Annotated in this window: 48 protein-coding genes and 1 pseudogene; 34 read left to right on the forward strand and 15 right to left on the reverse strand. The window is 71.5% G+C overall.

Annotation, left to right across the window (positions count from 1 at the left end; all coding sequences use genetic code 11):
- Positions 1-2203, forward strand: a 2203-nt coding sequence (locus tag B9S57_RS01785; RefSeq protein ID WP_258036174.1) for a ComEC/Rec2 family competence protein, incomplete at its 5' end; no start/stop codon positions are given.
- 149 nt (positions 2204-2352) lie between these two features.
- Here B9S57_RS01785 and B9S57_RS01790 read toward each other — a convergent pair.
- Positions 2353-2808, reverse strand: coding sequence for a pyridoxamine 5'-phosphate oxidase family protein (locus B9S57_RS01790; RefSeq protein ID WP_103513759.1), 456 nt, complete (start codon positions 2806-2808; stop codon positions 2353-2355).
- 100 nt (positions 2809-2908) lie between these two features.
- Between B9S57_RS01790 and B9S57_RS01795 the strand changes: the two genes are divergently transcribed.
- Positions 2909-3733 carry an arylamine N-acetyltransferase gene (locus tag B9S57_RS01795; RefSeq protein ID WP_103513760.1) on the forward strand — a complete coding sequence of 275 codons (825 nt, stop codon included), beginning with the start codon at positions 2909-2911 and terminating at the stop codon, positions 3731-3733.
- Between the two features lie 108 nt (positions 3734-3841).
- Positions 3842-4048, forward strand: a pseudogene (locus tag B9S57_RS01800) (hypothetical protein); the annotation flags it as partial.
- Between the two features lie 120 nt (positions 4049-4168).
- Here B9S57_RS01800 and B9S57_RS01805 read toward each other — a convergent pair.
- Positions 4169-4414, reverse strand: a complete 246-nt coding sequence (locus B9S57_RS01805; protein WP_181011196.1) for a hypothetical protein — start codon at positions 4412-4414, stop codon at positions 4169-4171.
- Positions 4415-4505: 91 nt separating this feature from the next.
- Here B9S57_RS01805 and holA point away from each other — a divergent pair, with 91 nt between their 5' ends.
- Positions 4506-5495 (forward strand): DNA polymerase III subunit delta, encoded by a 990-nt coding sequence (gene holA, locus B9S57_RS01810; RefSeq protein WP_103513762.1) that lies wholly within the window; start codon positions 4506-4508, stop codon positions 5493-5495.
- Between the two features lie 407 nt (positions 5496-5902).
- On the opposite strand, the gene rpsT is transcribed toward holA, so the two are convergent.
- Positions 5903-6169 (reverse strand): 30S ribosomal protein S20, encoded by a 267-nt coding sequence (gene rpsT / locus B9S57_RS01815; protein ID WP_014156344.1) that lies wholly within the window; start codon positions 6167-6169, stop codon positions 5903-5905.
- 215 nt (positions 6170-6384) lie between these two features.
- Here rpsT and lepA point away from each other — a divergent pair, with 215 nt between their 5' ends.
- From lepA to hemW, 4 genes are all read left to right on the forward strand, one after another.
- The gene (lepA, locus tag B9S57_RS01820) at positions 6385-8259 is read left to right on the forward strand and encodes a translation elongation factor 4 (RefSeq protein ID WP_103513763.1); all 1875 of its coding nucleotides are present in this window, start codon (positions 6385-6387) and stop codon (positions 8257-8259) included.
- A 287-nt stretch (positions 8260-8546) separates the two neighbouring features.
- Entirely contained in the window at positions 8547-10436 is a 1890-nt protein-coding gene (locus B9S57_RS01825; RefSeq protein ID WP_103513764.1) for a long-chain fatty acid--CoA ligase, read from the forward strand.
- Between the two features lie 237 nt (positions 10437-10673).
- Positions 10674-12635 carry an ATP-binding SpoIIE family protein phosphatase gene (locus B9S57_RS01830; protein ID WP_103513765.1) on the forward strand — a complete coding sequence of 654 codons (1962 nt, stop codon included), beginning with the start codon at positions 10674-10676 and terminating at the stop codon, positions 12633-12635.
- Positions 12636-12637: 2 nt separating this feature from the next.
- The gene (gene hemW, locus B9S57_RS01835) at positions 12638-13879 is read left to right on the forward strand and encodes a radical SAM family heme chaperone HemW (RefSeq protein WP_103513766.1); all 1242 of its coding nucleotides are present in this window, start codon (positions 12638-12640) and stop codon (positions 13877-13879) included.
- Between the two features lie 45 nt (positions 13880-13924).
- On the opposite strand, the gene B9S57_RS01840 is transcribed toward hemW, so the two are convergent.
- From B9S57_RS01840 to B9S57_RS01850, 3 genes are all read right to left on the reverse strand, one after another.
- Complete coding sequence (locus B9S57_RS01840) at positions 13925-16810, reverse strand: ABC transporter substrate-binding protein (protein WP_103513767.1); 2886 nt, start codon at positions 16808-16810, stop codon at positions 13925-13927.
- Between the two features lie 119 nt (positions 16811-16929).
- On the reverse strand, positions 16930-17748 hold the full coding sequence (locus B9S57_RS01845) for a DUF3097 domain-containing protein (RefSeq protein WP_103513768.1): 819 nt from the start codon (positions 17746-17748) through the stop codon (positions 16930-16932).
- 25 nt (positions 17749-17773) lie between these two features.
- Positions 17774-18496 (reverse strand): MBL fold metallo-hydrolase, encoded by a 723-nt coding sequence (locus B9S57_RS01850; protein ID WP_103513769.1) that lies wholly within the window; start codon positions 18494-18496, stop codon positions 17774-17776.
- 165 nt (positions 18497-18661) lie between these two features.
- Here B9S57_RS01850 and hrcA point away from each other — a divergent pair, with 165 nt between their 5' ends.
- The 8 genes from hrcA (at position 18662) to B9S57_RS01890 (ending at position 28771) form a co-directional block, all read left to right on the forward strand.
- Positions 18662-19678: a heat-inducible transcriptional repressor HrcA gene (gene hrcA, locus B9S57_RS01855; protein ID WP_103513770.1), complete on the forward strand. Its 1017-nt coding sequence runs from the start codon at positions 18662-18664 to the stop codon at positions 19676-19678.
- Positions 19679-20818, forward strand: a complete 1140-nt coding sequence (dnaJ, locus tag B9S57_RS01860; protein ID WP_103513771.1) for a molecular chaperone DnaJ — start codon at positions 19679-19681, stop codon at positions 20816-20818.
- 132 nt (positions 20819-20950) lie between these two features.
- Positions 20951-22024 (forward strand): nitronate monooxygenase, encoded by a 1074-nt coding sequence (locus tag B9S57_RS01865; protein ID WP_103513772.1) that lies wholly within the window; start codon positions 20951-20953, stop codon positions 22022-22024.
- Positions 22021-22767, forward strand: coding sequence for a 16S rRNA (uracil(1498)-N(3))-methyltransferase (locus tag B9S57_RS01870; RefSeq protein WP_103513773.1), 747 nt, complete (start codon positions 22021-22023; stop codon positions 22765-22767). Before B9S57_RS01865 ends, B9S57_RS01870 begins: the two co-directional genes overlap by 4 nt.
- Before the next feature lie 224 nt (positions 22768-22991).
- Positions 22992-26231, forward strand: a complete 3240-nt coding sequence (locus tag B9S57_RS01875; protein WP_258036176.1) for a S41 family peptidase — start codon at positions 22992-22994, stop codon at positions 26229-26231.
- Between the two features lie 250 nt (positions 26232-26481).
- Positions 26482-26841: a histidine triad nucleotide-binding protein gene (locus B9S57_RS01880; protein WP_103513774.1), complete on the forward strand. Its 360-nt coding sequence runs from the start codon at positions 26482-26484 to the stop codon at positions 26839-26841.
- A 13-nt stretch (positions 26842-26854) separates the two neighbouring features.
- Positions 26855-27763, forward strand: coding sequence for a ribonuclease Z (locus B9S57_RS01885; RefSeq protein WP_103513775.1), 909 nt, complete (start codon positions 26855-26857; stop codon positions 27761-27763).
- Positions 27764-27778: 15 nt separating this feature from the next.
- A complete protein-coding gene (locus B9S57_RS01890) occupies positions 27779-28771 on the forward strand; it encodes an adenosine deaminase (protein ID WP_103513776.1) in 993 nt (330 codons plus the stop codon).
- Here the strand turns inward: B9S57_RS01890 and B9S57_RS01895 are convergent.
- Positions 28735-30093, reverse strand: a complete 1359-nt coding sequence (locus tag B9S57_RS01895) for an MFS transporter (protein WP_103513777.1) — start codon at positions 30091-30093, stop codon at positions 28735-28737. The two genes, B9S57_RS01890 and B9S57_RS01895, sit on opposite strands and share 37 nt — an antisense overlap.
- A gap of 385 nt (positions 30094-30478) precedes the next feature.
- Here B9S57_RS01895 and B9S57_RS01900 point away from each other — a divergent pair, with 385 nt between their 5' ends.
- From B9S57_RS01900 to B9S57_RS01920, 5 genes are all read left to right on the forward strand, one after another.
- Positions 30479-31582, forward strand: coding sequence for a carbohydrate kinase family protein (locus B9S57_RS01900; protein ID WP_103513778.1), 1104 nt, complete (start codon positions 30479-30481; stop codon positions 31580-31582).
- Positions 31583-31708: 126 nt separating this feature from the next.
- On the forward strand, positions 31709-32731 hold the full coding sequence (locus B9S57_RS01905; RefSeq protein ID WP_103513779.1) for a PhoH family protein: 1023 nt from the start codon (positions 31709-31711) through the stop codon (positions 32729-32731).
- A gap of 12 nt (positions 32732-32743) precedes the next feature.
- Positions 32744-33241, forward strand: a complete 498-nt coding sequence (gene ybeY, locus B9S57_RS01910; protein ID WP_103513780.1) for an rRNA maturation RNase YbeY — start codon at positions 32744-32746, stop codon at positions 33239-33241.
- A complete protein-coding gene (locus B9S57_RS01915) occupies positions 33238-34521 on the forward strand; it encodes a hemolysin family protein (RefSeq protein WP_103513781.1) in 1284 nt (427 codons plus the stop codon). Before ybeY ends, B9S57_RS01915 begins: the two co-directional genes overlap by 4 nt.
- Entirely contained in the window at positions 34518-34871 is a 354-nt protein-coding gene (locus B9S57_RS01920; RefSeq protein WP_103513782.1) for an MmcQ/YjbR family DNA-binding protein, read from the forward strand. The genes B9S57_RS01915 and B9S57_RS01920 overlap by 4 nt, the downstream gene beginning before the upstream one ends.
- A 28-nt stretch (positions 34872-34899) precedes the next feature.
- Here the strand turns inward: B9S57_RS01920 and B9S57_RS01925 are convergent, their stop codons facing one another.
- Positions 34900-36318 (reverse strand): MFS transporter, encoded by a 1419-nt coding sequence (locus B9S57_RS01925; RefSeq protein WP_103513783.1) that lies wholly within the window; start codon positions 36316-36318, stop codon positions 34900-34902.
- A gap of 101 nt (positions 36319-36419) precedes the next feature.
- Between B9S57_RS01925 and B9S57_RS01930 the strand changes: the two genes are divergently transcribed.
- The 3 genes from B9S57_RS01930 to B9S57_RS01940 are packed head-to-tail and all read left to right on the forward strand — an operon-like array spanning position 36420 to position 38826.
- Positions 36420-37343 carry a helix-turn-helix transcriptional regulator gene (locus B9S57_RS01930; RefSeq protein WP_103513784.1) on the forward strand — a complete coding sequence of 308 codons (924 nt, stop codon included), beginning with the start codon at positions 36420-36422 and terminating at the stop codon, positions 37341-37343.
- 49 nt (positions 37344-37392) lie between these two features.
- Positions 37393-37746, forward strand: a complete 354-nt coding sequence (locus tag B9S57_RS01935; protein ID WP_103513785.1) for a cytidine deaminase — start codon at positions 37393-37395, stop codon at positions 37744-37746.
- Positions 37747-37797: 51 nt separating this feature from the next.
- Positions 37798-38826: a GTPase Era gene (locus B9S57_RS01940; protein ID WP_181011198.1), complete on the forward strand. Its 1029-nt coding sequence runs from the start codon at positions 37798-37800 to the stop codon at positions 38824-38826.
- A gap of 96 nt (positions 38827-38922) precedes the next feature.
- Here the strand turns inward: B9S57_RS01940 and B9S57_RS01945 are convergent, their stop codons facing one another.
- Positions 38923-39189 (reverse strand): protealysin inhibitor emfourin, encoded by a 267-nt coding sequence (locus B9S57_RS01945; RefSeq protein WP_103513786.1) that lies wholly within the window; start codon positions 39187-39189, stop codon positions 38923-38925.
- A 54-nt stretch (positions 39190-39243) separates the two neighbouring features.
- Positions 39244-40320 (reverse strand): M4 family metallopeptidase, encoded by a 1077-nt coding sequence (locus B9S57_RS01950; protein WP_103513787.1) that lies wholly within the window; start codon positions 40318-40320, stop codon positions 39244-39246.
- A 292-nt stretch (positions 40321-40612) separates the two neighbouring features.
- On the opposite strand from B9S57_RS01950, the gene leuA reads away from it, so the two are divergent.
- From leuA to B9S57_RS01970, 4 genes are all read left to right on the forward strand, one after another.
- On the forward strand, positions 40613-42397 hold the full coding sequence (leuA, locus tag B9S57_RS01955; protein ID WP_103513788.1) for a 2-isopropylmalate synthase: 1785 nt from the start codon (positions 40613-40615) through the stop codon (positions 42395-42397).
- 202 nt (positions 42398-42599) lie between these two features.
- Positions 42600-43301 (forward strand): TerB family tellurite resistance protein, encoded by a 702-nt coding sequence (locus tag B9S57_RS01960; protein ID WP_103513789.1) that lies wholly within the window; start codon positions 42600-42602, stop codon positions 43299-43301.
- A 102-nt stretch (positions 43302-43403) separates the two neighbouring features.
- Positions 43404-44150, forward strand: coding sequence for a DNA repair protein RecO (gene recO / locus B9S57_RS01965; protein ID WP_103513790.1), 747 nt, complete (start codon positions 43404-43406; stop codon positions 44148-44150).
- A 22-nt stretch (positions 44151-44172) separates the two neighbouring features.
- On the forward strand, positions 44173-44985 hold the full coding sequence (locus B9S57_RS01970) for an isoprenyl transferase (RefSeq protein ID WP_103513791.1): 813 nt from the start codon (positions 44173-44175) through the stop codon (positions 44983-44985).
- A gap of 64 nt (positions 44986-45049) precedes the next feature.
- Here B9S57_RS01970 and B9S57_RS01975 read toward each other — a convergent pair whose 3' ends face one another.
- The 4 genes from B9S57_RS01975 to B9S57_RS01990 form a co-directional block, all read right to left on the reverse strand.
- Complete coding sequence (locus B9S57_RS01975; RefSeq protein ID WP_103513792.1) at positions 45050-45484, reverse strand: Fur family transcriptional regulator; 435 nt, start codon at positions 45482-45484, stop codon at positions 45050-45052.
- 65 nt (positions 45485-45549) lie between these two features.
- The gene (locus tag B9S57_RS01980) at positions 45550-46449 is read right to left on the reverse strand and encodes a metal ABC transporter permease (RefSeq protein ID WP_181011200.1); all 900 of its coding nucleotides are present in this window, start codon (positions 46447-46449) and stop codon (positions 45550-45552) included.
- Positions 46449-47189 (reverse strand): metal ABC transporter ATP-binding protein, encoded by a 741-nt coding sequence (locus tag B9S57_RS01985; RefSeq protein WP_374935903.1) that lies wholly within the window; start codon positions 47187-47189, stop codon positions 46449-46451. Before B9S57_RS01985 ends, B9S57_RS01980 begins: the two co-directional genes overlap by 1 nt.
- Before the next feature lie 68 nt (positions 47190-47257).
- Positions 47258-48226, reverse strand: coding sequence for a metal ABC transporter substrate-binding protein (locus B9S57_RS01990; RefSeq protein WP_103513795.1), 969 nt, complete (start codon positions 48224-48226; stop codon positions 47258-47260).
- Between the two features lie 218 nt (positions 48227-48444).
- Here B9S57_RS01990 and B9S57_RS01995 point away from each other — a divergent pair, with 218 nt between their 5' ends.
- The 3 genes from B9S57_RS01995 to B9S57_RS02005 all read left to right on the forward strand — a co-directional run bounded on the left by B9S57_RS01995 (position 48445) and on the right by B9S57_RS02005 (position 50581).
- A complete protein-coding gene (locus tag B9S57_RS01995) occupies positions 48445-49827 on the forward strand; it encodes a glycine--tRNA ligase (protein ID WP_103513796.1) in 1383 nt (460 codons plus the stop codon).
- A gap of 106 nt (positions 49828-49933) precedes the next feature.
- Positions 49934-50137 (forward strand): hypothetical protein, encoded by a 204-nt coding sequence (locus B9S57_RS02000; protein ID WP_103513797.1) that lies wholly within the window; start codon positions 49934-49936, stop codon positions 50135-50137.
- Positions 50138-50380: 243 nt separating this feature from the next.
- Positions 50381-50581 (forward strand): DUF6243 family protein, encoded by a 201-nt coding sequence (locus tag B9S57_RS02005; protein WP_103513798.1) that lies wholly within the window; start codon positions 50381-50383, stop codon positions 50579-50581.
- Positions 50582-50650: 69 nt separating this feature from the next.
- Here B9S57_RS02005 and B9S57_RS02010 read toward each other — a convergent pair whose 3' ends face one another.
- On the reverse strand, positions 50651-52120 hold the full coding sequence (locus B9S57_RS02010; protein WP_374935902.1) for an MFS transporter: 1470 nt from the start codon (positions 52118-52120) through the stop codon (positions 50651-50653).
- A 101-nt stretch (positions 52121-52221) separates the two neighbouring features.
- Here B9S57_RS02010 and B9S57_RS02015 point away from each other — a divergent pair, with 101 nt between their 5' ends.
- From B9S57_RS02015 to ppdK, 3 genes are all read left to right on the forward strand, one after another.
- Positions 52222-53088, forward strand: coding sequence for a helix-turn-helix transcriptional regulator (locus B9S57_RS02015; protein WP_103513799.1), 867 nt, complete (start codon positions 52222-52224; stop codon positions 53086-53088).
- Between the two features lie 45 nt (positions 53089-53133).
- Positions 53134-54282 (forward strand): tRNA dihydrouridine synthase DusB, encoded by a 1149-nt coding sequence (gene dusB / locus B9S57_RS02020; protein ID WP_103513800.1) that lies wholly within the window; start codon positions 53134-53136, stop codon positions 54280-54282.
- Positions 54283-54856: 574 nt separating this feature from the next.
- The gene (gene ppdK / locus B9S57_RS02025) at positions 54857-57568 is read left to right on the forward strand and encodes a pyruvate, phosphate dikinase (protein ID WP_103513801.1); all 2712 of its coding nucleotides are present in this window, start codon (positions 54857-54859) and stop codon (positions 57566-57568) included.
- Positions 57569-57671 lie beyond the last annotated feature (103 nt).

The following is a 57671-nucleotide window of genomic DNA, read 5'->3' on the forward strand; positions in this document are numbered from 1 at the left end:
AGCGGCGGTGGCAGGGCTCCACGGGGCGAACGCTCGCAGTGGGCCCGTCCCCGGACTGGCGGACGCGTACGCGCGGGTGGAAGCAGACGTGACGGTCACGTCCGATCCCCGTCAGACGCGGCCACGGGTACGGGGCGACCACAGCACACCCGTGTCCTTGCTCATCGATGCGGAGGTCGACCGGCTGACCGCCCCCGACGGCACGGTGACCAGGCTCCGCACCCCTGTCCTCGTCATGGTCGCCCCGGGGGCGGCGGCAGCGCGGTGGCAGGGGCTTCTGCCGTCGACCGGCCTCCGCATCAGCGGCCGGCTCGCACCACCCCGTCACGAGGGGGAGCGGATCGCCGCCGTGCTCGGCACCGACGCGGCCGACCCGCCCCAGGTCGTCTCGCAGCCCACTCTCGCCCAGCGCACGGCAGGGCACCTGCGGTCCGGGCTCCGGCAGGCCACGGACGGGCTCGACGCCGACGCACGGGCGCTCCTGCCGGGGCTGGTCGTCGGCGACACCTCGCGGGTCCCGCCCGACCTGCACGACGCCTTCAAGGCCACCGACCTCACCCATCTGCTCGCTGTTTCCGGCGCGAACCTGTCCATCCTTCTCTTCCTGCTCATCGGACCACCGGGCACAGCATCGCGCAGCGAGCGCCGCGGCCTGGCTCCCAGGCTGGGCATCTCCCTGCGCATGACTGCTCTGACCGGGGGCGGGATCGCGCTCGCCTTCGTGATCGTCTGCCGTCCCGAGCCGAGCGTTCTGCGGGCGGCCGCCTGCGGCCTGATCACGCTGCTCGCCATCGGGACGGGCCGCCGCCGATCACTGATTCCCGCACTGGCCGCGGCTGTTCTGCTGCTGGTGCTGTACGACCCGTGGCTCGCCCGCAGTTACGGCTTTCTGCTGTCCGTCCTCGCCACCGGTGCGCTGCTGACCCTGGCCCCGAGATGGAGCGATGCGCTTCAGCGACGCCGGGTACCGGCACGGCTCGCGGAGATGCTCGCCGCCGCCGGAGCAGCTCAGGCGGTCTGTGCGCCCGTGGTCGTGGTTCTCGCGTCGCGGGTGAGTCTGGTCGCGATCCCCTGCAATCTGCTCGCCGAGTTCGCCGTGGCGCCCGCGACGGTACTGGGGTTCGCCGCCCTCGCCGTGGCACCCGCGTCCATGGCGGTGGCGAAGGTGCTGGCCGAGGTCGCCGGCTGGCCCGTCGGGTGGATCGCGTCGGTGGCCCGCACCGGTGCCGCCCTTCCCGGGGCGGAGGCGGACTGGCCGGGCGGATGGCGCGGGGCGGCCCTCCTGGCCCTCCTCACCGCAGGGCTGTTTCTGTCGGCCCGCCGTCTGGCCCGCCACCCCTGGGTGTGTTCCGCCGCAGCCCTTCTTCTGGTGCTCGCGGTGCTGAGACCGGTGCCCCTCACCCGCCTCATGACGGGATGGCCGCCGCCGGGCTGGGCGTTCGCCCTGTGCGACGTGGGGCAGGGGGACGCCATGGTGCTGGCCGCGGGAGACGGCACCGGAGTGGTCGTCGACGCCGGCCCCGAACCCCGCCTCGTGGACCGGTGCCTGCGTGACCTCGGCATCACCCGCGTTCCCCTTCTGCTGTTGACCCACTTCCATGCCGACCACGTACGCGGGCTGCCGGGTGTCCTGCGGGGCCGCGAGGTGGGTGCCATCCAGACCACGCATCTCGACGAACCGCCAGAGCAGGCAGCCTTCGTGAGGAGGGCGGCCGCAGCGGCACACATCCCGACGGCCCGGGCCGTAGCGGGGGAGCGGAGCCGCTCCGGCCCGGTGGACTGGCAGGTGCTCTGGCCCGCCCCCGGCGCGCCCGGTGCGGCACCGGCCTACGTGACGCAAGAGCCCAACGATGCGAGTGTCACGCTCCTGGCGCGGTCCGGCGGGGTGACTCTGCTCCTCCTAGGGGATCTCGAACCACCCTCTCAGCGAGGGGTGTTGCGCAGCTATCCCGCCCTGCCCCGGGTGGACGTGCTCAAGGTCGCGCACCATGGCTCGGCTCACCAGGACGCGGCGCTCCTGCGCAGTGCCCGCCCGAGGTTCGCCCTGATCAGCTGCGGCACGGAGAATCCGTACGGCCATCCGTCGCGCCGTACGGTCGAAGCGCTCGAAGAGACGGGGGCGAAGGTGCTGCGCACCGACATCCACGGTGCGATCGCGGTGACGGGCACCGGTGCGGGACTGCGTGCGGCAGGCCGCTCATGAACCCGATCCGCGCTTGGTGCCACGCACCACTGCCCCACCGCTACCCGCACCCGTGCCCGCACCGGCGCCCGCACCCGAACTCGCTCCGAGCCTTGCTCCAGGGCTCGCACCTTTACCGGAACCCGCACCGGCAGCTGCTGAGGGCGCCGTCAGGCCAGCCAGGTGCCGCCGAGCATCAGATCGCGCCCAGCCAGTTCGTTCTCCTCGCGCCACGCCTTGACGGTGTACGGCGTGACGCGCAGGTACACCCATGCGGGACGCCCACGCAGGTCCCAGCTGAGCTTCTCGGCGAAGGCGTCGCCCGAGTCGGCGGAGAGGTCCGCCCCCTCGACGATCTCGGCCGTCCCCTCGATCAGGACCACGTCGCGGGTGTGCCCCAGCGTGACCCGCACCTGCCCGGTCGGTGTGACGTTGACCGCCGTCGGATTGGTACGCCGCGTGGCCAGCAGCAGTGTGTTCCGGTCCCAGACGAACGACAGCGGCACCAGGCACGGCACACCGTCGGGCGAGGCCGTCGCCACCCAGGCGTCCTCGTCCTTCTCCAGACGATCGAGTACGTCCTGCTTACGCTGTTCCGAGCCGCGCGCCGGCTCTCGCTCCGTCATGGCCCACACGCTAGCCATCGGCTCGCGCCGCCACATCCGTCGTCGGTCCTAGGCCCAGTGGCTCATGACGTGGCCCGGCGCGCCGCGACAGACTTCAGGTATGAACGAGGAACTCGCGCAGCCGGCCCACGCCCCGACCCCTGCCCGGGTGGACGCATACCTGGAACGTATCGGTGCCGCGCGCCCCGTTCGCGCCGACGCCGCGGCCCTGTGCGAGCTGCAGCTCCGCCACCTGACGGCCGTTCCCTTCGAGAACCTCTCGATCCACCTCGGCGAGGACATCGTCCTGGAGGACGAGAAGCTCGTCGACAAGGTCGTCTCGGACCGTCGCGGCGGCTTCTGCTACGAGCTCAACGGCGCCTTCGCCTCGCTGCTGCGCGGCCTCGGATTCCGTGTCACCCCGCTCCAGGCGCGGGTTTTCGGCGACGGCGGTCGCCTCGGCATCCCGTATGACCATGTCGCCCTGCGTGTGGAGACCGACGACGGTACGGGTCCCTGGCTCGCCGACGTCGGGTTCGGAGACCACGCGCTGCATCCGCTCGACCTCGATGCCCGCACCGAACAGGAGGACCCCTCCGGCAGGTTCCGCTTCCGTGAGGCGCCGCAGGGAGACCTCGACCTGCTGCGCGACGGCTCGCGGCAGTTCCGCCTGGATCTGCGCCCGCGGGTGCTGGCGGACTTCCGTGCCGGCTCCTGGTATCACCGCACCTCGCCGGACTCGCACTTCACCCGGTCCCTGGTCTGCTCCCGGAACACGGGTGACGGCCGGGTGACGCTCAGGGGCCGCACCCTGATCACCACCGTGCAGGGTGAGCGGCATACGACGGAGCTGGGTGACGACGCCGCGGTACTCGCCGCCTACCGTGACCACTTCGGGATCTTGCTCAGCCACCCGCCCTCGGTGCGAACGCCCCTGACAGCGTGACAGACGCAGTCCGCGTACAGGAGTCGAGAGGCTGGGCAATACGGATGTTCGGTGATACCTGTGTACAGCGGAACACAGCCCGGCACAGCTCGGTGCAAACCCGCTGAGCTGAGCCGCACCGTCACCCTGGACGTCCAGTACCTCGGTCTGGGCAACGGCCTGGAGGGTGAGACCCCGGCCGCCCGCCGGGCGTCCACCGAGCTGCACCGCGAGGACTTCACGCTCACCTGGCAGACGATGCCGGCGCGCGGTATCGCCGTGGTCGGACCGAGCATCAAGCTCGAGATGGACATCCAGATCGTCCCCAGGGGCTGACACCCCGGGGTGCCGGCCCCGATGACCCCGCGTACCGGCCCTGGTGCCCCGGCGTACCGGCCCACGGTCCGGCATGGCCAGGTACCGACCTGCCCAGGTACCGGCGTACGGACGCGGTCTCTACGGGGTCTCCAGCCAGCCCTCGTACTCCGCGGCGAACGCGTCGAGGGCCGCGGAGTCCAGCCGTGCGGCCGGGTCCTCGACCACCACCAGCCACTGGGCGTCCTCGGCGTCGTCCTCGCCGGCCAGGGCGTCCCGGACCAGCTGCGGCTCCTCGGTGACGCCGAACCGGTCGTGCAGTTCCCCTGCGACTTCCTCGGCGGCGTCCCGGTCGGGCAGCACCAGCACATGTCTCACATCGCTCACCCGCTCATTCTCCGGTACGGCCGGAGCTCGGCCGTACGCCGGGGCGGCTGCCCGGCGGGGTTGTCACAGGGGCGTGGGATGCTGGACGGCGATGGCCACCAGACGCAGTTCCACCGACGATCCGCTCGCCCCCGTCACGCTCGCCGTGGGCCAGGAAGACCTGCTCCTGGACCGTGCCGTGCAGCACGTCGTAGCCGCGGCGCGCGCCTCCGACGCCGACACGGACGTCCGGGACCTCACGCCGGACCAGCTGCAGCCCGGCACGCTCGCGGAACTCACCAGCCCCTCGCTGTTCGCGGAGCGCAAGGTGGTGATCGTGCGGAACGCGCAGGACCTCTCCGCCGACACCGTCAAGGATGTCAAGGCGTACCTGGGCGCCCCCGCCGAGGAGATCACGCTCGTGCTCCTGCACGCGGGCGGAGCCAAGGGAAAAGGCCTCCTGGACGCGGTGCGTAAGGCCGGGGCGCGTGAGGTGGCGTGCCCCAGGACCACCAAGCCGGCCGAGCGGCTGTCCTTCGTGCGGTCGGAGTTCCGGGCGCTCGGGCGTTCCGCGACCCCGGAGGCGTGCCAGGCCCTGGTGGACTCCATCGGCAGCGACCTGCGGGAGCTGGCGAGCGCGGTCTCGCAGCTGGCCGCGGACGTCGAGGGGACCATCGACGAGGAGGTCGTCGGCCGCTACTACACGGGCCGGGCGGAGGCCTCCTCCTTCACCGTCGCCGACCGGGCGGTCGAGGGCCGGGCCGCGGAGGCGCTGGAGGCGCTGCGGTGGTCGCTGTCCACCGGCGTCGCCCCCGTCCTGATCACCAGCGCCCTCGCGCAGGGTGTGAGGGCCATCGGCAAGCTCTCCTCGGCCCGGGGCGGACGTCCCGCGGACCTGGCCCGTGAGCTCGGCATGCCGCCCTGGAAGATCGACCGGGTCAGGCAGCAGATGCGCGGATGGACACCGGACGGGGTCGCGGCGGCGCTGATCGCGGTCGCGGCGGCCGACGAGGGCGTCAAGGGCGGAGGCGACGACCCGGAGTACGCCCTGGAGAAGGCCGTGGTCGCCGTCGCCCGCGCGGCCCGTCCCGGTGGCCGCTAGGCGTTGGGCGGCAATGTCCCGGGGTGGGCGCTGTGCGGTGGAGCGACAGGTTCCGCGCTGGTCGCCGACGCGACGCGGCGCAGAGGCGCGCCTCAAGGTGGCTGCCGACGCAGCACCGCCCGGACACGTGCCCCGGGCAGATGTGTGCCCCGACGAGACCCGACACGTACGAAGGCCCGGACAGACACGTGCCCCGGACACAGACGAGGGCCCGGACAGACACGCGCCCCGGGGACAAACGAAGGCCCCGGCCGTCGTCCTGGGGAGGACATCGGCCGGGGCCTTCGGTTCACGCTTGGTTGCGCCGCACCCGCGTGGCGAACGCAGGTTCGGTGTGCGGCGCGGGGTGCCGGTCAGGAACGGGAGAGAGGGCCCGCTGAGTCCTTACCGGCGATCACATCAGTAGCTCAGCCCTGGAGGGCGGCAACCTTGAGCGCCAGCGCCGACTTCTTGTTGGCGGCGGCGTTCTTGTGGATGACACCCTTCGAGACAGCCTTGTCGAGCTGGCGCGACGCGTCACGGACGGCCACAGTGGCCTTCTCGACGTCACCGGCAGCGGCAGCCTCACGGGCCTTGCGGATCGAGGTCTTGAGCGAGGACTTGACGGCCTTGTTGCGCAGGCGCGCCTTCTCGTTCGTCTTGTTCCGCTTGATCTGGGACTTGATGTTCGCCACGAAAGAGCCTTTTCAGGTTCGTTGGATCTTCTATGTGCGCCCCGCTGCTTCTGAGGGCCACGAGGCACAGCTGCCCACGGTAGCAGTCACCCTCGGAGCGGCCCAAACCGGTCCCGGTCCCGCAGGCGTGGGACCATGGAGGCTACGTATCGATCCGTCCGACCCGACATCGACCCGAGACACGGCGTCCGGCGTCTCAAGAATCAGGACCCTGCGTGCCCGCGACTCCTACCAACGTGCCCGAGCCGAGCCGTACCGACCCGGCGCTGATCCGCAATTTCTGCATCATCGCGCACATCGACCACGGCAAGTCGACTCTTGCCGACCGGATGCTTCAGCTGACGGGAGTGGTCGATCAGCGGCAGATGCGCGCCCAGTATCTCGACCGGATGGACATCGAGCGCGAGCGCGGCATCACCATCAAGTCCCAGGCGGTCCGTCTGCCCTGGGCGCCCACCGAGGGTGAGGACAAGGGCGCGACCCACATCCTCAACATGATCGACACCCCGGGCCACGTGGACTTCACCTACGAGGTCTCGCGCTCCCTGGCCGCCTGCGAGGGCACCGTCCTCCTGGTCGACGCGGCCCAGGGCATCGAGGCGCAGACCCTGGCCAATCTCTACCTGGCGATGGAGAACGACCTCACCATCGTCCCGGTGCTCAACAAGATCGACCTGCCCGCCGCGCAGCCCGAGAAGTTCTCCGAGGAACTGGCCAACCTCATCGGCTGCCAGCCCGAGGACGTGCTCAAGGTCTCCGCGAAGACCGGCGTCGGCGTGGACGCGCTGCTCGACCGGGTCGTCCGTGACGTCCCGGCCCCGATCGGCCAGGCGGACGCCCCCGCCCGCGCGATGATCTTCGACTCGGTCTACGACGCCTACCGCGGTGTCGTGACCTACGTCAGGGTCGTCGACGGCCAGCTCAACAAGCGTGAGCGCATCAGGATGATGTCGACGGGTGCCACCCACGAGCTGCTGGAGATCGGTGTCTCCTCCCCGGAGATGACGCCGGCCGACGGCATCGGCGTGGGCGAGGTCGGCTACATCATCACCGGTGTGAAGGACGTCCGGCAGTCCAAGGTCGGTGACACCATCACCTCCCTGAACAAGGGGGCGACCGAGGCGCTGGGCGGCTACAAGGACCCCAAGCCGATGGTGTTCTCGGGGCTCTACCCCCTGGACGGATCCGACTACCCGGACCTGCGCGAGGCGCTCGACAAGCTCCAGCTCAACGACGCCGCCCTGGTGTACGAGCCGGAGACCTCGGCCGCGCTCGGCTTCGGCTTCCGCGTGGGCTTCCTCGGCCTCCTGCACCTCGACGTCATCCGTGAGCGCCTGGAGCGAGAATTCGGTCTGGAGCTCATCGCCACCGCCCCCAACGTGGTCTACCGCGTGGAGATGGAGGACGGCTCGGAGCACACGGTCACCAACCCGAGCGAGTTCCCCGAGGGCAAGATCGACAAGGTGCACGAGCCGGTCGTCAGGGCCACGGTCCTGGCGCCCAGCGAGTTCATCGGCGCGATCATGGAGCTCTGCCAGAACCGGCGCGGCACCCTGATCGGCATGGACTACCTCTCCGAGGACCGGGTCGAGATCCGCTACACCCTGCCGCTCGCCGAGATCGTCTTCGACTTCTTCGACCAGCTGAAGTCCAAGACCCGCGGTTACGCCTCGCTGGACTACGAGCCCACCGGCGAGCAGTCCGCGCAGCTCGTCAAGGTCGACATCCTGCTGCACGGCGACAAGGTCGACGCCTTCTCCGCGGTCACGCACAAGGACAAGGCGTACGCGTACGGTGTCCGGCTCGTCGCCAAGCTGCAGAAGCTCATCCCCCGGCAGAACTTCGAGGTGCCGATCCAGGCGGCCATCGGCTCCCGGGTCATCGCCCGTGAGACCGTCCGCGCCATCCGCAAGGACGTCCTCGCCAAGTGCTACGGCGGTGACATCTCCCGTAAGCGGAAGCTGCTGGAGAAGCAGAAGGAAGGCAAGAAGCGGATGAAGATGGTCGGCAACGTGGAGGTGCCGCAGGACGCGTTCATCTCCGTCCTGTCGACCGACGAGTCGGCCGGTGAGGGCAAGGCCAAGAAGTAACGCCGGCCCCCCTCCGGCCCGGACCACCCCGCCGTGCCTTTTCGGATGTACCCGGGAGTAGCCCAACTGGCCCCTGCGCCGCGGACATCCGCGGCGCAGGGGCCCGGTTCGTTATCAAGCGGCTGCCTGTTGCCTCTTACGTGACGGTCCCGCGCGCTCTACTCTGATCACCACCCGTTAGTTACTCGCCAGTTAAACAAGCAGGCCGAGCGGGAACGAGAAGCAGGACATACAAGCAGCAGCACCCATAAGCCGGTCGTAGCAATGCCGCAGGCCCGGAGGACGTCGTGAGCGACACACAGACCTTGATCGACAGCCGGCCGCCCTCCGTGGCGACCCTCTTCATCGACCGCGTGGCGGCCACCCCGGACGGAGAGGCCTACCGCTTCCCCGTGCCGGCCGCTTCGGGCCAGGGCCCGGACGAATGGAAGTCGCTGACCTGGGCGCAGGCCGCCGAGAGGGTCAACGCCATCGCGGCCGGTCTGATCGCCCTGGGTGTCCGGCCCGAGGAGCGTGTCGCGCTCGCCTCCTCCACCCGCGTCGAATGGATCCTCGCCGACCTCGGCGTGATGTGCGCGGGCGCCGCGACGACGACGGTCTACCCGTCGACGAACACCGAGGAGTCCGCCTTCATCCTGGCCGACTCCGACAGCCGCGTCCTGATCGCCGAGGACGCCGCGCAGCTGGCCAAGGCCAGGGAGAGCCGGGACTCGCTGCCCGACCTGGCCCATGTCGTCGTCATCGACCCGGCCGGTGCGGGCCCCGCCGAGGGCGACCCCGAGGGGTGGGTCCTCACGCTGGCCGAGCTCGAGGCCCGGGGCGCCGAACACCTGGCGAAGAAGCCGGACGCGATCACCGAGCGGGTCGCCGCCATCACGGCCGACCAGCTGGCGACCCTGATCTACACCTCGGGCACCACCGGCCGCCCCAAGGGCGTACGGCTGCCGCACGACAACTGGTCGTACATGGCCAAGGCGACCGTCTCCACCGGGATGATCAACTCCGACGACGTCCAGTACCTCTGGCTGCCGCTCGCCCACGTCTTCGGCAAGGTCCTCACGTCCGGCCAGATCGAGGTCGGTCACGTCACCGCGGTCGACGGCCGCGTCGACAAGATCATCGAGAACCTCCCGGTGGTCCGGCCGACGTACATGGCGGCCGTTCCCCGCATCTTCGAGAAGGTCTACAACGGGGTCGCCGCCAAGGCGAGGGCCGGCGGCGGCGCCAAGTACAAGATCTTCCAGTGGGCGGCGGAGGTCGCCCGCGAGTACGCGAAGGTGTCGCAGGACAACTTCCGCCGCACCGGCAAGGCCTCCGTCCCCTTCGCCCTCGGGGCCAAGCACAAGGTCGCCGACGCCCTCGTCTTCGCGAAGATCCGGGAGGCCTTCGGAGGGCAGCTCCGGGCCTGCATCTCCGGCTCCGCCGCGCTCGCCCCCGACATCGGCCTCTTCTTCGCCGGCGCGGGCATCCACATCCTGGAGGGCTACGGACTCACCGAGTCCAGCGCCGCCTCCTTCGTCAACCCGGGCGAGGCCTACCGCACCGGCACCGTCGGCAAGCCGCTCCCCGGCACCGAGGTCCGGATCGCCGACGACGGCGAGATCCTGCTGCGCGGCCCCGGCCTGATGGAGGGCTACCACCGGCTGCCGGAGAAGACCGCGGAGGTGCTGGAGTCCGACGGCTGGTTCCACACCGGCGACATCGGCGAGCTCTCCCAGGACGGTTATCTGCGGATCACCGACCGCAAGAAGGACCTGATCAAGACGTCCGGCGGCAAGTACATCGCCCCGGCGGAGGTCGAGGGCCAGTTCAAGGCGGTCTGCCCGTTCGTCTCCAACATCCTGGTGCACGGCGCGGACCGTAACTTCTGCACCGCCCTCATCGCGCTCGACGAGCCGACCATCCTCGGCTGGGCCGAGGAGAACGGGCTGGGCGGCAGGCCCTACGCCGACGTGGTCGCCTCCCCACAGGCCGTGGAACTCATCGAGGGCTATGTGAAGCGGCTCAACGAGGGCCTCCAGCGCTGGCAGACCATCAAGAAGTTCCGGCTGCTCCCGCGCGACCTCGACATCGAGCACGGCGAGCTGACCCCCAGCCTCAAGCTGAAGCGGCCGGTCGTCGAGCGCGAGTACAAGGGCCTCATCGACGACATGTACGCGGGCTCCCGCGAGGCCTAGGGTCTCTCGTTCGGATCATGCCGGGCTCGCGGGGCCTGACCGGTACGAAAGACCCTGGAGGCCGAGGAGCACGACCGGACGGGCCGGGGCCGGAGGATGCGGGAGCACCCTCAGGCCCCGGCCCGTCCCCGTTCCGCCTCGGGCCACTTACGTCACTCGACGCTTATGGGCACGCCCGGTCTGTCACTCTGTCGGGATACGTCAGCGGTGTTACGCGAGACCGTCAGGAGCCGCACCGTGGGGCCCATTCCCTTGCAGCGGGACATCGTTCAGCGTCCCGGCATCGTCATCGCAGGCCAGGGCGAGGATGCGCGCCCGGTCGCGCGCACGAGCCTGCCCGGAATCCCGCAGGCCTCGGCCGCCGCCCGCCGGTTCGTACGGGCGGCGCTGGGCGACTGGACGGGGCTCGGTCTGCCCTCCGCCGGCGAGTTCGGCGAGCGGCTCACCGACGACGCGCTGACCGTGGCCAGCGAGCTGGTCACCAACGCGGTCGTGCACGCCGGCACGACGGTCGAGCTGCTCCTGCGGCTGGAGGACTCTGCCGGACCCGAGCCGGCCGCGCTCGTGCTGGAGATCACCGACCACCACCCCGCCCGGTCGGTGCGCGACGGCCGGGCCGAGCGGCCCGACCCCGCCGAGTACGGCCGGGGGCTGCAGCTCGTCGCCACGCTCGCCGAGTCCTGGGGCATCACCTACCGCACCGGACTCAAGACCGTCTGGGCCCGGCTCCTGGGCGACGACCGCTACGGCATGCCCGACGAGCCGGCGGACGACGCCGGCGCCCGTGGACGCGGTCCGCGCGCCGGCGGCATCCTCGCCCCCGCGTCCGGGCGGACCGCGCGCGACGACGCGGGCTGGGCCGGGCGCGGTGGCCTCTCCTTCCTGGCCGAGGCCTCCGGGCTGTTCGCGGGCCAGCTCGACGAGGACCTGGTGGCGTCGACGGCGGGTCCGCTCCTGGTGCCCCGCCTCGCCGACTGGTGTGCGATATGGCTGGAGAGCGAGGGCGGCGGCCCGGCGGCGGCACCCCGGCTCGCGGGCGTCTGGCACAGCGACGAGACGCGGACCGCGCTGCTGCGTCCCGCACTGGAGAAGGAGCCGCTCCGCTTACCCGGAAGCGTCGGCACCGGCCCGGTGCCCATGCCCTGGCCCGGAAGTGCCACGGCGGAGCGCGGGGAGGGGACGGGCGCCGCGCTCGCCCACCGCATCATCTCGGGCGGGCGGACGTTCGGCGCGGTCCTCGTGGGCCGTGAGGGCACCGACCACATCCCCGACGAGGTCGCCGTGCTCCTCGCGGACTTCGTACGCCGGGTCGGCCTCGCGGTGGGAGCCGCCCGCGCCTACACCCGCCAGGCCACGATCAGCCGGATCCTCCAGCGCGGCCTGCTGCCCAGCAAGGTCGCCGAGATACCCGGGGTCACCAGCGCGCTGGTGTACGAGCCCGGGGACGACGGCGTCGTCGGCGGCGACTTCTACGACCTGTTCCCGTGCCCCGGAGGCCGTTGGTGCTTCGTGCTCGGCGACGTCCAGGGCAGCGGGCCCGAAGCCGCCGTCGTCACCGGCCTCGCACGCCCCTGGCTGCGTCTGCTGTCCCGGGAGGGCTTCCGCGTCGGCGAGGTCCTCGACCGTCTCAACCGGCTCCTGCTGGACGACGCCATGGAGGCCGCCGAGGCCGCCGCCCTCATGGTCGCGGCGGCCGGCGGCCAGCAGCTCCAGGACGGCGAGCAGCTCCAGGACGGCACCCAGTCCCGCTTCCTCTCCCTGCTGTACGGCTCCCTCGTGCCGCTCCCGGACGGCGGTGTGCGCTGCACCGTGGCGAGCGCCGGCCATCCCCTCCCGCTGCTGCTGCGCCCCGACGGCTCCGTACGCCCGGCCGCCGAGCCGCAGGTGCTCCTCGGAGTCGTCGAGGACGTGGCGTACGACAGCCAGAGCTTCGACCTGGCGCCCGGCGACAGCCTGCTCTGCGTCACCGACGGGATCACGGAGCGGCGCTCGGGGCGGCTGATGTTCGACGACGGCGACGGCCTCGCACGGGTTCTGGCGGGATGTGCCGGGCTGCCCGCCGCCGGGATAGCCGACCGGATCAAGCGGGCCGTCCACACCTTCGCCGAGCGCCCGCCCGACGACGACCTGGCCCTGCTCGTGATCCAGGTCGACGGGGACGGCCGCACGGATGTCCGGGGCACCTCCGCCGGCGAGTGACAATGGACGGTATGCCTTCCGTACTGCCCGATGGTGAGCCCGTGCCCGACGACGGGGCGCTGCCCCGCCATGCCCTGGAAGGCGCCGCAGGCCGTCCGCTCGGCTTCTACCTGCACGTGCCCTACTGCGCCACCCGTTGCGGCTACTGCGACTTCAACACCTACACCGCGACCGAGCTGCGCGGCTCCGGGGGCGCCCTGGCGTCCCGGGACAACTACGCGGCCCATCTGGTCGAGGAGGTCCGCCAGGCCCGCAAGGTGCTCGGCGACGACCCCCGCCCGGTCCGTACGGTCTTCGTCGGCGGCGGTACGCCGACGCTGCTGCCCGCCGCCGACCTCGTCCGGATGCTCGCGGCGATCCGGGAGGAGTTCGGGCTGGCCGAGGACGCCGAGATCACCACGGAGGCCAATCCGGAGTCCGTCGACCCGGCGTACCTGGCTGCGCTGCGGGAGGGCGGCTTCAACCGTGTCTCCTTCGGCATGCAGAGCGCCCGGCAGCACGTCCTGAAGGTCCTGGACCGCACCCACACCCCCGGCAGGCCGGAGGCGTGTGTCGCCGAGGCCCGTGAGGCGGGCTTCGAGCACGTCAACCTCGACCTGATCTACGGCACCCCCGGCGAGTCCGACGACGACTGGCGGGCCTCACTGGACGCGGCGATCGGCGCCGGTCCCGACCACGTGTCGGCGTACGCGCTGATCGTCGAGGAAGGCACCCAGCTGGCCCGTCGCATCCGCCGGGGCGAGGTCCCGATGACGGACGACGACGTCCACGCGGACCGCTACCTGATCGCCGACGAGGCGATGGCAGCGGCCGGCTTCTCCTGGTACGAGGTCTCGAACTGGTCCCGCACGCCGGAGGGACGCTGCCTGCACAACGAGCTGTACTGGCGCGGGGCCGACTGGTGGGGTGCCGGTCCCGGGGCGCACAGCCACGTCGGCGGGGTGCGCTGGTGGAACGTCAAGCATCCCGGCGCCTACGCGCAGGCCCTGGCCGAGGGCCGCTCGCCCGGAGCCGGCCGCGAGGTGCTCGGTGACGAGGACCGGCGGGTCGAACGCATCCTGCTGGAGCTGCGCCTCGTCGAGGGCTGCCCGCTCTCGCTGCTCGCGCCCGCCGGGCTCGCGGCGGCCGGCCGCGCGGTGAAGGAGGGGCTGCTGGAGCCCGGGCCGTACGGCGAGGGCCGCGCGGTCCTCACCCTGCGCGGCCGTCTCCTGGCCGACGCCGTGGTGCGGGACCTGGTCGACTGACCGGGCCGGCCGGGGAAGGCCGGGGCGGCCCGGGGGCAGGAGCCCCTACGGCACCGCGCAGTCCGCCCGCGTGAGCGGCTTCCGGTCACCCGCCGCCCGGCCGCACACCACACGGCTCCGCGCGTCCGGCCCCGGCCGTGTGACCTCGACGACGTTCAGACCGTGCACCTTCTGGTCGGCGTACGGGATCGTCCCCCGGAAGGTGATGGTCCCGGTCGGCATGTCGTGCAGGGCCACCGAGTAGAGCGTCGCCCAGGTCTCCGCCGCGCTCTGCGGGTTGTCGCCGCGGGTCGCGGCGGCGTAGAGGGCCGCCGTCGCCTGGTAGGACATGACGGTCTGCCCGCTGGCGAAGAGCCGGTCCTCGTACGGGTGCTCCTTCGGCAGCGCGGGCAGCTGCCGCCCCTCGGGCAGCAGCGCTTCCAGGGTTTTGCGGGAGTCCTCGTAGAACGCCCGGCCGCCGCCCCGGTTCATGGGGGCGAGCGCCCCGTAGTAGAGCGTGACCTTGTCCGCGAGCTTCGTCGAGTCGTCGAAACGCGCCTTGGCCAGATCGTCCCCGGTGAAGACCGTGATGGCCTTGTCCGAGCAGCCTGCGGTCTGCCCGAGGCCGGACATCAGCGTGTTGACGTCCTCGACCCGACCCGCGAAGTACAGCGCGTCGGGCACGCGCTCCGCCCCGCAGATCGCGTGCAGCGGTGTGTCGAGATTGGCGGAGCCGCCGTCCTTGGACAGGGAGTACTGGGTGTCGGCGGCCACGGTGAAGCCGGTCTGTCTCAGCATCTCCAGTCCGACCCTGCGCTGTTCGGTCGTGTAGCGGTCCTTGTCCTCGTTGGCCACCTTCCTGGACAGGACGACCGCCTGCGGATCGTCCAGCCGGTCCGCCAGCCGCCCGGCGATCAGCCCGACGGCGTCCGCCTGCTCCTCGTCGGTCGCGGCGAGGCCGAAGTAGTTCGGGTACTCGCGGGCCAGGTCGCTGCCGGAGTTCGTGGTGTCCACCAGCGGCAGTCCGGCACGCTGGAGGAGACCGGTGGCCGCCGCGCTCTCCGTGGTGTTGCGGCCCAGGCCCACCACGCCGACGACGGAGGGGTTCCGCCGGGCCACCTCGATGATCTTCCTGACCGCCGCCGTCTGCCGCAGCATGTCCTGGCCGCCGTTGGCCGTCAGGACCCGGAGCTTGACGGAACGATTCGCCGTGTCGTTGACGAACCGCTGGTGGAGATAGACACCGGTCAGCTCCTCCAGGCCCTTGCGGGTGTCCTCCTTGTTCGCGTCGCTGCCGGTGAGCGGGCCCGCGTAGACGACGGTGACATGCGGTTCGTCCGCGCCGATGCCGGCGTTCTGCTCCCGTACGGCCTGCTCGACCCGCTCGAAGGTGACGCCCTCGCCCACCCCGTTCAGCCGCAGGGTGTTGCCCTCGGCGAACCGCACCTGGGGGGCCGTCGCCACCCCTATGCACTCCTTGGCCCCGCCGGGGCCCTCCAGCAGAACCGCGTCCGTGCTGCGCCCGGCGAGCGGGCCGTAGCAGTACGTCTCCTTCCAGTGCTCGCTCCACAGGAAGGTGCCCAGCAGGGCGCAGACCAGGACCACGGCGACCGTCTTCCCCGACATCACCCACCAGGCCCAGGTCCGGCGGACGCGATGCGTGACGAGCTGCGCGTGCGCGTGCTCATGGGTCAGCTGCCCGGTGGACAGAGGCAGCCGCAGCACCCAGGCCAGCGACACGGCCGCCGCCGGCGCCTGGCCGATGCTCAGGTCGTCCACCCAGCTCTCGTACCGCGCGCGGGCCCCCGACCTCATGCCGGCGTTCGGCGTCGGCACCAGGGGCAGCGGCGGGGTGTGCCGCATGATCCGGTCGGCGGGCAGGGAGGCGAGCAGCAGCAGAGGATCGACCTCGCTGCGCCGCGAGCGGACGTTGTTCACGGCGTTGATCAGCAGGATCCCGCCGTTGTCCTGCGTGGCGGTGGGCAGGAACACCACCGGCGGCACGGTGCGCTTGCTGCGCCGCCAGTCCAGGGCGTGCGGCCGGTAGCTGTCCAGCAGGTCCTCCAGCAGCGCCTGGACCCGAAGCTCCAGATGGAACTGGCGCGCGTGCTCGTCACCCGCCCCCGCGTCGGCCACGCGCTCGGCGACGGCGGCGGCCCGCGCGCGGATCACCCGCCACGAACGGCTGGGGGAGAGGCGAGACCAGCCGTCCGAGGGGTACGCGGTGCTCGACGCGGCCAGTGAAGAGGTGGTCGCGAGCCATCTGCTGGCCCCGCGCAGCCAGAGCAGCGGGGGCGCCGTCGTGGTCAGCAGCCGTACGACCGCGAGGCCCAGCAGGGCCGCGGCGGCTACCACGGCGGTCAGCAGCCAGCCGATCTCACCCAGCAGCACGCTGAGCACGGCGATGAAGACGGCCCCCAGGAACGTCTCCGGCCGGACCGAGGCACGCAGCGAGTCCCACCAGGTGCTGCGCCCCGACCGGCTGGCCCGCCAGCGCAGGCTGCCGAGCTGTTCGAGGATCCGTTCGTCGCGCTCGCGCGGGGAGAAGCCCTCCGGCCGCGCGACGACCGTCTCCGTGGCCTGCTCGATGGCGGCGAGCAGACGGGAGCGGGGAAAGGCGAAGGGCTTGTACTGCGAGCTTCCCCGGGTCTCCCAGGCACGCTCGGTGAGCGTGCGGACCATCGCGAGCGCCGCGTCGTACGGGGTGTCCCCGCCGCCGTCGAGCAGCTTCACCGGGACCCGGCGCAGCTGGTTCGCCCGGTGGACCTGGTGCACGATCTGCTCGACCCGGCTGTCGATCCCCGGGCCGGCCGAGGCGTCCTCGGCCTGGGCCACGATCAGGGGCATCACCGGACGGTTGACCCGGTACTGGTCGATCAGCTCCTGCATGAGGTGGAAGACGGCGGAGGCCGCCTCGTTCTCCGCACTGTCCCGCCACACTTCGCGCGTCATCCGCCCCCGTGCCTTCCCTCCGGCCGACCCTGCAGTCACCTCTCAATAACGGATGGTGAGGGTGCGGCGCAGGAGTTCACGGGGATCGATACCGGATCCTCCTCAACGCTTCCGGGACATCAGGAAGGAAGGGTGACGAAGTCGATCAGTTCCTCGACACGGCCGAGCAGCTGAGGCTCCAGGTCCTTGTACGAGCCGACCCTGGAGAGGATGTGCTGCCACGCCGCACCCGTGTTCTCCGGCCAGCCCAGCGAGCGGCAGACGCCCGTCTTCCAGTCCTGGCCGCGTGGGACCACCGGCCAGCCGGGGATGCCGACGGACGACGGCTTCACGGCCTCCCAGACGTCGATGTACGGATGCCCCACCACCAGCACGTGCCCGTCGGTGACCTGGGCGGCGATCCGGGACTCCTTGGAGCCGGGCACCAGATGGTCGACCAGCACACCCAGCCGGGCGTCCGGACCGGGCGCGAACTCCCGGACGATCGCCGGGAGGTCGTCGATCCCCTCCAGGTACTCCACCACCACGCCCTCGATGCGCAGGTCGTCGCCCCACACCCGCTCGACGAGCTCGGCGTCGTGCCGCCCCTCCACGTAGATCCGGCCCGCACGCGCTACCCGGGCCCGCGCCCCGGGCACCGCCACCGAACCGGAGGCGGTCCGCGCGGGGCGGACGGGGCCGCCGGCCGACGGGCGTACGAGCGTGACCACCCTGCCCTCCAGCAGGAAGCCCCGCGGTTCCATCGGGAACACCCGGTGCGTGCCGAAGCGGTCCTCCAGCGTGACCGTCGGCCCCTGGGCCGTCTTCTCGCACCGGATCACCGCCCCGCAGAAGCCGGTGACGGCCTCCTCGACGACCAGGTCGGGCTCGGCGGGCACCTCGGGGGCGGGAGCGGACTTCTTCCACGGCGGAGTCAGGTCCGGCTGGTAGCTGCGCATGCCACGACGATAAGCGCGGCCCCTCTCACGACACGCCGAAGCGCGAGGCCAGGTGATCGCGCTGCGCCCGTACGAACGCCGCGTCCACCACCGCCCCGTGCCCCGGCACGTACAGCGCCTCCTCGCCGCCCAGCTCCAGCAGCCGGTCCAGCGCCGCCGGCCAGTGGGAGGGGACGGCGTCCCGACCGGCCTGCGGTTCACCGGACTCCTCGACCAGATCGCCGCAGAGCACCACGACGGGGGAGCCCGGCACCAGCACCGCGAGGTCGTGGCCGCTGTGGCCGGGGCCCACGTTGGCCAGCAGCACCTGGAGCCCGCCGCCGAGGTCGAGCGTCCACTCGCCGCTCACCTGGTGCCGTGGTGCCACCAGCGTGTCCGTGGCCGCCGCGGCGTCCGCCTCGCTCATTCCGTGCCGCACCGCGTCCGCGCGCAGTTCCCCGGCGCTCCGCCCCAGCAGCTCCGCCGTGCCGACCGCGCCGTACACCGCCGCCCCGGAGAAGGCCGCGGTGCCCAGAACATGGTCGAAGTGCGGATGGCTCAGTGCGATATGCGTCACCCTCCGGCCGAGCAGGCCCTCCGCCTGCGTCCGCAGCTCGACGCCCTCCCGGAGCGTCGCACCGGTGTCGTAGAGCAGCGCCCCGTCCGCCCCCGCCACCAGCGCGGTGGTCGCGTCCCAGACGGGGAGGCGCCGCCGTCCCGTACCGTTGCCCAACCGCTCCCAGCCGAACTCTTCCCAACAGACGTCCATACGGCGACGCTATCGGCAACGACCTGCGCGGTCCTGCGGCGGCGTGGCCGGTCGCCCTTGCCCCGGGACCACCTCGCCCCCGTACACTGGCCGGGGGAATTGCTGGCACTCGAACGCACAGAGTGCCAGGCGGAAGCCGAAGAACCACAGCTGGAGGTGTGCGCGGTGCTCAGTGAACGCAGACTCGAAGTGCTGCGCGCCATCGTCCAGGACTATGTCGGCACCGAGGAGCCCGTCGGCTCCAAGGCGCTCACGGAGCGGCACAGCCTCGGGGTCTCCCCGGCGACCGTGCGCAACGACATGGCGGTGCTGGAGGACGAGGGCTTCATCGCCCAGCCGCACACGAGTGCGGGGCGCATCCCGACGGACAAGGGCTACCGGCTCTTCGTCGACAGGCTCGCGGGGGTCAAGCCCCTGTCGTCGCCGGAGCGCCGGGCCATTCAGAATTTCCTCGACGGCGCGGTCGACCTCGACGACGTCGTGGGCCGCACGGTCCGGCTGCTGGCGCAGCTGACCAGACAGGTCGCCGTCGTGCAGTACCCCTCGCTGACCCGGTCGACCGTCCGGCACGTGGAGCTCCTGTCGCTGGCCCCGGCCCGGCTGATGCTCGTGCTGATCACGGACACGGGCCGGGTCGAACAGCGTATGATCGACTGCCCTGCACCGTTCGGTGACATGTCGCTGGCGGATCTGCGGGCCCGGCTCAACAGCCGGGTCGTGGGACGCCGCTTCGCGGACGTCCCGCAGCTGGTGCAGGACCTGCCGGAGTCCTTCGAGGCCGAGGACAGGGGGACCGTTTCGACGGTGCTCTCGGTCCTTCTCGAGACTCTGGTCGAAGAGACGGAGGAGCGGCTGATCATCGGCGGCACCTCCAACCTCACCCGCTTCGGGCACGACTTCCCTGTGATGATCCGGCCGGTGCTGGAGGCACTGGAGGAGCAGGTCGTGCTGCTGAAGCTGCTCGGTGAGGCGACGGATTCAGGCATGACCGTACGGATCGGGCACGAGAACGCCCACGAGGGCCTCAACTCCACGTCCGTCGTCGCGGTCGGCTACGGTTCGGGCGACGAGGCAGTCGCCAAACTCGGCGTGGTCGGACCGACCCGCATGGACTACCCCGGAACGATGGGAGCGGTACGCGCAGTGGCACGTTACGTCGGACAGATCCTGGCGGAGTCGTAAGTGGCCACGGACTACTACGCCGTACTCGGCGTGCGCCGCGACGCTTCCCAGGACGAGATCAAGAAGGCATTCCGGCGGCTCGCACGCGAGCTGCACCCGGATGTCAACCCGGATCCGAAGACCCAGGAGCGGTTCAAGGAGATCAACGCCGCTTACGAGGTGCTCTCGGACCCGCAGAAGAAGCAGGTCTACGACCTCGGTGGTGACCCGCTGTCCGCCTCGGGCGGTGGTGGTGGCGCCGGTGGCTTCGGAGCCGGTGGCTTCGGCAACTTCAGCGACATCATGGACGCGTTCTTCGGCACGGCGTCGCAGCGCGGACCCCGTTCGCGCACCCGGCGCGGCCAGGACGCGATGATCCGGCTGGAGATCGACCTCTCCGAGGCGGCCTTCGGCACGACCAAGGACATCCAGGTCGACACGGCGGTCGTCTGTACGACCTGCAGTGGCGAGGGCGCCGCACCCGGCACCTCCGCGCAGACCTGTGACATGTGCCGCGGCCGGGGCGAGGTCTCCCAGGTCACCCGGTCGTTCCTCGGCCAGGTCATGACCTCGCGGCCCTGCCCGCAGTGCCAGGGCTTCGGCACGGTCGTGCCGACCCCGTGCCCCGAGTGCGCCGGTGACGGCCGCATCCGCTCGCGGCGCACCCTCACCGTGAAGATCCCCGCCGGTGTCGACAACGGCACCCGGATCCAGCTCGCGGGCGAGGGCGAGGTCGGCCCCGGCGGCGGCCCCGCCGGCGACCTCTACGTCGAGATCCACGAGCTCCCGCACGCCGTGTTCCAGAGGCGCGGCGACGATCTCCACTGCACGGTCACCATCCCGATGACGGCCGCGGCGCTCGGCACCCAGGTGCCGCTGGAGACGCTCGACGGTCTGGAGGAGATCGACATCAGGCCGGGCACCCAGTCCGGACAGTCGGTCCCGCTGCACGGGCGGGGCATCACGCACCTGCGCGGCGGCGGACGCGGCGACCTGATCGTGCACGTCGAGGTCATGACCCCGACGAAGATGGACCCGGAGCAGGAGCAGCTCCTTCGGGAGCTGTCCCGGCTGCGCGGCGAGGAGCGGCCCACGGGCCAGTTCCAGCCGGGACAGCAGGGGCTGTTCTCCCGCCTGAAGGACGCCTTCAACGGCCGCTGAACCCGGCGGCCGCACCGCCCGCAGCACCGCCCGCCGGTCCCGTACCGGCGGGCGGTGCCGTGTGTGCGGCGGTCCCGGGCCGTGTGAAAGGGCCGATTCGGCACGATCCGCCGGACGTGGCACGATGCGGTCATGTCCTTGGCGCTGACCGGTCTCTGCCGCTACCCGATCGTGCAGGCCCCGATGGCGGGCGGCGCGTCACGCCCGGAACTGGTCGCGGCCGTGGGCGAGGCCGGGGGGATCGGCTTCCTCGCCGCCGGGTACAAGACGGCGGACGGCATGTACAACGAGGTGAAGCAGGTCCGGCGGACGACCGGCAGGTCCTTCGGCGTCAACCTCTTCATGCCCCAGCCGCTGGTCGCCGACCCGAGCGCTGTCGAGGTCTACCGCCACCAGCTCGCCGGCGAGGCCACCTGGTACGGGACCCCCCTCGGAGACCCGGACGCCGACGGGGACGACGGCTACGAGGCCAAGGTCGCGATCCTGCTCGAGGACCCCGTACCCGTGGTCTCCTTCACCTTCGGCTGCCCCAGCCGCGAGGTCCTCGACGCGTTCGCCGCCGCCGGCACGCTCACCGTCGTCACGGTGACCTCGCCCCAGGAGGCGCGGAACGCGCAGTGGGCGGGGGCCGGCGCACTCTGCGTCCAGGGCACGGAGGCGGGCGGCCACCAGTCCACGCACCGCGACGACCCGCAGGCCGGTCTCACCGGCACCGGGCTGCTCTCCCTGGTCGCCGAGGTCCGCGCCTGCGTGGACCTCCCGGTGATCGCCGCCGGCGGACTGATGCTCGGCTCCCAGATCACGGCCGTCCTGGCCGCGGGCGCCGATGCGGCCCAGCTCGGTACGGCGTTCCTGCCCTGCCCCGAGTCGGGGGCCCACCCGCTGCACAAGCAGGCGTTGACCAACCCGCTGTTCGTGACCACGACCCTGACCCGGGCGTTCTCCGGCCGCCCCGCGCGCGGACTGGTCAACCGGTTCGTGCGGGAGCACGGCCCGTACGCCCCGGCCGCCTATCCGCAGGTGCACCAGCTGACCAGCGGGCTGCGCACAGCGGCCGCCCAGGCCGGGGACGCCCAGGGCATGGCCCTGTGGGCGGGCCAGGGCCACCGGATGGCACGCGAGCTGCCGGCCGGGGAACTCGTCGGCCTGCTCGCCGCCGAGATGGAAGCCGCGCGAGCGGCCGTGAGCGTGAGGAGTGCCCCGTGACGGCACCGGTCTTCGTCGTCGAACAGCTGCCCGGCGGGCCGGAGTTCGTCCTGGAGGGACCCGAGGGGCGGCACGCCGTCTCGGTGAAGCGGCTGAACCCCGGTGAGGACGTCGTCCTCACCGACGGGCGCGGCCGCTGGGCGGAAGGCGTCGTAGGGGCCGCCGAGGGCAAGGACCGGCTCGTGGTCACCGGCCTGGAACCGGTGCACGAGGAGCCCCCTCCCGCTCCCCGCATCACCGTCGTCCAGGCGCTCCCCAAGGGGGACCGGGGTGAGCTCGCCGTGGAGACGATGACCGAGACGGGCGTCGACGCGATCGTGCCCTGGCAGGCCGCGCGCTGCATCACGCAGTGGAAGGGCGACCGGGGTCTGAAGTCCCTGGCGAAATGGCGCAACACGGCCCGTGAGGCGGGCAAGCAGTCGCGCCGGGTGCGCTTCCCCGAGGTGGCGGAGGCCATGACGACCAAGCAGGTCGCAGCCCTGCTGGCCACCGCGGACCTGGCCGTCGTCCTGCACGAGGACCGTGACCACGACAGTGAGGCCCTGGCCACCGTCGACCTGCCCGGATCGGGCGGGATCGTGCTCGTCGTCGGCCCCGAGGGCGGGGTCTCGCGGGACGAGCTGGCCGCGTTCGCGGCCGTCGGCGCCCGGACCTGCCGGCTCGGACCGACCGTCCTGCGCACCTCCACGGCGGGCACGGCGGCGACGGCCCTGCTGCTGGGACGCACGGGCCGCTGGTCGTAGCGCGCGTCGCGGGGAGGCACCGGGACCGGTGGGGCGGCGAGCGCCCGCGGGGCCGGGCGGCCGGCCCCGGCAACCACCGCAACCGCCTCGCCCGCGGGGGAGCCGGCCGGTCCTGACGGTGACCGGAACGGCCGGCCGGGAGACGCGTGACCGGAGGCCCGCCGTACGGCGGACTCCGGCCAACTCCGGTCCTCCGGAGGGGACCGCGGCCTAGGGTGATCCGTGTGACACAGCCTTCCTACCTCCGGTATCCCCATGTCCAGGGCGACCTGATCGCCTTCACCGCCGAGGACGATGTCTGGCTGGCGCCGCTCGACGGCGGCCGAGCCTGGCGCGTGAGCGCCGACAACCGCCCCGTGACCCAGCCGCGGATATCACCCGACGGCAGTCTCGTCGCCTGGACCTCCACCCGGGACGGGGCGCCGGAGGTGCACATCGCGCCTGTCGACGGCGGCCCCGCCCGGCGGCTGACCCACTGGGGCGACGCGCGCACCTCCGTGCGCGGCTGGACCCCCGACGGCGATGTGCTGGTCATCAGCACCCAGGGACAGGTCTCGCTGCGGCGCAGCTGGGCCCGGGCCGTCCCGGTCGACGGCGGCCCCGCACGGACCCTGCCCTACGGTCCGGTCGGCTCCCTGGCGTACGGACCCGGCGGACGGGTCCTGCTGCTTTCGGCCACCATGGGACGCGAGGCCGCCGCCTGGAAGCGCTACCGCGGCGGAACGGCCGGCAAGCTCTGGATCGCCGCCGCGGACCGGCCCGAGGACGGTGGCCCCGAGGAGTTCACCCGCATCCACGCGGACCTCGACGGCAACATCGAATGCCCCCTGTGGGTCGGTGAGCGGATCGCCTTCCTCAGCGACCACGAGGGCGTCGGCGCGCTCTACTCCTCCCTGCCCGACGGCACGGACCTGCGCCGTCACAGCGGCATCGACGGCTTCTACGCCCGGCAGGCCACCACCGACGGCACCCGTGTCGCCTTTGCCCGGGCCGGCGAACTCCGGCTCCTGGACAGCCTGGAGAGCGACGAGGCCCGCCTCCTCGACATCCGGCTCGGCGGCCAGCGCGCCGACCTGCAGCCGCACGTCGTGCACGCCGGGAGCCACCTGCACGGCGTGTCCCCGGACCGTACCGGCCGCGGCAGCGCGGTCGGGTCCCGCGGCGCCGTCCACTGGGTCACCCACCGCGAGGGCCCGGCCCGCGCGCTGGCGACCGAACCCGGCGTACGGGCCAGGCTCCCGCGCACCTTCCAGGCCGACGGCGACCCGCATGTCGTGTGGGTGACCGACGCCGAGGGCGACGACGCGCTGGAAGTGGCCCCCGCCACCGGAACCGCGCCCGGCACCGCACCGCGCCGCCTCGCGGCGGGCCGGATCGGCCGGGTCCTGGACCTGGCCCCCGCGCCCGACGGCAGCCGCTTCGCCGTCGCCGCCCACGACGGGCGGGTGCTGGTCGTCGAGCGGGAGAGCGGCGAGGTCCACGAGGTGGACCGCAGCGGCAACGGCGACGCCTCCGGGCTCGTCTTCTCGCCCGACTCCTCCTGGCTCGCCTGGTCGCACCCCGGTGCCGAGTCGCTCAGCCAGCTCCGGCTCGCCCACCTCGCGGACCTGTCGGTCACCGAAGCCACCCCGCTGCGGTTCCGTGACTTCGCCCCCGCCTTCACCACCGACGGGAAGCACCTGGCCTTCCTCTCCGAGCGGACCTTCGACCCGGTCTACGACGCACACGTCTTCGACATGGCGTTCGCCGGCTCCTGCCGACCGCACCTGCTGACGCTCGGCGCCACCACACCCTCCCCGTTCGGGCCGTGGCTCCACGGCCGCCCGCCCGAGAAGGAGAAGGGTGACGACGACGACAACCCCACCGCGCTCCCCGTCACCCGCATCGACCTCGACGGTCTCGCCGACCGGATCGTGCCGCTGCCCGTCGAGGCCGGCAGCTACTCCTCGCTCCGGGCCGCCAAGGACGGGCTGCTCTGGCTGCGCCACCCGGTGACCGGAGTGCTCGGCACCGGTGCGGCGACGCCCGGCGACCGCGGCGAGGGGACCGCCCTCGTGCGGTACGACCTGGAGAAGCTGCGCTGCGAGGAACTCGCCTCCGCAACCGACGGGTTCACGGTCAGCGGCGACGGCAGGCGGGTGGTCCTGCTCAGCGGCGGCGAGCTGCGGGTGGTCCCCTCCGACAGCCGGGTCTCCCAGGGCTCGGACGACGACGGCGACCACCAGGTCACCGTCGACCTCTCCCGTGTCCGCCGCACCCTCGACCCGGCCGCCGAATGGCGCCAGATGTACGACGAGGCGGGCCGCATCATGCGGGACAACTTCTGGCGGCCCGACATGGGCGGCATCGACTGGGACGGAGTCCTGGACCGCTACCGCCCGGTGCTGGAGCGGGTCGCGACCCACGACGACCTCATGGACCTGCTCTGGGAGGTGCAGGGCGAACTCGGCACCTCGCACGCGTACGTGATGGCCCCCTCCGGCGGGTACGACGACTCCACCCGGCAGGGGCTGCTCGGCGCCGACCTCTCCCGCGCCGACGACGGACGCTGGCGCATCGACCGGATCCTGCCCTCGGAGACCTCCGACCCGGCCGCCCGGGCCCCGCTCGCCGCGCCGGGCGTCGCCGTGCGGCCCGGGGACGCGATCCTGGCGGTCGACGGCCGGCCCGTCGACACTCTCACCGGGCCCGCACCGCTGCTCACCGGCGCGGCCGGCAAGCCCGTCGAGCTGACCGTCTCCCCGGTCGACGGCGGCGACCCCCGTCATGTCGTCGTCGTCCCCGTGGCCGACGAGGAGGCGCTGCGCTACCACGCGTGGGTCGCCGACCGGCGGGCGTACGTGCACGAGCGGTCGGGCGGTCGCATCGGCTACCTCCACGTCCCCGACATGGTCGGCTCGGGGTGGGCCCAGATCCACCGCGACCTGCGCACCGAGGTCGCCCGCGAGGGACTGGTGGTCGACGTGCGGGAGAACCGCGGCGGGCACACCTCGCAACTGGTGGTGGAGAAGCTGGCCCGCCGCATCGTCGGCTGGGACCTGCCGCGCGGCATGCAGCCCGCCAGCTACCCGGGCGACGCGCCGCGCGGACCGGTCGTGGCCGTGGCGAACGAGTTCTCCGGTTCGGACGGCGACATCGTGAACGCGGCGATCAAGGCGCTCGGCATCGGCCCGGTGGTCGGCACACGCACCTGGGGCGGTGTCGTGGGCATCGACAGCCGCTACCGCCTGGTCGACGGCACGCTGGTCACCCAGCCCAAGTACGCCTTCTGGCTGGAGGGGTACGGCTGGGGCGTCGAGAACCACGGCGTCGACCCGGACGTCGAGGTCGTGACGGCCCCGCAGGACCACGTGGCGGGGCGGGACCCGCAGCTGGACGAGGCGATCCGGATCGCGCTGGAGTCGCTCAGGCGGACACCGGCGAAGACGGCCCCGCCCCTGCCGTCGACGGACACGGCGGAGTAGGGCGGCAGGGCGGGACGCGGGCCCGCGTCCCGCCCTGCTCGCCGGTGCCGGCCGGTACCGGCAGCCCCCGATCGCCGGTGCGGACCGGCTCGCACCGCCGTCCCCTACCGCCGGGTCGGCTGTCTCCCACGGGAGACCGCGCGGAGTCACGGACCGGCACGCCGACGCATCGGCTGCGGCGTCGACAACGCTCACGGGCAGTACGGCTAGGCTGCCCGTACCCGATCACCGCGACCTCAGGAGCACCCTCATGGCAGGAGAGCCGCAGACCGACTGCCTGTTCTGCAAGATCGTCACCGGGGACATCCCGGCGACCATCGTCCGCGAGAGCGCGACGACCGTCGCCTTCCGCGACATAAACCCCCAGGCCCCGACCCACGTCCTGGTCATCCCCAAGGCGCACTACCCGGACGCCGCCTCGCTCGCCGCGGGCGACCCGCAGGCCGCCGCCGACGTGCTGCGTGAGGCGGGCCTGGTCGCCGCCGACGAGAAGATCACCGAGACCGGGTACCGCATCGTGCTCAACACCGGTGCCGGCGCCGGCCAGACCGTCTTCCACGCGCACGCCCACGTCCTGGGCGGACGCGGGATGCAGTGGCCCCCCGGCTAGGCAGGACCTGCCCGTGTCCGTACGAGAACTCGTGGTCCTCGGCACCGCCAGCCAGGTGCCGACCCGCCACCGCAACCACAACGGCTACCTGCTGCGGTGGGACGGTGAGGGCATCCTCTTCGACCCGGGCGAGGGGACCCAGCGCCAGATGCTGCGGGCGGGCGTCGCCGCGCACGACATCAACCGGATCTGCGTCACCCACTTCCACGGAGACCACTCCCTGGGCCTCGCCGGCGTGATCCAGCGGATCAACCTCGACCGGGTCCCGCACCCCGTCACCGCCCACTTCCCGGCGAGCGGACAGCACTTCTTCGACCGGCTGCGGTACTCCACCGCCTACCGCGAGTCCGTCGAGCTGACCGAGGTCCCGGTCTCCGCCGACGGCGTCCTCGCCACCACCGGGGCGTACACGCTGGACAGCCACCGGCTCTCGCACCCCGTCGAGTCCTACGGCTACCGCCTCACCGAGCCCGACCGGCTGCGCATGCTGCCAGGGAAGCTGGCCGGGCGCGGCATCGAGGGCCCCGACGTCGGACGGATCCAGCGAGAGGGTTCCCTGCGCGGCGTCCCGCTGGAGGAGGTCTCCGAGACCCGCCGCGGACAGCGCTTCGCGTTCGTCATGGACACCCGGCTCTGCGACGGCGCGTTCGCGCTCGCCGAAGGATGCGACATGCTGGTCATCGAGTCGACCTTCCTCGACGAGGACGGCGGGCTCGCCGCCGACCACGGCCACCTCACCGCCGGCCAGGCGGCCCGGGTGGCGAAGGAGTCGGGCGTACGGCACCTCGTGCTGACGCACTTCTCCCAGCGCTACACCGACCCGGACGTCTTCGAGCAGCAGGCCAGGGCAGCCGGCTTCGAAGGCGGACTCACCATCGCCCAGGACCTGATCAGGGTCCCGGTACCCACCCGCCACACGTAACGTAACGAGAACCCCGTGCACCTCCCCAAAGCCGAACTCCACCTCCACATCGAGGGGACCCTCGAACCCGAGCTGGCCTTCGCACTCGCCGCGCGCAACGGCATCGACCTGCCCCACGCGGACACCGAAGAGCTGCGCAGGGCCTACCTCTTCGAGGACCTCCAGAGCTTCCTCGACCTGTACTACGCCCTGATGGCCGTGTTGCGCACCGAGGAGGACTTCGCCGAACTGGCGGACGCCTACCTCGCGCGCGCCGCCGCCCAGGGCGTCCGCCACGCGGAGATCTTCTTCGACCCGCAGGCCCACACCGACCGCGGCGTCCCGATCGGCACCGTCGTCGAAGGGCTCGGCAGGGCGCTCGACCGCAGCGAGGAGACGCACGGCATCTCCACCCAGCTGATCATGTGCTTCCTGCGCGACAGGTCCGCCGAATCGGCGCTGGAGACGCTGGAGGCCGCGAAGCCGTACCTGCACCGCATCAGCGCCGTCGGCCTCGACTCGGCGGAGGTCGGGCACCCGCCCGCGAAGTTCCGCGAGGTGTACGCGGCGGCCACGGCCCTCGGCCTGCGCAAGGTCGCCCACGCCGGGGAGGAGGGCCCGCCGGAGTACATCCGGGAGGCCCTGGACGTCCTCGGCGTCGAGCGGATCGACCACGGGCTGCGCTGCATGGAGGACCCGGAGCTGGTGGACCGGCTGGTCTCCGAACGGATCCCGCTGACGCTGTGTCCGCTCTCCAACGTCCGGCTGCGCGCCATCGACGTCCTGGAACAGCACCCGCTGCGGGCCATGATGGACGCGGGTCTGCTCTGCACGGTGAACTCCGACGACCCGGCCTACTTCGGCGGATACGCCGGAGACACCTTCCACGCCGTGCACGAGGCGCTCGGGCTGGACCGCGAGCAACTGCGCACGCTGGCCCGCAACTCCTTCGAGGCGGCGTTCCTCGACCACGACGAGGAACGCCGGGCGCGCTACCTGTCCGAGGTCGAGGCGTACGCGTTCGACTGACCGTCCCCTCCGGACGGTCCCGCCGTCCGGATCGCGCTCCGCACCAGCCGCCTGCGCCGCAGCGCGGGCACGCTGATCTCCGCCACCGCCTGCTCCGGCGCACCCAGCTTGGGCACCGCGCCGGAGAGGCTGTTGGTCGTGGCGGCGAGCAGTGCCGCGGGGGCACCGCCCCTGCGCCGGACGGAGCCGGGCACCAGCGGGCGTCCGCCGGTGTGCAGCGCCACCGCGGTGACGGGGGCCGCGACCAGGAGCGTGGCGGCCCCCAGGATCAGGCCCATCACCGCGTAGCCCGCCTGCTCGGAGAGCACGCTGCCGAGCAGGGGGCCGCAGGCCGTGCCGACGGAGGCCGCCGAGCCCGCGAGGACCGCCCAGCGGCCGCGCACGTCCAGTGAGGCCGCCAGACCGATCAGGTAGGACAGGACCACCGGGTAGAAGGTGTTCCACGCGATCTCACCGGTGGCGAACGACCCCAGGTCCTCGGCGGAGGAGCTGAGCACGATGCTCCCGGCGATGATCATCGTCCCGAGGCCGATGGGCACCGCGCGCCCGATCCGGGCACCCAGCATCCCGGCGCCCATGACGCCGAGCAGTCCCGCTCCCAGCGCGGCGGCGAACACGGCGCCGACCGTCACCTCGGAGAGGCCGACCTGCACGGCGCCGATGCGGCTGCTCACGCCCCACAGCGCGTTCTGCGCCATGGACCAGACGAGCATGCCGCCCGCCAGCACCAGACCCGACCGGCGGTGCGGCAGCCGCCCCTGGACCGACGAGGTCACGCTGACGGGCTCCGGGCCGCCCAGCCGGGAGGTGGCCGGCCAGACGAGCAGGGCGACCAGCGCGATGGACGCGAACGGCAGCCGGTGGCCGCCGCCCAGGTGAGGAACCGTCAGGTAGAGAGCGCCCGCCGTCGCCGAGACGCTCAGCAGCCCGAGCGACGAGGTCCGGTGCGGATCGCTCTGCGCCGCGATCCCGGACGCCGCGACGGCAGTTGCCGCGCCGGAGCCGAAGCCGCCGACCACGACACCCGCGACGACCAGCGGCACCGAGGTGGTCAGCGCCGCGCAGCCGTACCCGAGGACGGCGAGCAGCAGCCCCGCGCGCGCCGGTCTCCGCGCCCCGTATCTCTCCACGCGTCCGGCCAGTGCGAAGCCGGCCGAGGCGGAGCTGAGCAGGAGGGCGCTGCCGACCAGACCGGCCTGGGCCGAGCTGAGCCCCAGATAGGTGCTGAGGCGGCCGACGATGGTGGGGAGCAGATAGGCGGCGAGGTAACCGGCGGTGAACACGGCAACCAGGGGCCACGCGGCGCGAGGGCGCGAGGACATGGGCGTTCCCGAAGACATGCCAGAGGAGGCAGAAGAAGGCAGGGGGGTGGAGCGGGCGGAGCAGGGGTGGGGCAGGGGAGGGGAGGGTACGGCGAATCAACGCAGGGGAGGGTGGAGCGAGAAACGCGGGAGAAGCGGCACTCGCCGTCGACAGTCCCGGACGGTGCTCGCGGGGCAATTTGTATCAAGCGCGCCCAGGCGACGGAAAGGCGGCTCGATGTGATCTGGGTCACGTTCAGGTTTATGCAGGATCAGGCCGGGTAGCTGCGCATGTTTATGCAGGTGGGAGTGGTTCTGCGTGCCGCGGCGCGGGCCCTGGGGAAGCGGGAACGGATCCGGCACACTGGCCGGAACTCGCACTGTCCAGATAGCCGGGGAGCGCACGGTGAGCACAACTGATCCAGGCATCGACCCGCTGCTCGGGCTGCGCGCCCCCCAGGACCCGGCCTGCGACGTCTTCCTGACCGGCACGGTCTTCCTCGACATCATCTTCACCGGGCTGGACAGCGCCCCGGTGCGCGGGACGGAGTCCTGGGCCCGGGGGATGGGCTCCAGCCCCGGCGGCGTCGCCAACATGGCCACCGCACTCGCCCGGCTCGGCCTGCACACCTCGCTGGCAGCCGCGTTCGGCGACGACCACTACGGCGAGTACTGCTGGGACGCCCTCGAACAGGGCGAGGGCATCGACCTGTCGATGTCGCGCACCGTCCCCGGCTGGCACTCGCCCGTCACCGTCTCCATGGCGTACGAGGGCGAACGCACGATGGTCTCGCACGGCCACGAGGCCCCGGCGCCCGCACCCTCTCCCGTGCCCGGCCGCACGCTCCCGCACTGCCCGCCGCGCGCCCGCGCCGCCGTCGCCTCGCTGGCCCCGGGCCGCAGCGAGCCCTGGGTGGCCGGTGCCGCCCGGAACGGCGCGATGGTCTTCGCCGACGTCGGCTGGGACGAGACCGGCCGCTGGGACCTGGACGCCCTGCCCGACCTCGGGCACTGCCTGGCCTTCCTCCCCAACGCCGAGGAGGCCATGCGCTACACCCGCACCTCCTGCCCGCGCGCCGCCGCCCACGCCCTGGCCGAGCGTGTGCCGCTGGCCGTCGTCACCCTGGGCGCCGAGGGGGCCTACGCGGTGGACCGGGCGACGGGAACGGCCGCCGAGGTGCCCGCCATCGAGGTGGAGGCACTGGACCCCACCGGGGCCGGCGACGTCTTCGTCGCCGGATTCGTCACCGGGACGCTCGCCGGCTGGCCGCTCGCCGACCGCCTCGCCTTCGCCGGACTCACCGCGGCCCTGTCCGTGCAGGAGTTCGGCGGATCGCTGTCCGCACCCGGATGGGCGGAGGTCGCCGGCTGGTGGCAGCAGGTGCGCACCTGCGCGGACCAGGATCCGGTGGCACTGGAGCGCTACGCCTTCCTGGAGGAGCTGCTGCCCGCCACGAGCAGGGACTGGCCCCTGCGCCGCGCGGTGCCGACCATCGGCTTCCGTCAGTGAACGCCGGATGATCACGCGGTAATTCTCTCGGCGTTGTCGGTGGGGAGTCGTACGCTGGTACTCCGGAGGCCGTCGAGCAGCGAAGGCCCTGCAACGGGAGGTATGCGCAGGCCCGAGGGCCGGCCCATGACTCAGTCACCCACACACCCGCAGGCGACGGCCCGGATCAGCATCCCGCCGGCTCACCCCATGGTGATGCTCCTGGGATCGGGCGATTCGCTGCTGCGCGTGATCGAAACGGCGTTCCCGGCCGTCGACATCCATGTCCGGGGCAACGAGATAAGCGCGACTGGCAGCGCGGCGGACGTCGCCCTGATCCAGCGCCTTTTCGATGAGATGGTGCTGGTGCTCCGCACCGGGCAGCCGATGACGGAGGACGCTGTGGAACGCTCGATCGCCATGCTCAGGGCGGCCGGCACCGGCGACGGGGACGGCGCCGAGACCCCCGCCGAGGTGCTCACCCAGAACATCCTGTCCAGCCGCGGCCGCACGATCCGTCCCAAGACGCTCAACCAGAAGCGCTACGTCGACGCGATCGACAAGCACACCATCGTCTTCGGCATCGGTCCCGCGGGTACCGGCAAGACCTATCTCGCCATGGCCAAGGCGGTCCAGGCCCTGCAGTCCAAGCAGGTCAGCCGGATCATCCTGACCCGGCCCGCCGTGGAGGCGGGGGAGCGGCTCGGCTTCCTGCCCGGCACGCTCTTCGACAAGATCGACCCGTATCTGCGCCCGCTCTACGACGCCCTGCACGACATGCTCGACCCCGACTCGATCCCCCGGCTGATGGCCGCGGGCACGATCGAGGTCGCGCCGCTGGCCTACATGCGTGGCCGGACACTCAATGACGCCTTCATCATCCTGGACGAGGCGCAGAACACCAGCGCCGAACAGATGAAGATGTTCCTCACCCGCCTCGGCTTCGACTCGAAGATCGTCGTGACCGGCGACGTGACCCAGGTCGACCTGCCCAGCGGCACCAAGAGCGGTCTGCGTCAGGTCCAGGACATCCTGGAGGACGTCCCGGACGTCCACTTCTCCAGGCTCACCTCCCAGGATGTCGTCCGGCACAAGCTCGTCGGCCGTATCGTCGACGCGTACGAGAAGTACGACAACGCAGAGGGCCGCACCGGCCGCAACGGGAAGTAGTCGCAGCGCACCATGTCGATCGACGTCAACAACGAGTCCGGAACCGAGGTCGACGAGCAGGCGATCCTCGACATCGCCCGCTACGCCCTCGCCCGGATGCGGATCCATCCGCTGTCCGAACTCTCGGTGATCGTGGTGGACACCGCCGCCATGGAGCAGCTCCACATCCAGTGGATGGACCTCCCCGGCCCGACGGATGTCATGTCCTTCCCGATGGACGAGCTCCGTCCCCCGGCGAAGGACGAGGAGGAGCCCCCGCAGGGGCTCCTCGGTGACATCGTGCTCTGCCCGGAGGTCGCGAAGAAGCAGGGCGAGGACGCCGCGACGCAGCACTCGATGAACGAGGAGCTTCAGCTCCTCACCGTCCACGGGGTGCTGCACCTCCTCGGATACGACCACGAGGAGCCGGACGAGAAGGCCGAGATGTTCGGCCTCCAGGCGGCCATCGTCGACGGCTGGCGCGGCGAGCGCGGTCTGACCGGTCCGTCCCCCGCCCCCACCGTCTCGTGAGCGTCCCCCTCATCACCGGCGCCGTCCTGCTGGTCGTCGTCGGCTGGCTCGCCGCCTGCGCCGAGGCAGGGATCGCGCGTACGTCGAGTTTCCGTGCCGCCGAGGCCGTGCGGGCGGGGCGCCGCGGCAGCGCCAAGCTGGAACAGGTCGCCGCCGACCCCACCCGCTATCTCAACGTGGCCCTGCTCGTCCGGGTCGCCTGCGAGATGTCGGCCGGTGTCCTCGTCACGTACGCGTGCCTCGAGGAACTGGACGAGACCTGGCAGGCCCTGGCCCTCGCCATGGGAGTCATGGTCCTCGTCAGCTACGTCGCCATCGGGGTCTCGCCGCGCACCATCGGCCGCCAGCACCCGCTGAACACCGCCACGGCGGCGGCGTACGTCCTGCTGCCGCTGGCCAGGATCATGGGGCCGGTCCCGCAGCTCCTCATCCTCCTCGGCAACGCGCTCACCCCGGGCAAGGGCTTCCGCAAGGGACCCTTCGCCAGTGAGGCCGAACTGCGCGCGATGGTCGACCTCGCCGAGCAGGAGTCGCTCATCGAGGACGACGAGCGCCGCATGGTGCACTCCGTCTTCGAGCTCGGCGACACCCTCGTGCGCGAGGTGATGGTCCCCCGCACCGACCTCGTCTGCATCGAGCGGTACAAGACGGTCCGTCAGGCACTGACCCTCGCGCTGCGCTCCGGCTTCTCCCGCATCCCGGTCACCGGGGAGAACGAGGACGACATCGTCGGGATCGTCTACCTCAAGGACCTGGTCCGCAAGACGCACATCAACCGGGACGCGGAGGCCGACCTGGTCTCCACGGCGATGCGCCCCGCCGCCTTCGTGCCCGACACGAAGAACGCCGGCGACCTGCTGCGCGAGATGCAGCAGGACCGCAGCCACGTCGCCGTCGTCATCGACGAGTACGGCGGCACGGCCGGCATCGTCACCATCGAGGACATCCTCGAGGAGATCGTCGGCGAGATCACCGACGAGTACGACCGTGAACTCCCGCCGGTCACGGAGCTGGAGAACGGCTGCTTCCGGGTGACCGCCCGGCTCGACATCGGGGACCTCGGGGAGCTGTTCGGCCTCGACGCCTACGACGACGAGGACGTGGAGACGGTCGGCGGCCTGCTGGCGAAGGCGCTCGGCCGGGTCCCGATCTCCGGGGCCTCCTCGATCGTCGACCTGCCCGACGGGCGCAAACTCCGCCTCACCGCCGAGTCCCCGGCGGGCCGCAGGAACAAGATCGTCACGGTGCTGGTCGAACCGGAGGGATCGGAAGAGGCATGACGCCCCAGGAGCTGCGCACGTTCTGCCTGGAGTTCAACGCGAGCACGGAGGAGTTCCCCTTCGGGCCCGAGGCCTCGGTCTTCAAGGTCCTGGGAAAGATGTTCGCACTCAGCGCGCTCGACGCGCCGCCCCTGAAGATCAGCCTCAAGTGCGACCCGGACGAGGCGCTGCGGCTCCGCAAGGAGCACTCCGCGATCGTCCCCGGCTGGCACCTCAACAAGCGCCACTGGAACACCGTGACGGTCACCGAGCTCCCGGACCGCATGGTCCGGGAGCTCGTGGAGGACAGTTACGACCTGGTGGTGGCCGGGCTCCCGAAGGCGGAACGCCTCCGCCTGGACCGGCCGTAGCCCCTGCCGGAGGCCTGAGGCGCGGCACTCAGGAGGCCCGCCGCAGGCCCGCTCCCACGGCGAGGCCCGTCGCGACGAGGATCACCGCAGCAGCGGTCACCACCAGCCGTACACCGTCGAACAGTGAGCCCTGCGTGGTCGACAGGACCCCCAGCAGCGGGATGCCGATCGTGATGCCGACCTGCTGGGTCGTGGTGACCAGGCCGGTCGCCAGGCCCTGCTCCCCGTCGGGTACGCCGGAGGTCACCGTCAGCCCGTAGGCGATGATGGCGCCCAGGTGGCAGGCGCTCGCCAGCGACACCGCCACCGTGGCCAGCCAGACACCCGAGTCCTCACCGAGGCCGAGCAGCGCCCCGATGAACAGGCCCTGGCCCAGCAGCGAGAACACCAGCACCCGGCGTGCGCCGATGCGGCCGATCACCTTCGGGGCGAAGACCCCGGCGGCGACCGATGCCAGACCCTGGACCCCGAAGACGAGCCCCGTGCCGAAGGCCGAGAGCCCCAGCAGGTCCTGGAGGTAGAGGGTCAGGACGAAGACGATCGTGCTCATCATCGAGAAGGTCGCCAGGCCGCCCAGATTGCCGAACGCGACCGTACGGCGCCGCAGCATCGGCAGGGAGACCAGCGGGGCCGCCGACCGTGACTCGACGACGACGAACGCGGCCAGCAGGGCCACTCCCAGGACCAGGGTGATCCGCACGTCCGTACCGCCGAAGCCGCGCTCGGCCGCCGTCGACAGCGAGTAGATCAGCGCGAGCAGGCCGCCGGTCACGGTGACGGCCCCGGGCACGTCGAGCTTCGGCCGGTCCGGGGTGCGCGATTCCGCCAGGAGCTTCGGGGCCAGGGCCAGGACGACGACCGCGGCGACGCTCAGCAGGCCCATCGTGGAGCGCCAGCCCAGCGTGTCGGTGAGCACGCCGCCCGCCACCATGCCGGTGGTGAAGCCCAGGGAGAGCAGCGTCCCGCTGATGCCCAGGGCACGGTCCCGCAGCGGCCCCTCGGGGAAGGTGGTGGTCAGCAGCGACATTCCGGTCGGCACGATCACGGCCGCTCCGAGTCCCTGCAGCGCCCGCCCCGTCAGGAAGGACGCGGGGTCCCAGGCCATCGTCGCCAGGAGCGAGGACGCCCCGAAGACGGCGAGGCCGGAGAGGAACAGCCTCCGCCTGCCGTAGAGATCGGCGATCCGGCCGAAGAGCAGCAGGAAGCCGCCGGACGGCAGCGCGAACGCGGTGACGGCCCACTGGAGTCCGGACCGGCTCAGCCCCAGGTCCTCACCGAGGACGGGCAGCGCGACGTTCAGCACGGAGAAGTCGAGGGCCACCATGAACTGGGCGGCGCAGAGCACGAGGAGCACCAGTCGTGCCCGGCCGGAGAGCGCGGGCGGGGCGGGGCGGGCAACGGGGCCGGGAGTACCGGCGGGGACGGAAGTCGGGGTTTCGATCGCCATGTCCCACAGACTGGATGGACCGGAATATCCGTGGGGAGCGGGCACTTATCCTGTTGGCCGCACCACCAGGCAGGAACGCACACGCACACCAGGGGGAGTACGTGGCTTCACCGGCCCAGAACACCGGAGCGGTCCGGACCACCACGGTCCGGGCCGGCACCGACGAGAAGCCGCACCGTCTCGGCGAACTGCGCGAGTTCCTGATGAGCCGCAGGGCCAGGGTCACCCCGGCCGAGGCGGGCCTGCCGGACGGCGGTGCCCGCCGGCGCACACCGGGACTCCGCCGCGAGGAGGTCGCCGTCCTCGCGGGCGTGGGCGTCTCCTGGTACCAGTGGCTGGAGCAGGGCCGCGACATCACCGTCTCGCCGCAGGTCCTGGACTCCGTCGCGCGGGTGCTGCGGCTCAGCAGCGCGGAGCGCCGTCACCTCTACGTGCTGGCCGGGCTCAACCCGCCCGCCCTCGAGGTCGATCCGGCCCACACGGACATGTGTGAAGGCCTGAGCAGGCTCATCGACGCCTGGATGCCCTTCCCGGCCCACATCATGGACCGCTACTGGAACACCGTGCTCTACAACGACGCGGCGTCGGCGGTGCTCGGCATGCGCCCCGGGATCGTGCAGAACTGCATGATCGCCTTCTTCACCGACCCGGTGTACCGCGCCCGGTCCACGCACTGGGAGACGATCGCCTCCCAGGTCGTCGCCCAGTACCGCGCCGCCTGCTCCGATTCTCCCGAGGACGAGGGCTTCCGCGCCGTGGTCGAGGAGGCCAGGGAGCTCAGCCCCGAATTCGCCGCCCTCTGGGACCTGCGCGACGTCGTCCCGGGCGGGCAGGTGCGCAAGGAGTTCCAGCATCCCCTCGTCGGCACGCTGATGGTGGAATCCACCCAGCTGCGGGTGCCGGCCCGTCCGGACCTGGTGATCATCCTGCACACCCCGCTGCCCGACACCGGCACGGAGGCAAAGCTCCAGTGGCTCGACTCTCCCGAGGGCCGGCGTGGCTCGATGTACCCCGTCCCGGGGTGAGCGGACCCCGTTGCGCGGCGGCCACCCGTCCCCTTCGTATGCTCAGCACATGACTGAGAGCACCGACCTCGGCCCCGAGGACCGCAAGATCGTCACGCTGGCGCGCAGCGTCCGCGCCCGCAACGGAGTGCCTGAGGGCGCGGCGGTCCGGGACGAGACGGGACGTACGTACGCCGCCGGCACCGTGGCCCTGGAGTCGCTGAAGCTCAGCGCGCTGCAGACCGCGGTCGCCATGGCGGTGGCGAGTGGCGCCACGTCCCTTGAGGCGGCGGCCGTCGTCTCCGAGGCGGCGACCGCCTCGGACACCGACCGTGCCGCCGTCCGTGACCTGGGAGGTCCCGACACACCCGTGCTGCTCGCGGGGCCCGACGGCACGCTCCGGTCGGCGGTGGCCGCGGGCTGATTCGGGGCGGTGGCGCCCTGCTGTGCATCGCCGCCGCCCGGATCGGGGAGAATGGGCGCCATGAGCGCTCGACCGAACACAGAAGCTGCTGCGCAGCAGGCTGAGAACACCGCCCCCCACCGGGCCGGCTTCGCCTGCTTCGTGGGCCGACCCAACGCGGGCAAGTCCACCCTCACGAACGCTCTGGTCGGTCAGAAGGTGGCGATCACCTCCAACCGCCCCCAGACCACCCGGCACACGGTGAGGGGCATCGTGCACCGCGACGACGCCCAGCTGATCCTGGTGGACACGCCCGGCCTCCACAAGCCGCGCACCCTGCTCGGGGAGCGGCTGAACGACGTCGTACGGACCACCTGGGCCGAGGTCGACGTCATCGGCTTCTGCCTGCCCGCCGACCAGAAGCTCGGCCCCGGCGACAAGTACATCGTCAAGGAACTCGCCGGGATCAAGAAGACCCCGAAGATCGCCATCATCACCAAGACCGACCTGGTCGAGTCCAAGGCGCTCGCGGAGCAGCTGCTGGCCGTCTCGGCCTTGGCGGACGAGCTCGGCTTCGAGTGGGCGGAGATCATCCCCGTCTCGGCCGTGAAGGAGGAGCAGGGGGCGGGACGTAGTCCCTCAGGCAAGGGTGGTGGTGGGCGAGGGGCAGGCCAGGTCGGCCTGCTCGCCGACCTCATCGCCCCGCTCCTGCCCGAGAGCCCCCCGCTCTACCCGGAGGGCGACCTCACCGACGAGCCCGAGATGGTGATGGTCGCCGAGCTCATCCGTGAGGCCGCGCTGGAAGGCGTGCGGGACGAGCTGCCGCACTCCATCGCGGTCGTCGTCGAGGAGATGCTGCCGCGCGAGGACCGTCCGGCGGACAAGCCGCTGCTGGACATCCACGCGAACGTCTACATCGAGCGGCCCAGCCAGAAGGGCATCATCATCGGCCCGAAGGGCCAGCGGCTCAAGGACGTCGGCACGAAGTCGCGCAAGCACATCGAGGCGCTGCTGGGCACGCCGGTCTTCCTGGACCTGCACGTGAAGGTCGCCAAGGACTGGCAGCGCGACCCGAAGCAGCTGCGCAAGCTCGGGTTCTGAGTGCGGCGTGCGGGTGTGGTCCCGGAGCAGCCGCGCAAGCGGGGGCTCTGAGCGGGTCCCGGGCCCGGCCGCCCCTTCGGACGGCCGGGCCCGGGACTACGCGCCCTCTTTCAGCACCCCGGAGATCAGCGTTCGCTGCGCCTCGGTCAGCCGGGGGTCCGCGCAGTCGACCGTCCGGTCGCCGACCGTGATCCTGTAGCGGAAACCGTCCGGCACCCCCGCGGGCGGGCCGCCCCGGCCGGCGGCGAGCACCGTCTCGGCCAGGGCCTCCCACTCCGCGGCGTCGGGCCGTCCCGAGGTCTCGACCTCGCCGTGGCGTGCGATGCCGGCGAACCCGCCGGTCCGGCTCACCTGAATGCGCATGTGTGCTGGCTCCTGCCTGACCCCGCCCGGACGGTCCCGCGTGGTTCTACCCGTTCAGCGGGTCGGCACGCCCACCTCCGACCATGCCTTCAGCACCGCCTCGGCCTCGTCTCCCTCCCCGAACCTGTGCTGCGCGGCCGCGACGGTGAGCCTGGCGAAGTCCGTGAACGACGCGTCCTGGGCCAGCTCGCCCCCCGTCAGCACGTCGAACCAGATCCGGCCGGCCCGCTCCCAGGCGTTTCCGCCGAGGGCGGTGGCCAGCAGGTAGAAGGCACGGTTGGGGATGCCGGAGTTGATGTGGACCCCGCCGTTGTCCTCGTCCGTCTCGACGTAGTCGTCCATCGACGCGGGCTGCGGGTCCTTGCCGAGCACGTCGTCGTCGTACGCCGTGCCCGGCGCCTTCATCGACCGCAGGGCGACACCGCTGACCCGGGGGGCGAGCAGCCCCGCGCCGATCAGCCAGTCGCCCTGGTCCGCGCTCTGGCCCAGCGAGTACTGCTTGACCAGGGAGCCGAAGACGTCCGACACGGACTCGTTGAGCGCGCCGGACTGGCCCTCGTACGCCAGGTTGGCGGTGTACTGGGTGAGCCCGTGCGCCAGTTCGTGGGCGATGACGTCGATCGCCACGGTGAAGTCGAGGAAGATCTCCCCGTCGCCGTCCCCGAAGACCATCTGCTCGCCGTCGAAGAACGCGTTGTTGTACTTCTCGTCGTAGTGCACGGAGCCGATGAGCGGCAGCCCCTTGCCGTCGATCGAGCTCCGGCCGTACTCCGTGAGCAGCAGGTCGAAGGTGGCGCCGAGCCCGGCGTACGCGCGGTTGACGCTGGCGTCCTGGGTGGCTTCGTCGCCCTCGTCGCGGACCTTGACGCCCGGCAGGTCCGTGCCGTGACGGCAGTCGTACAGGGTGCGGTGGGGCTTGCTGGGAACCGGGGCGGAGGTGCCGGCGGCCTGGGGGGTCCAGGCCAGCGCGGTCACCCGCCGGTGGTGGCGCCGGGCCCCGTCGGCCTCCAGGGTCCGCCGTGCGGGATCGGCCAGGGCCGGGTCGTCGGCCTGGGACAGCTTGTCGAGGACGTGGGGCGGCACGATGGTGCAGAAGACGGGCTGGAGCCCGTGGTTCGGTCGAGGCTGCATGCAAATGACTGTGGCACTCCGTCACCGCCATGTCACTGGTTGCGATCGTGATTGACGAAATGGAGTGATGTATCACCGTTCTGTCTCCACATCGCTCCGATCCCGCATACTGATACGGACCGACGTATCAGGCGTCCCTCGGTTAGTGTTGCCGCATCATGCGTTTCGGGCTGCTCCTTCTTAGCTGCCGCGGCGAGGGCCTGTAGTCGTAGGCCGGCTCCCTCCCCGCGGAGTTCGCTGTTGCAGCGACACAGTCGGCCGCCCCTGCTGGACCTCAGAGGAGCCGTACGCCATGACCGCAGTGAATCCCTTTGTGCACAACGACGCCCCCGTCGGTGGACCCACCCCCGTGACCAACGCCGGGCAGCTGCAGAAGCCCTCCGGGATGCCGGTCCACAAGTACCGCGGCTACGAGGCCGTCGACATCGCCGACCGCACCTGGCCGGACAACCGCATCACGCGGGCCCCCCGCTGGCTGTCCACCGACCTGCGTGACGGCAACCAGGCCCTGATCGACCCCATGTCGCCGGCCCGCAAGCGCGAGATGTTCGACCTGCTCGTACGCATGGGCTACAAGGAGATCGAGGTCGGCTTCCCGTCCTCCGGCGAGACCGACTTCGCGTTCGTACGCTCCATCATCGAAGAGGGCGCGATCCCCGAGGACGTGACGATCTCCGTCCTGACGCAGGCGCGCGAGGAACTGATCGAGCGCACCGTCGAGTCACTGCGCGGTGCCCACCGGGCCACGGTCCACCTGTACAACGCCACCGCGCCCACCTTCCGCCGCGTGGTCTTCCGCGGCTCGAAGGAGGAGGTCAGGCAGATCGCCGTGGACGGCACCCGGCTGGTCATGGAGTACGCGGACAAGATCCTGGGCGACGAGACGATCTTCGGCTACCAGTACAGCCCGGAGATCTTCACCGACACCGAGCTGGACTTCGCCCTGGAGGTGTGCGAGGCGGTCTGCGACGTCTGGCAGCCCGAGGAGGGCCGCGAGATCATCCTGAACCTGCCCGCCACCGTGGAGCGCTCGACGCCGTCCACCCACGCGGACCGCTTCGAGTGGATGTCGCGCAACCTGACCCGCCGCCCCTACGTCTGCCTGTCGGTCCACCCGCACAACGACCGGGGCACCGCCGTCGCCGCCGCCGAGCTGGCGATCATGGCGGGCGCCGACCGCATCGAGGGCTGCCTGTTCGGCCAGGGCGAGCGCACCGGCAACGTCGACCTGGTCACCCTGGGCATGAACCTCTTCTCGCAGGGCGTGGACCCGCAGATCGACTTCTCGCAGATCGACGAGATCCGCCGCACCAGCGAGTACTGCAACCAGATGGAGGTCCACCCGCGCCACCCCTACGCGGGCGACCTGGTCTACACCGCCTTCTCAGGCTCCCACCAGGACGCCATCAAGAAGGGCTTCGACGCCATGGAGGCGGACGCCGCCTCCCAGGGGAAGACCGTCGACGACATCGAGTGGGCGGTGCCGTACCTGCCGATCGACCCGAAGGACGTCGGCCGCTCCTACGAGGCCGTCATCCGCGTCAACTCGCAGTCCGGCAAGGGCGGAATCGCCTATGTCCTGAAGAACGACCACAAGCTGGACCTGCCGCGCCGGATGCAGATCGAGTACTCCCGGATCATTCAGGCCAAGACCGACGCCGAGGGCGGCGAGGTCACGCCGGCCCAGATCTGGTCCACGTTCCAGGACGAGTACCTGCCCAACCCGGAGAACGCCTGGGGGCGCGTGCAGATCCGCTCCGGCCAGACGACGACCGGTTCCGACGGCCGGGACACGATCACCGTCGACGCGACCGTGGACGGCGCGGACACCGTGCTGACCGGTTCCGGCAACGGCCCGATCTCCGCGTTCTTCGAGGCGCTGCAGGCCATCGGCATCGACGCCCGTCTGCTGGACTACACCGAGCACACGATGAGCGAGGGCGCGAGCGCCCAGGCCGCCTCCTACATCGAGTGCGCGATCGACGACAAGGTGCTGTGGGGCATCGGTATCGACGCCAACACCACGCGCGCCTCGCTGAAGGCGGTCGTCTCCGCGGTCAACCGGGCGACCCGCTGACGCCACCGCGCGGCATTCCGGACAAACAACGGATACGCCGCTGAACTGCTCGGCCCGAGAGCCCCGTTCACCCGCCGAGGGTGGACGGGGTTCGGCCATCTCCCGGTGATTTGACCTACGGGATACTGACGCCGCCTCACGCATGTGGCTAACATCACGTCCAACGCGGCAATGTTGCCGTGGCGTTACGGAGGTGTGCGACGTGCGGACAGCCAAAGGACAACGCGCCCTGAGACTGCGCATCTACGGCATCCGTACCGTCTGGGACACCGTCGGTGACGGCGAGTTCTTCTGCCCGTGCTGCGGAGGCGACCGCAACTACCGGCGCCTCACCGGCCGGCACCGCCTCACCGTCCTCGGCCTGCCCCTGCTGGCCCGCGGCAGCGCGGGGCCCGTCGTCGCCTGTGCGGCCTGCGGGACGCACTTCGCGCCCGACACCCTCGACCACCCCACCACCACGCGGTTCTCCGCCATGCTGCGGGAAGCCGTCCACACGGTCACGCTGGCCGTGCTCGCCGCGGGCGGTACCACCTCCCGCACGGTCCTGGAGACCGCGGCGGCCACCGTCCGCGACGCCGGCCTCGACGACTGCTCCCAGGAGCAGCTCTTCACCATCGTCGAGGTGCTCGCCGCGGAGACCGGGCACGGTGACGGCACCGATCCCGCGGCCGAGGCCTGCGGGCCCGCCCTCGCCATCGAGCTCCACGAGGTCCTGGAGCCGCTCGCACCGCACCTGGCCGTGCCCGGGCGCGAGGCGATCCTGCTGCGGGGTGCCAGGATCGCGCTCGCCGACGGCCCCTACACCCAGGCGGAGCGTCACGTGCTGACCACGGTGGGCAGCGCGCTCCAGCTCTGCTCCGCCGACACGGCGAAGCTGCTGGAGGCGGCGCGTACGCCGTCGTAGACCTCGGCCGGGCCTCCGGGACTCCCGTGCCCGCGTCCCGGGCCCCCTGCCGGTCCTGGAGCCCCTTCCCGGGCAGGCGCCCCGGTGGGCGACAATGGGGCCATGAGCTTGTTCCGGGACGACGGCGTCGTGCTGCGTACGCAGAAGCTGGGCGAGGCCGACCGGATCATCACGATCCTGACCCGCGGCCACGGGCGGGTGCGTGCCGTGGCGCGCGGGGTGCGCCGCACCAAGTCCAAATTCGGGGCGCGGCTCGAACCCTTCTCCCACGTGGACGTGCAGTTCTTCGCGCGCGGCAGCGAGCTCGTCGGCCGCGGTCTGCCGCTGTGCACCCAGAGCGAGACGATCGCCCCGTACGGCGGCGGGATCGTCTCCGACTACGCCCGCTACACCGCGGGCACCGCGATGCTGGAGACCGCCGAGCGGTTCACCGACCACGAGGGCGAGCCCGCCGTCCAGCAGTACCTGCTGCTCGTCGGCGGTCTGCGCACCCTCGCCCGCGGCGAGCACGCGCCGAACCTCATCCTGGACGCGTTCCTGCTGCGCTCCCTCGCCGTCAACGGCTACGCCCCCAGCTTCGACGACTGCGCCAAGTGCGGAATGCCCGGACCGAACCGGTTCTTCTCCGTCGCGGGGGGCGGGGTCATATGCGGCGACTGCCGGGTGCCCGGCAGCGTCGTACCCTCGGCGGAGGCCGTCGAACTGCTGAGCGCCCTGCTCACCGGCGACTGGGAGACGGCGGACGCGTCCGAGGCGCGCCATGTCAGGGAGGGGAGCGGACTCGTGTCCGCCTATCTGCACTGGCATCTGGAGCGCGGCCTGCGCTCGCTGCGGTACGTAGAGAAGTGACAGAGGGAGACGAGAGAAGCCCATGGCAGTACGCGGGATGCTCGGCGGCCGTAACCGGCGTGAGTACAAGACCCCCGAGCCGCACCCCTCCGGCGCCACCCCGCCGAAGATCCCCGGCGAGCTCGTGCCCAAGCACGTCGCCGTCGTGATGGACGGGAACGGCCGCTGGGCCAAGGAGCGGGGTCTTCCGCGCACCGAGGGCCACAAGGTCGGCGAGGGCGTCGTCATGGACGTCCTCAAGGGCTGCATCGAGATGGGCGTCAAGAACCTCTCGCTGTACGCGTTCTCCACGGAGAACTGGAAGCGTTCGCCGGACGAGGTGAAGTTCCTCATGAACTTCAACCGCGACGTCATCCGGCGCCGCCGCGACGAGATGGACGAGCTCGGCATCCGGATCCGCTGGGTCGGCCGCATGCCCAAGCTGTGGAAGTCGGTCGTCCAGGAGCTCCAGGTCGCGCAGGAGCAGACGAAGGACAACGACAAGCTGACGCTGTACTTCTGCGTCAACTACGGCGGCCGGGCCGAGATCGCGGACGCGGCGCAGCGCATCGCCGAGGACGTGGCCGCCGGGAAGCTCGACCCCTCGAAGGTCAACGAGAAGACGTTCGCGAAGTACACCTACTACCCGGACATGCCGGACGTGGACCTGTTCGTGCGCCCCAGTGGCGAGCAGCGCACGTCCAACTACCTGATCTGGCAGAGCGCGTACGCCGAGATGGTCTTCCAGGACGTCCTGTGGCCGGACTTCGACCGTCGCGACCTGTGGAACGCCTGCCTGGAGTTCGCCCGGCGCGACCGGCGCTTCGGTGGCGCCGAGGAGATCACGAAGGGCTGACACCGCGTGGAGGGGGCCCCGGTGCCGGGGCCCCCTCCACGGGCCGGTCGTCGTGCGGCAGGGGTCAGCCCTCGGGGTTCGCGCAGTCCGCGCAGGTCCCGAAGATCTCCACCGTGTGGGCCACGTTCACGTAGCCGTGCTGCGAGGCGATGGTCTCGGCCCACTGCTCCACGGCGGGACCCTCGACCTCGACGGCCTTGCCGCAGACGCGGCAGACCAGGTGGTGATGGTGGTCACCGGTCGAGCACCGCCGGTAGACGGCCTCGCCTTCGGTCGTGCGCAGGACGTCGACCTCGCCGGCGTCGGCGAGGGACTGGAGCGTGCGGTAGACCGTGGTCAGTCCGACCGAGTCGCCCCGGTGCTTGAGCACGTCGTGCAGGTCCTGGGCGCTGCGGAACTCGTCGACCTCGTCGAGCGCCGCCGCGACCGCCGCCCGCTGCCGGGTGGACCGGCCGCGTACCGGAGCCGCGTTCGTGCCACTGATCGGCGCCGTCGCCACAGCTGCCTCCTCGTGTCGCCCGTACGTATGTCGGGCCATTGTGCCAGTCCGTCCCGGGGGCACGGTCACACGCGCACGTCGTCCGGGGCCGGGCGGGCCCCTGGTACCTCAAGGGTGCACCGGTCGGCCCCGCTTCCGGCGTTCCGGGCGCGCCTGCGGGCCAGCGGCGCGGCGAGCGCCGTCAGCAGGACGAATGCGGCGATGGCCAGCAGGACGATCGTCGCTCCGGGCGGCACGTCCTGGTAGTACGAGGTCACGGTCCCGGCCAGGGTGACGGCCGTGCCGATGGCGACGGCCAGCACGAAGGTCACCTTGAAGGACTTGGCGATCTGCTGCGCGGCGGCGACCGGCACCACCATCAGCGCGCTGACCAGCAGCAGGCCGACGACCCGCATCGCCACGGTGACGGTGACCGCGGCCGTCACCGCGACCAGCAGGTTGATCGCGCGCACCGGCAGTCCGGTGACCCGGGCGAACTCCTCGTCCTGGCTGACCGCGAACAGCTGTCGGCGCAGCCCCACGGTGACCAGCACGACGAAGGCGGCGAGCAGCACGATCGCCGTGATGTCCTCTTCGGAGACCGTCGACAGCGATCCGAAGAGGTACGACGTCAGATTGGCGTTGGATCCGGTGTCCGAGAGGTTGATCAGCATCACCCCGCCCGCCATGCCGCCGTAGAACAGCATGGCCAGGGCGATGTCGCCCCGGGTGCGGCCGTACCAGCGGATCAGCTCCATCACGACGGAACCGGCCACGGCGACGAGCGTCGCCATCCAGACGGGGCTGGTGGAGAGCAGGAAGCCGAGACCGACGCCGGTCATCGCGACGTGGCCGATGCCGTCGCCCATCAGGGCCTGGCGCCGCTGGACGAGGTAGATGCCGATGGCGGGTGCGGTGATGCCGACCAGGACGGCCGCGATCAGGGCCCGCTGCATGAAGGGGGGGTTCAGGAATTCCAGCATGATCAGCTCAGCAGTCCCGTCCGGACGGGCTCGGAGGCCGCGTGGGGGTGTACGTGGTCGTGGCCGGGCAGGGCGTGCTGGCCCACGGCCTCGGGGGGCGGTCCGTCGTGCATGACGCAGCCGTCGCGCAGCACGACGGCCCGGTCGATCAGCGGTTCCAGGGCGCCGAGCTCATGGAGGACGAGCAGTACCGTCGCGCCGCCGGCGACCTGTTCGCGCAGTGTCGTGGCGAGGATCTCCTGGCTGGCCAGGTCGACCCCGGCCATCGGCTCGTCCATGATCAGCAGTTCGGGCTCGGAGGCCAGCGCGCGGGCGATCAGGACCCGCTGGTGCTGGCCGCCGGAGAGGGCGTCCACGGAGTCACCGGCACGGTCCGCCAGGCCCACGAGTTCGATGGCCCGGTCCACTGCTGCCCGGTCCGCCCGGCCGGGCAGCCTCAGCTTCGTGACCGACAGCCGCCCGGAGGCGACGACCTCGCGGATCGTGGCGGGGACCCCGCCCGCCGCCGTGGTGCGCTGCGGTACGTACCCGACGCGGGCCCACCGGCGGAAGCGGCGCAGCGGAGTGCCGAAGAGCTCGACCGTGCCGCCGGTGAGCGGCACCTGGCCGATGACGGAGCGCACGGCGGTGGACTTGCCCGAGCCGTTGGCTCCGAGCAGCGCCACGACCTCGCCGCGGTGGACGGTGAGGTCGACGCCGCGCAGCACGGGGCGCGAGCCGAGCGTCGCCGTGGCTCCGCGCATGCTGATCACGGGTTCTGGCGTACGGGGATCGGGCACGGTCGCCTCCGGTGCTGCGGCTGGTTCGGGGGTCACTTCGCGCCGAGGGCCTTCTGCAGCGCGGTGAGGTTGGACTTCATGACCTCGAGGTAGTCAGCACCGGCGGACTTGCCGGTGATTCCCTCCAGCGGGTCCAGGACCGCGGTTTTCAGGCCGAGGTCCTTGGCCAGCGTCTTCGCGGTCCTGTCGCTGGCGAGCTTCTCGAAGAAGACGGTCGTGGCCCCGCTCTCCTCGGCGACGTGGTGGATCTCGTCGATCCGGGCGGGGCTGGGCTCGGCCTCGGGGTCGAGGCCGGCGATGCCCTCCTGGGTGAGGCCGTAGCGCTCGGCGAGGTAGCCGAAGGCGGAGTGGGTGGTGACGAACGTCTTGGTGGCGCTGTTCTTCAGACCGGTCTCGTACGCCGTGTTCAGCGCGTTCAACTCGGTGACCAGGGCGTCCGTGTTCTTGCGGTAGTCCGCGGCGTGGTCGGGGTCGGCCTTCTCCAGCGACTTCCCGACCCCCTCGGCGACCTCGGCGTACTTCACCGGGTCCAGCCATATGTGCGGGTCGAGTCCGGCCTCTTCCCCGCCGCCGTGCTCCTCGCCCTCCTCCTCGTGCCCGTGGTCGTGGCCGACCTCGGAGCCGTGCTTCTCGAGTGTGGTGAGATCCGCGGCGTCCACGGTGTCCTCGACGCCGGCCTGCTCGACGGCGTCGTCGACGGCGGGCTGGACGCCCTTGAGGAACAGGATGTAGTCGGCGTCGCTCAGGGAGCCGACCTGCCGGGGGGAGAGCTCCAGGTCGTGCGGCTCGGCGCCCGGCTTCGTCAGCGTGGTGACGGAGACGTGCGTCCCGCCGATCTCCTCGGCCAGGAACTGCATCGGGTAGAAGGACGCCACCACGTCCAGCCTGCCGTCGGACCCGCCCCCGGCCGCGTCGGACGAGGAGCAGGCGGAGAGCGCGGTGAGGCCGAGGGTGACTGCTCCGGCGACGGCGGCTGTGGGTATGAGGCGGCGTACGTTCATGACAGTCATTTTCAACAAAAGTGGAAACGATTGTCAACAAGGCCGATGAGATGCCCGGTACCGAACCCGGTGACCGCGATGCGCCCCACCGATTTGATCCAGAGGGTGCGCCCGCCGGTAATCTGGGGTATTCGCCCGCCCGTCTCCCGATCACCACCTCCGCCGAGGCGTCGCGCGTCGTCCCTGTCCAGTTCCGCCGTCGTAATGAAGAGAGCACCGTGGCCGCCGACAAGATCGACACCATCGTCAGCCTGAGCAAGCGCCGTGGCTTCGTCTACCCCTGCAGTGAGATCTACGGCGGCCAGCGGGCCGCGTGGGACTACGGGCCGCTGGGCGTCGAGCTGAAGGAGAACCTCAAGCGCCAGTGGTGGCGTTACATGGTGACCGCGCGCGAGGACGTGGTCGGCATCGACTCGTCGGTCATCCTGGCCCCCGAGGTCTGGGTGGCCTCCGGCCACGTCGCCACCTTCTCCGACCCGCTCACCGAGTGCACCTCCTGTCACAAGCGCTACCGTGCCGACCACCTGGAGGAGGCGTACGAGGAGAAGCACGGCAAGCCGCCCGTCAACGGCCTGGCCGACCTCAACTGCCCCAACTGCGGCAACAAGGGCACCTTCACCGAGCCCAAGGCGTTCTCCGGCCTCCTCTCCACCCACCTCGGCCCGACGCAGGACTCCGGCTCGGTCGCCTACCTGCGCCCCGAGACCGCCCAGGGCATCTTCACCAACTTCGGCCAGGTGCTGCAGACCTCGCGCAGGAAGCCGCCGTTCGGCATCGCGCAGATGGGCAAGTCCTTCCGGAACGAGATCACTCCGGGCAACTTCATCTTCCGCACGCGCGAGTTCGAGCAGATGGAGATGGAGTTCTTCGTCAAGCCGGGCGAGGACGAGCAGTGGCAGGAGTACTGGATGGAGCAGCGCTGGAGCTGGTACACCGGTCTCGGCATGCGCGAGGAGAACATGCGGTGGTTCGAGCACCCGCAGGAGAAGCTCTCCCACTACTCCAAGCGCACCGCTGACATCGAGTACCGCTTCCGCTTCGGCGGCAGCGAGTGGGGCGAGCTCGAGGGCGTCGCCAACCGCACCGACTACGACCTCAAGGCGCACTCCGAGGCCTCCGGCACGGACCTCGTCTACTTCGACCAGGAGAAGGGCGAGCGCTACACGCCGTACGTCATCGAGCCCGCGGCCGGTGTCGGCCGTTCGATGCTGGCGTTCCTCCTCGACGCGTACAGCGAGGACGAGGCGCCCAACGCCAAGGGCGTCATGGAGAAGCGCGCCGTGATGCGCCTCGACCCGCGCCTGGCGCCGGTCAAGGTCGCGGTCCTGCCGCTGTCCCGCAACGCGCAGCTGTCGCCGAAGGCCAAGGGCCTCGCCGCCGACCTCCGGCAGAACTGGAACATCGAGTTCGACGACGCGGGCGCCATCGGCCGCCGCTACCGCCGCCAGGACGAGATCGGCACGCCGTTCTGCGTCACCGTCGACTTCGACACCCTCGACGACAACGCGGTGACCGTGCGCGAGCGCGACACGATGAAGCAGGAGCGCGTCTCCCTGGACCAGATCCAGAGCTACCTCGGCTCCCGCCTGCTGGGCTGCTGACCGCACCCCGTCTTCATGACGAAGGCCCCACGAAGCCCCCGGTTCCGGCGCACGGAGCCGGGGGCCTCGTGCAGACTGGACCCACTCGTCCACAGGGGAGGCCCGGATGCCGTCCATGACCACGAGCAAGGTCAGCAGATGGGACCAGCACGGCCGTGAACACGTCGTCCACGTACGGAAGTCGGGGATGCAGCGGCAGCTGACCTGCGGCACCTGCGGATGGCGCAAGGGGGCGCAGTTCCTGCCCTGGCTCAAGGCCGAGGAGCACCTGACCGAGGCCCATCAGGCCACGGTCGACCCGACCGCCTGAGCCGCGTGCCGGGCGGTCGACGTGACCGACTCAGCCGCATGGCCGGGCGGTCGGCCTGACCGCCTCGGTCGCACGGCCGGAGAAAAACCGGATGAGGTGCCTCTTCGCCCGGGGTACCTTCATGGCCATGTATTCGTTCTTCCAGATCTACGAGTGAGCGCGCGACGGGCCGACCGCCCGTCGCCCAGCGGATCGATACACGAGGCGTCATCCTCACCCCCTCACCACGAACGGGAGAACCCCGTGGCCAAGAGCCGCAACAACCTTCTCGGCGTCGGCGGACAGCGCAAGAAGCTGTCCCGCGCCGAACAGCAGGGCGCAGGCCCCGCGCGCGACAACGACCGCAAGGCCGCCGAGGACAGGAAGCAGGAGCTGGTGCGCAAGATGCGTGAGCGTGCCGCCACCGAGGCCGCACCGGCGCAGGACGCACCGGCGGAGAGCTGACGTCCTTCCGCCACCCGTACGACCGCGGGCCCGGACCACCTCGGTGGTCCGGGCCCGCGCCCGTCCCCCTCACCCCACCGCGCGGGGCAGCCGCAGGCTCAGCAGCGTCGTCAGGACGACGGCCGCCAGCTGCACCAGCAGCGTCACGATCAGCGCGTCCCGCATGCCCGATCCCGGCACCAGCGCGAGGAAGAGCGTCCCGAGCGTGGCGACGCCGAGCGCCAGTGCGGCCTGCTGGGTCGTCGTCATCACGCCGCCGCCCACTCCGGCCCGCTCGGCCGGCACGTCGGACAGCACGATGCGGAGGAGGACGGGCAGTTGCAGCCCCTGCCCCAGCCCCGCGAGCGCGACCCCCGGCAGCAGTCCCGGCAGCCCGAGGTCCGGCCAGCCGCGCCACACGGTCAGCGCCAGCACCGCGACGCCCACGCCCTGGATCAGCCCGCCGGCCGTCACGACCCGGCTTCCGAAGCGCCGGACCAGCCGGGGGCCGGCCAGCGAGGCCGCGAAGAAGGCGGCGGCCATCGGCGCCAGTGACAGACCGGCGGCGGCCGGGCCCATCTCCAGGCCCTGCTGGAGGGCCACGGCGATCACGAACATGAAGCCGCCGAAGCCGATGGAGAACGGCACGACCAGGGCGAGTCCGCGCCGCAGCGACTCCAGCCGCAGCAGGCTCGGCGGCACCAGCGGCGTCCGGCCGAGCGCGTCGGCCCGCCGCTCCACGCGGTAGAAGGCCACCGCGGCGAACGGGAACACGCCCAGGGACACCCAGGTCCACAGCGGCCAGCCGGCCGCCCGCCCCTCGGTCAGCGGGGCCAGCAGCGTCGTCAGGGAGAGGGCCAGCAGCAGCGTGCCCGGCACGTCGACGGGGGCGGGCCGGTCCGAACGGCTCTCCGGCAGCGAGCGGGCGGCCAGGAACAGCCCCGCCACCGCCACCGGGACGTTCACCAGGAAGACGGACCGCCAGCCCGCGCTCTCGCCGAACACGGAGGAGAGCGGCGCCGCGGAGACCAGGACCCCGCCGAGGATCTGCCCGGCGACCATGGAGAGCCCGGCCGTCGCCCCGTACAGGCTCATGGCCCGCGCCCTGCGGTGCCCGGACGTGGCCGCCTGGATGGTGGCGAGCACCTGTGGCAGCATCAGCGCCGCCGCGGCTCCCTGCGCCACCCGGGCGGCCACCAGGGTCCAGGCGTCCGGTGCCAGTCCGCAGGCGAGGGAGGTGAGGCCGAACGCGGCCATCCCGATGAGGAAGAGCCTGCGCCGTCCGGCCATGTCGCCGAGGCGCCCGCCGAGGACGAGCAGCACGGCGTACGCGAGGCCGTAGCCCGCGACGACCAGTTCGAGCAGGGCGGGGCCCGCGGCCAGGTCGTGGTCGATGGTGGGCAGGGCCACGTTGACGATGAAGAAGTCGATGAGGGGCAGCGCCGCGCCCAGCAGTACGGTGAACAGCCCGAGCCCGCCGAGCACCGGCGCGGGGTGGTCGTACCGCGCCACCGGGGTGCCGGTGCCGGACGCGTTCGTCAGTACAGAGGATTCACTCACGCCCTCGACGATGGACCCGTCCCCAGCCTGGTACCAGAGTCTCCTTATCCTGGTACCAGGAGCACCTGGCCATCCGCCCGGACATTCGGCAGGCTGGGACCATGACGACCACGGCGACCGAAATACCCGGGACCGGCGAGGTCCGGCGGCACGAGCTCGCCGGATTCCTGCGCAGCCGTCGCGAGCGGATCACCCCCGAGCAGGTCGGTCTTCCACGGGGCAGCCGCAGGCGGACCCCCGGGCTGCGCCGCGAGGAGGTCGCCCAGCTCTCGGCCGTCGGCGTCACCTGGTACACGTGGCTGGAGCAGGCGCGCGACATCCAGGTCTCGCCGCAGGTCCTCGACTCCCTGGCCCGCGCCCTGCTGCTCGACCCCAGCGAGCGCACCCACCTCTTCGCCCTCGCCGGGGCCGTCGACCCCGCGCCGGGCTCGGCCTGCACGGGCATCGCCCCGGCCGTCCACGAGATGCTCACGCGCCTGGAGCCCTTCCCTGCCTGCGTCCAGAACAGCCGCTACGACATCCTCGCCTACAACCGCACCTACGGCAGGCTGCTGTGCGACCTGGACGCCGTGGCCCCGGAGGACCGCAACTGCATGCTGCTCGGCTACCTCGACGAGGACTGGCGCGCCTCCGTCGTCGACCTGCCGGCGGCGAACCGGGTCATGGCCGCCAAGTTCCGGGCGTCGATGGCGGAGCACCTGGCGGAGCCCGCCTGGAAGGCCCTGCTGGGGCGGCTGGAGGCTGCCTCGCCCGAATTCCGCGAGATCTGGGCCCGGCACGAGGTCGTCGGCCCCTCGAACCGGACCAAGATCTTCCGGAACTCCCGGGTGGGGCTGCTCCGCCTCGACCACACCGATCTGTGGCTGGGCCCCTCGGCGGGCCCACGCCTGGTGACGTACGTCCCCTCGGACGAGGAGTCCCGCCAGGCGCTGGAGCGGCTGCTGGCCACGGCTCTCGCCGGGACCTGAACGGGCGGCTCCCGCGCCGCCGCCCGCGTGCGGGACAATGGGGCCATGACCACGCTCGCCCCTGCCCTCCCGCTGCTCCGGATCGGCCCGCACACCGTGCGGCCGCCGGTCGTGCTCGCCCCCATGGCCGGCATCACCAACGCCCCCTTCCGCACCCTGTGCCGTGAGTTCTCGGGCGGCAAGGGACTGTTCGTCAGCGAGATGATCACCACGCGGGCGCTGGTCGAGCGCAACGAGAAGACGATGCAGCTCATCCACTTCGACGCGAGCGAGACCCCGCGCTCCGTCCAGCTGTACGGGGTGGACCCGGTCACCGTGGGTAAGGCGGTCCGCATGATCGTCGACGAGGACCTCGCCGACCACATCGACCTGAACTTCGGCTGCCCCGTCCCCAAGGTGACCCGCAAGGGCGGCGGTTCCGCGCTTCCGTACAAGCGGCCCCTGCTGCGGGCGATCCTCCGCGAGGCGGTGGCCCAGGCCGGCGACCTCCCGGTCACCATCAAGATGCGCAAGGGCATCGACGACGACCACACGACCTACCTCGACGCGGGACGCATCGCCGTCGAGGAGGGCATCACGGCCGTCGCCCTGCACGGCAGGACCACCGCCCAGCACTACGGCGGCACGGCCGACTGGGACGCCATCGCGCGCCTCAAGGAGCACGTCCCCGAGATCCCCGTCCTCGGCAACGGCGACATCTGGAGCGCCGACGACGCCCTGCGGATGATGCGGGAGACCGGCTGCGACGGCGTGGTCGTCGGCCGTGGCTGCCTGGGCCGGCCCTGGCTCTTCGGCGACCTCGTCAGCGCCTTCGAGGGCACGGGCACCAGGCAGGCTCCCGCCCTGCGCCAGGTCGCGGACGTGATGCTGCGCCACGCGACGCTGCTGGGGGAGTGGATCGGCGACGAGAGCCGCGGAGTGATCGACTTCCGGAAGCACGTGGCCTGGTACCTCAAGGGCTTCGCGGTCGGCTCGGACATGCGCCGGAGGCTCGCGGTCACCTCGTCGCTGGAGGAGCTGGGCGGGCAGCTCCAGGAGCTCGACCTGGACCAGCCCTGGCCTGACGGCGCCGACGGCCCCCGGGGGCGTACCTCCGGGAACAACCGGGTGGCGCTGCCGGACGGCTGGCTCAAGGACCCCTACGACTGCGCGGGCGTGAGCGCCGACGCCGAGCTGGACACCTCGGGCGGCTGAGCGCCGGCCGTTGCGCAAGGGCACCGGGTGCCCCACAGAGGGCCCGCTCAGATGAGCGGGCTTTTCTCGTCGGATCGGACGTCATTCGCTGCGATCCGAGGGTGGCTGTGTGGGTCCGCTCTCCTTTCGCGGACCCTTCGTCACTGCGTGTCTTCAGTTCGTGGCTCAGGGATGACCAGGTGTGGGCCTTCGGGCGTCCGGATCGTGACATCTGAGCGCCCTCGGAGGCGTGATTCTCGCCACCCCTGAGGGGCGTGTGGCTCAGATGAGCGCACTTTCGCAGGCTGTACTTCTCAAATGGCGGCACTGGGTGCCAGGCGTGTTTACTTTGATCGATCAAAGCATCCGCCACTCCACGTAGACACATGTATCGAAAGTCGTCACTTTCCGTCATCTTGACTTCAAGGGTTGAACGCATTCCTCCTGTGGGCGGTGCTCTCGCGTTACTTTCGATCTGCTGGCGGACGGGTGGTTGAGACCTCATGACGCGCAAGTGGGCGTACCCAGACACCTTCGATCTGGGTATGTTCCTCGCCGTCAGGGCAGCCACCGCGTCCTCGAGGAGTCGAGACCCGTGTCGGAAAACAAAGATCCCCAGAAGTTCGTCTACGACTTCACCGAGGGCAACAAGGATCTGAAAGATCTTCTGGGCGGCAAGGGCGCCAACCTCGCCGAGATGACCAACCTCGGGCTGCCCGTCCCTCCGGGCTTCACCATCACCACCGAGGCCTGCAAGGTCTACCTCGACAGCGGTGACGAGCCGGCCGAGCTGCGCGACGAGGTCAGTGCGCACCTCACCGCGCTCGAGCGGCGCATGGGGAAGAACCTCGGCCAGGCCGACGACCCGCTGCTGGTCTCCGTCCGCTCCGGCGCGAAGTTCTCCATGCCCGGCATGATGGACACGGTCCTCAACATCGGCCTCTCCGACGCCTCGGTCGTCGGCCTCGCCGCCCAGGCGGGTGACGAGCGCTTCGCCTGGGACTCCTACCGCCGTCTCATCCAGATGTTCGGCAAGACCGTGCTCGGTGTCGACGGCGAGCTCTTCGAGGAGGCGCTGGAGGCCGCGAAGGAGGCCAAGGGCGTCACGGTCGACGTGGACCTGGACGCGGCCGACCTGAAGAAGCTGGTCAAGCAGTTCAAGAAGATCGTCACCCGGGACGCCGGACGGGACTTCCCGCAGGACCCGCGCGAGCAGATGGACCTGGCCATAAAGGCGGTCTTCGACTCGTGGAACACCGACCGGGCCAAGCTCTACCGCCGCCAGGAGCGCATCCCCGGCGACCTCGGCACGGCCGTCAACATCTGCTCGATGGTCTTCGGCAACCTCGGCCCGGACTCCGGCACGGGCGTCGCCTTCACCCGTGACCCCGCCAGCGGCCACCAGGGGGTCTACGGCGACTACCTCCAGAACGCCCAGGGCGAGGACGTCGTCGCGGGCATTCGCAACACCGTGCCGCTCGCCGAGCTGGAGTCGATCGACAAGACGTCGTACGACCAGCTGATGAAGATCATGGAGACGCTGGAGACCCACTACAGGGACCTCTGCGACATCGAGTTCACCATCGAGCGCGGACAGCTCTGGATGCTCCAGACCCGGGTCGGCAAGCGCACCGCCGGCGCCGCCTTCCGCATCGCCACCCAGCTCGTCGACCAGGGGCTCATCGATGAGGCCGAGGCGCTCCAGCGGGTCAACGGCGCCCAGCTCGCGCAGCTGATGTTCCCGCGCTTCGACCACGGCGCCGCCAGCGTGCTGCTGGGCCGCGGCATCGCCGCCTCCCCGGGTGCGGCCGTGGGCAAGGCCGTCTTCGACTCGTACACGGCCGTCAAGTGGTCGCGGTCCGGCGAGAAGGTCATCCTCATCCGCCGGGAGACCAACCCCGACGACCTCGACGGCATGATCGCGGCCGAGGGCATCCTGACCTCGCGCGGCGGCAAGACCTCGCACGCGGCCGTCGTCGCCCGCGGCATGGGCAAGACCTGTGTCTGCGGCGCCGAGGAGATCGAGGTCGACACCAAGCGCCGCCGGCTCACCGTCGGGGACACCGTCGTGGAGGAGGGCGACCTCGTCTCCGTCGACGGTTCCACCGGCAAGGTGTACCTCGGTGAGGTCCCCGTCGTCCCGTCCCCGGTCGTCGAGTACTTCGAGGGCCGCATGCACGCGGGCGCCGACGACGCGGACGAGCTCGTCGCCGCCGTGCACCGCATCATGGCGTACGCCGACCGGGTACGCCGGCTGCGCGTACGGGCCAACGCGGACAACGCCGAGGACGCCTCCAGGGCGCGTCGCTTCGGCGCCCAGGGCATCGGGCTGTGCCGCACCGAGCACATGTTCCTCGGCGAGCGCCGCGAGATGGTCGAGAAGTTGATCCTCGCGGACACCGACGACGAGCGGGAGACGGCGCTGGAGGCCCTGCTGCCGCTCCAGAAGGCCGACTTCATCGAGCTGTTCGAGTCGATGGACGGGCTGCCCGTCACCGTGCGGCTGCTCGACCCGCCGCTGCACGAGTTCCTGCCCGACATCACCGAGCTCTCCGTGCGGGTCGCGCTCGCCGAGTCCCGCAAGGACGCCAACGAGAACGACCTGCGTCTGCTGCAGGCCGTGCACAAGCTCCACGAGCAGAACCCGATGCTGGGGCTGCGCGGCGTCCGTCTGGGTCTGGTCATCCCCGGTCTGTTCGCGATGCAGGTCCGCGCCATCGCGGAGGCGGCGGCGCAGCGCAAGAACGCCAAGGGCGACCCGCGCGCCGAGATCATGATTCCGCTCGTCGGCACGGTCCAGGAGCTGGAGATCGTCCGTGAGGAGGCCGACCGCGTCATCGCGGAGGTCGAGGCGGCCACCGGCACCGAGCTGAACCTGTCCATCGGCACGATGATCGAGCTGCCCCGTGCCGCGCTGACCGCCGGTCAGATCGCCGAGGCCGCACAGTTCTTCTCCTTCGGCACGAACGACCTCACCCAGACGGTGTGGGGCTTCTCCCGCGACGACGTGGAGGCCTCGTTCTTCACCGCGTACCTGGAGAAGGGCATCTTCGGGGTGTCGCCGTTCGAGACGATCGACAAGGACGGCGTCGGCGCCCTCGTGCGCAGCGCCGTGGAGGCGGGCCGCGCCACGCGTCCGGACCTCAAGCTCGGCATCTGCGGCGAGCACGGCGGGGACCCGGAGTCGGTGCACTTCTTCCACGAGGTGGGCCTGGACTACGTCTCCTGCTCGCCGTTCCGCATTCCGGTGGCCCGGCTGGAAGCGGGCCGGGCGGCCGCCGAATCGCGGGGCAGCGACAGCCGCTGAGGCCCCGGGGCCGGGGCCCCGCGACTCCGGACACCGCCGGCGGTTCACAGAGACCCTCATCGGCCCGACGGCGGAGCCGGATTACCAGGAAGCGGCGGCACCC

The sequence above is a fragment of the Streptomyces sp. SM10 genome (assembly GCF_002910915.1).
GTDB lineage: Bacteria > Actinomycetota > Actinomycetes > Streptomycetales > Streptomycetaceae > Streptomyces.

Bases quoted from the DNA above. Each gene is read 5' to 3' on its own strand.
- B9S57_RS01790 (WP_103513759.1), bottom strand. From the start codon at position 2,808: ATGACGGAGCGAGAGCCGGCGCGCGGCTCGGAACAGCGTAAGCAGGAC.
- B9S57_RS01795 (WP_103513760.1), top strand. From the start codon at position 2,909: ATGAACGAGGAACTCGCGCAGCCGGCCCACGCCCCGACCCCTGCCCGG.
- holA (WP_103513762.1), top strand. From the start codon at position 4,506: ATGGCCACCAGACGCAGTTCCACCGACGATCCGCTCGCCCCCGTCACG.
- hemW (WP_103513766.1), top strand. From the start codon at position 12,638: ATGGACGGTATGCCTTCCGTACTGCCCGATGGTGAGCCCGTGCCCGAC.
- B9S57_RS01840 (WP_103513767.1), bottom strand. From the start codon at position 16,810: ATGACGCGCGAAGTGTGGCGGGACAGTGCGGAGAACGAGGCGGCCTCC.
- B9S57_RS01845 (WP_103513768.1), bottom strand. From the start codon at position 17,748: ATGCGCAGCTACCAGCCGGACCTGACTCCGCCGTGGAAGAAGTCCGCT.
- B9S57_RS01850 (WP_103513769.1), bottom strand. From the start codon at position 18,496: ATGGACGTCTGTTGGGAAGAGTTCGGCTGGGAGCGGTTGGGCAACGGT.
- B9S57_RS01865 (WP_103513772.1), top strand. From the start codon at position 20,951: ATGTCCTTGGCGCTGACCGGTCTCTGCCGCTACCCGATCGTGCAGGCC.
- B9S57_RS01880 (WP_103513774.1), top strand. From the start codon at position 26,482: ATGGCAGGAGAGCCGCAGACCGACTGCCTGTTCTGCAAGATCGTCACC.
- B9S57_RS01895 (WP_103513777.1), bottom strand. From the start codon at position 30,093: ATGTCCTCGCGCCCTCGCGCCGCGTGGCCCCTGGTTGCCGTGTTCACC.
- B9S57_RS01905 (WP_103513779.1), top strand. From the start codon at position 31,709: ATGACTCAGTCACCCACACACCCGCAGGCGACGGCCCGGATCAGCATC.
- ybeY (WP_103513780.1), top strand. From the start codon at position 32,744: ATGTCGATCGACGTCAACAACGAGTCCGGAACCGAGGTCGACGAGCAG.
- B9S57_RS01920 (WP_103513782.1), top strand. From the start codon at position 34,518: ATGACGCCCCAGGAGCTGCGCACGTTCTGCCTGGAGTTCAACGCGAGC.
- B9S57_RS01925 (WP_103513783.1), bottom strand. From the start codon at position 36,318: ATGGCGATCGAAACCCCGACTTCCGTCCCCGCCGGTACTCCCGGCCCC.
- B9S57_RS01935 (WP_103513785.1), top strand. From the start codon at position 37,393: ATGACTGAGAGCACCGACCTCGGCCCCGAGGACCGCAAGATCGTCACG.
- B9S57_RS01940 (WP_181011198.1), top strand. From the start codon at position 37,798: ATGGGCGCCATGAGCGCTCGACCGAACACAGAAGCTGCTGCGCAGCAG.
- B9S57_RS01945 (WP_103513786.1), bottom strand. From the start codon at position 39,189: ATGCGCATTCAGGTGAGCCGGACCGGCGGGTTCGCCGGCATCGCACGC.
- B9S57_RS01950 (WP_103513787.1), bottom strand. From the start codon at position 40,320: ATGCAGCCTCGACCGAACCACGGGCTCCAGCCCGTCTTCTGCACCATC.
- leuA (WP_103513788.1), top strand. From the start codon at position 40,613: ATGACCGCAGTGAATCCCTTTGTGCACAACGACGCCCCCGTCGGTGGA.
- recO (WP_103513790.1), top strand. From the start codon at position 43,404: ATGAGCTTGTTCCGGGACGACGGCGTCGTGCTGCGTACGCAGAAGCTG.
- B9S57_RS01970 (WP_103513791.1), top strand. From the start codon at position 44,173: ATGGCAGTACGCGGGATGCTCGGCGGCCGTAACCGGCGTGAGTACAAG.
- B9S57_RS01985 (WP_374935903.1), bottom strand. From the start codon at position 47,189: ATGCGCGGAGCCACGGCGACGCTCGGCTCGCGCCCCGTGCTGCGCGGC.
- B9S57_RS01990 (WP_103513795.1), bottom strand. From the start codon at position 48,226: ATGAACGTACGCCGCCTCATACCCACAGCCGCCGTCGCCGGAGCAGTC.
- B9S57_RS02000 (WP_103513797.1), top strand. From the start codon at position 49,934: ATGCCGTCCATGACCACGAGCAAGGTCAGCAGATGGGACCAGCACGGC.
- B9S57_RS02015 (WP_103513799.1), top strand. From the start codon at position 52,222: ATGACGACCACGGCGACCGAAATACCCGGGACCGGCGAGGTCCGGCGG.
- dusB (WP_103513800.1), top strand. From the start codon at position 53,134: ATGACCACGCTCGCCCCTGCCCTCCCGCTGCTCCGGATCGGCCCGCAC.